Origin of the sequence: Shinella sp. CPCC 101442 (genome assembly GCF_024704725.1) — a bacterium.
GTDB lineage: Bacteria > Pseudomonadota > Alphaproteobacteria > Rhizobiales > Rhizobiaceae > Shinella.
On sequence record NZ_JALIQS010000003.1, the window covers coordinates 1 to 56,331 of the forward strand.

Annotated in this window: 54 protein-coding genes and 1 tRNA gene (1 of these 55 only partly in view); 29 read left to right on the forward strand and 26 right to left on the reverse strand. The window is 61.7% G+C overall.

What is annotated here, in order from left to right:
• Nucleotides 1-277: 277 nt before the first annotated feature.
• From MUO32_RS10640 to MUO32_RS10660, 5 genes are all read right to left on the reverse strand, one after another.
• Nucleotides 278-3,493 (reverse strand): hypothetical protein, encoded by a 3,216-nt coding sequence (locus tag MUO32_RS10640; protein ID WP_257948254.1) that lies wholly within the window; start codon nt 3,491-3,493, stop codon nt 278-280.
• 273 nt (nt 3,494-3,766) lie between these two features.
• Complete coding sequence (gene recJ, locus MUO32_RS10645; RefSeq protein ID WP_374708658.1) at nt 3,767-5,569, reverse strand: single-stranded-DNA-specific exonuclease RecJ; 1,803 nt, start codon at nt 5,567-5,569, stop codon at nt 3,767-3,769.
• Between the two features lie 97 nt (nt 5,570-5,666).
• Entirely contained in the window at nt 5,667-6,989 is a 1,323-nt protein-coding gene (locus tag MUO32_RS10650; protein WP_257948256.1) for a homoserine dehydrogenase, read from the reverse strand.
• A 58-nt stretch (nt 6,990-7,047) separates the two neighbouring features.
• Nucleotides 7,048-8,268 (reverse strand): LL-diaminopimelate aminotransferase, encoded by a 1,221-nt coding sequence (locus MUO32_RS10655; protein WP_257948257.1) that lies wholly within the window; start codon nt 8,266-8,268, stop codon nt 7,048-7,050.
• Between the two features lie 174 nt (nt 8,269-8,442).
• Complete coding sequence (locus tag MUO32_RS10660; protein ID WP_257948258.1) at nt 8,443-8,787, reverse strand: SHOCT domain-containing protein; 345 nt, start codon at nt 8,785-8,787, stop codon at nt 8,443-8,445.
• Between the two features lie 125 nt (nt 8,788-8,912).
• Between MUO32_RS10660 and MUO32_RS10665 the strand changes: the two genes are divergently transcribed.
• From MUO32_RS10665 to MUO32_RS10690, 6 genes are all read left to right on the forward strand, one after another.
• The gene (locus MUO32_RS10665) at nt 8,913-10,769 is read left to right on the forward strand and encodes an alpha/beta hydrolase (RefSeq protein ID WP_257948259.1); all 1,857 of its coding nucleotides are present in this window, start codon (nt 8,913-8,915) and stop codon (nt 10,767-10,769) included.
• Between the two features lie 6 nt (nt 10,770-10,775).
• Nucleotides 10,776-11,495: a DNA/RNA nuclease SfsA gene (gene sfsA, locus MUO32_RS10670; protein WP_257948260.1), complete on the forward strand. Its 720-nt coding sequence runs from the start codon at nt 10,776-10,778 to the stop codon at nt 11,493-11,495.
• Nucleotides 11,496-11,525: 30 nt separating this feature from the next.
• Complete coding sequence (gene map, locus MUO32_RS10675; RefSeq protein ID WP_257948261.1) at nt 11,526-12,353, forward strand: type I methionyl aminopeptidase; 828 nt, start codon at nt 11,526-11,528, stop codon at nt 12,351-12,353.
• Between the two features lie 52 nt (nt 12,354-12,405).
• Nucleotides 12,406-13,191, forward strand: coding sequence for a DNA repair protein RadC (gene radC / locus MUO32_RS10680; protein WP_257949198.1), 786 nt, complete (start codon nt 12,406-12,408; stop codon nt 13,189-13,191).
• Between the two features lie 137 nt (nt 13,192-13,328).
• Entirely contained in the window at nt 13,329-14,735 is a 1,407-nt protein-coding gene (gene sthA, locus MUO32_RS10685) for a Si-specific NAD(P)(+) transhydrogenase (RefSeq protein ID WP_257948262.1), read from the forward strand.
• 93 nt (nt 14,736-14,828) lie between these two features.
• Complete coding sequence (locus MUO32_RS10690; protein WP_257948263.1) at nt 14,829-15,632, forward strand: endonuclease/exonuclease/phosphatase family protein; 804 nt, start codon at nt 14,829-14,831, stop codon at nt 15,630-15,632.
• Nucleotides 15,633-15,646: 14 nt separating this feature from the next.
• Here the strand turns inward: MUO32_RS10690 and MUO32_RS10695 are convergent, their stop codons facing one another.
• Entirely contained in the window at nt 15,647-16,270 is a 624-nt protein-coding gene (locus MUO32_RS10695; protein ID WP_257948264.1) for a flavin reductase family protein, read from the reverse strand.
• A complete protein-coding gene (locus MUO32_RS10700; RefSeq protein WP_257948265.1) occupies nt 16,260-16,844 on the reverse strand; it encodes a nitroreductase in 585 nt (194 codons plus the stop codon). Before MUO32_RS10700 ends, MUO32_RS10695 begins: the two co-directional genes overlap by 11 nt.
• Before the next feature lie 105 nt (nt 16,845-16,949).
• Here MUO32_RS10700 and MUO32_RS10705 point away from each other — a divergent pair, with 105 nt between their 5' ends.
• Nucleotides 16,950-17,939, forward strand: a complete 990-nt coding sequence (locus tag MUO32_RS10705; protein ID WP_374708659.1) for a hypothetical protein — start codon at nt 16,950-16,952, stop codon at nt 17,937-17,939.
• Here the strand turns inward: MUO32_RS10705 and MUO32_RS10710 are convergent.
• The 3 genes from MUO32_RS10710 to MUO32_RS10720 form a co-directional block, all read right to left on the reverse strand.
• Nucleotides 17,936-18,772, reverse strand: coding sequence for a lysophospholipid acyltransferase family protein (locus MUO32_RS10710; protein WP_257948268.1), 837 nt, complete (start codon nt 18,770-18,772; stop codon nt 17,936-17,938). The two genes, MUO32_RS10705 and MUO32_RS10710, sit on opposite strands and share 4 nt — an antisense overlap.
• Before the next feature lie 74 nt (nt 18,773-18,846).
• A complete protein-coding gene (gene thrS / locus MUO32_RS10715; RefSeq protein ID WP_257948269.1) occupies nt 18,847-20,820 on the reverse strand; it encodes a threonine--tRNA ligase in 1,974 nt (657 codons plus the stop codon).
• A gap of 130 nt (nt 20,821-20,950) precedes the next feature.
• Nucleotides 20,951-21,478: a hypothetical protein gene (locus MUO32_RS10720; RefSeq protein WP_257948270.1), complete on the reverse strand. Its 528-nt coding sequence runs from the start codon at nt 21,476-21,478 to the stop codon at nt 20,951-20,953.
• A 1,025-nt stretch (nt 21,479-22,503) separates the two neighbouring features.
• Between MUO32_RS10720 and MUO32_RS10725 the strand changes: the two genes are divergently transcribed.
• On the forward strand, nt 22,504-23,550 hold the full coding sequence (locus MUO32_RS10725; protein ID WP_257948271.1) for a reverse transcriptase family protein: 1,047 nt from the start codon (nt 22,504-22,506) through the stop codon (nt 23,548-23,550).
• A 474-nt stretch (nt 23,551-24,024) separates the two neighbouring features.
• On the opposite strand, the gene MUO32_RS10730 is transcribed toward MUO32_RS10725, so the two are convergent.
• From MUO32_RS10730 to prmB, 3 genes are all read right to left on the reverse strand, one after another.
• Nucleotides 24,025-25,320: a M10 family metallopeptidase gene (locus MUO32_RS10730; RefSeq protein WP_257948272.1), complete on the reverse strand. Its 1,296-nt coding sequence runs from the start codon at nt 25,318-25,320 to the stop codon at nt 24,025-24,027.
• 133 nt (nt 25,321-25,453) lie between these two features.
• Nucleotides 25,454-25,696 (reverse strand): hypothetical protein, encoded by a 243-nt coding sequence (locus MUO32_RS10735; protein WP_257948273.1) that lies wholly within the window; start codon nt 25,694-25,696, stop codon nt 25,454-25,456.
• 66 nt (nt 25,697-25,762) lie between these two features.
• Nucleotides 25,763-26,680 carry a 50S ribosomal protein L3 N(5)-glutamine methyltransferase gene (gene prmB / locus MUO32_RS10740; protein ID WP_257948274.1) on the reverse strand — a complete coding sequence of 306 codons (918 nt, stop codon included), beginning with the start codon at nt 26,678-26,680 and terminating at the stop codon, nt 25,763-25,765.
• Nucleotides 26,681-26,779: 99 nt separating this feature from the next.
• Here prmB and MUO32_RS10745 point away from each other — a divergent pair, with 99 nt between their 5' ends.
• Nucleotides 26,780-27,628 carry a pseudouridine synthase gene (locus MUO32_RS10745; RefSeq protein WP_257948275.1) on the forward strand — a complete coding sequence of 283 codons (849 nt, stop codon included), beginning with the start codon at nt 26,780-26,782 and terminating at the stop codon, nt 27,626-27,628.
• Nucleotides 27,629-28,408: 780 nt separating this feature from the next.
• Nucleotides 28,409-28,981 carry an isoprenylcysteine carboxylmethyltransferase family protein gene (locus tag MUO32_RS10750; RefSeq protein WP_257948277.1) on the forward strand — a complete coding sequence of 191 codons (573 nt, stop codon included), beginning with the start codon at nt 28,409-28,411 and terminating at the stop codon, nt 28,979-28,981.
• Nucleotides 28,982-28,983: 2 nt separating this feature from the next.
• Here the strand turns inward: MUO32_RS10750 and MUO32_RS10755 are convergent, their stop codons facing one another.
• Genes MUO32_RS10755 through MUO32_RS10765 form a run of 3 tightly spaced genes read right to left on the reverse strand, consistent with a single transcriptional unit; the run spans nt 28,984 to nt 30,335 of the window.
• Nucleotides 28,984-29,511 (reverse strand): DUF1697 domain-containing protein, encoded by a 528-nt coding sequence (locus tag MUO32_RS10755; protein WP_257948278.1) that lies wholly within the window; start codon nt 29,509-29,511, stop codon nt 28,984-28,986.
• A gap of 3 nt (nt 29,512-29,514) precedes the next feature.
• Nucleotides 29,515-29,883, reverse strand: coding sequence for a membrane protein insertion efficiency factor YidD (gene yidD / locus MUO32_RS10760; protein WP_257948279.1), 369 nt, complete (start codon nt 29,881-29,883; stop codon nt 29,515-29,517).
• 5 nt (nt 29,884-29,888) lie between these two features.
• Nucleotides 29,889-30,335 (reverse strand): iron-sulfur cluster assembly scaffold protein, encoded by a 447-nt coding sequence (locus tag MUO32_RS10765; protein WP_257948280.1) that lies wholly within the window; start codon nt 30,333-30,335, stop codon nt 29,889-29,891.
• Between the two features lie 344 nt (nt 30,336-30,679).
• Between MUO32_RS10765 and folE the strand changes: the two genes are divergently transcribed.
• The 3 genes from folE (at nt 30,680) to MUO32_RS10780 (ending at nt 33,105) form a co-directional block, all read left to right on the forward strand.
• Nucleotides 30,680-31,291 (forward strand): GTP cyclohydrolase I FolE, encoded by a 612-nt coding sequence (gene folE / locus MUO32_RS10770; RefSeq protein ID WP_257948281.1) that lies wholly within the window; start codon nt 30,680-30,682, stop codon nt 31,289-31,291.
• A gap of 34 nt (nt 31,292-31,325) precedes the next feature.
• Nucleotides 31,326-31,778, forward strand: a complete 453-nt coding sequence (hisI, locus tag MUO32_RS10775) for a phosphoribosyl-AMP cyclohydrolase (protein WP_257948282.1) — start codon at nt 31,326-31,328, stop codon at nt 31,776-31,778.
• Nucleotides 31,779-32,142: 364 nt separating this feature from the next.
• Nucleotides 32,143-33,105 (forward strand): patatin-like phospholipase family protein, encoded by a 963-nt coding sequence (locus MUO32_RS10780; RefSeq protein WP_257948283.1) that lies wholly within the window; start codon nt 32,143-32,145, stop codon nt 33,103-33,105.
• 75 nt (nt 33,106-33,180) lie between these two features.
• Here MUO32_RS10780 and MUO32_RS10785 read toward each other — a convergent pair whose 3' ends face one another.
• Both MUO32_RS10785 and MUO32_RS10790 read right to left on the reverse strand, forming a co-directional pair.
• On the reverse strand, nt 33,181-33,609 hold the full coding sequence (locus tag MUO32_RS10785; protein ID WP_257948284.1) for a CBS domain-containing protein: 429 nt from the start codon (nt 33,607-33,609) through the stop codon (nt 33,181-33,183).
• 181 nt (nt 33,610-33,790) lie between these two features.
• Nucleotides 33,791-34,531, reverse strand: coding sequence for a rhomboid family intramembrane serine protease (locus MUO32_RS10790; protein ID WP_257948285.1), 741 nt, complete (start codon nt 34,529-34,531; stop codon nt 33,791-33,793).
• Nucleotides 34,532-34,825: 294 nt separating this feature from the next.
• On the opposite strand from MUO32_RS10790, the gene MUO32_RS10795 reads away from it, so the two are divergent.
• From MUO32_RS10795 to MUO32_RS10820, 6 genes are all read left to right on the forward strand, one after another.
• Nucleotides 34,826-35,470: a PAS domain-containing protein gene (locus MUO32_RS10795; RefSeq protein WP_257948286.1), complete on the forward strand. Its 645-nt coding sequence runs from the start codon at nt 34,826-34,828 to the stop codon at nt 35,468-35,470.
• A 137-nt stretch (nt 35,471-35,607) separates the two neighbouring features.
• The gene (locus MUO32_RS10800; RefSeq protein ID WP_257948287.1) at nt 35,608-36,219 is read left to right on the forward strand and encodes a PilZ domain-containing protein; all 612 of its coding nucleotides are present in this window, start codon (nt 35,608-35,610) and stop codon (nt 36,217-36,219) included.
• 471 nt (nt 36,220-36,690) lie between these two features.
• A complete protein-coding gene (locus tag MUO32_RS10805) occupies nt 36,691-37,290 on the forward strand; it encodes a transglutaminase-like cysteine peptidase (protein ID WP_257948288.1) in 600 nt (199 codons plus the stop codon).
• A 261-nt stretch (nt 37,291-37,551) separates the two neighbouring features.
• Nucleotides 37,552-38,316, forward strand: a complete 765-nt coding sequence (locus MUO32_RS10810) for a hypothetical protein (RefSeq protein WP_308311280.1) — start codon at nt 37,552-37,554, stop codon at nt 38,314-38,316.
• Between the two features lie 120 nt (nt 38,317-38,436).
• Nucleotides 38,437-39,915: a D-alanyl-D-alanine carboxypeptidase gene (locus MUO32_RS10815; RefSeq protein WP_257948289.1), complete on the forward strand. Its 1,479-nt coding sequence runs from the start codon at nt 38,437-38,439 to the stop codon at nt 39,913-39,915.
• A 163-nt stretch (nt 39,916-40,078) separates the two neighbouring features.
• The gene (locus MUO32_RS10820) at nt 40,079-40,351 is read left to right on the forward strand and encodes a hypothetical protein (protein ID WP_257948290.1); all 273 of its coding nucleotides are present in this window, start codon (nt 40,079-40,081) and stop codon (nt 40,349-40,351) included.
• A gap of 19 nt (nt 40,352-40,370) precedes the next feature.
• On the opposite strand, the gene MUO32_RS10825 is transcribed toward MUO32_RS10820, so the two are convergent.
• Both MUO32_RS10825 and MUO32_RS10830 read right to left on the reverse strand, forming a co-directional pair.
• A complete protein-coding gene (locus MUO32_RS10825; RefSeq protein WP_257948291.1) occupies nt 40,371-40,808 on the reverse strand; it encodes a DUF1489 family protein in 438 nt (145 codons plus the stop codon).
• 74 nt (nt 40,809-40,882) lie between these two features.
• Nucleotides 40,883-42,283: an L-serine ammonia-lyase gene (locus MUO32_RS10830; RefSeq protein ID WP_257948292.1), complete on the reverse strand. Its 1,401-nt coding sequence runs from the start codon at nt 42,281-42,283 to the stop codon at nt 40,883-40,885.
• 571 nt (nt 42,284-42,854) lie between these two features.
• Between MUO32_RS10830 and MUO32_RS10835 the strand changes: the two genes are divergently transcribed.
• The 3 genes from MUO32_RS10835 (at nt 42,855) to MUO32_RS10845 (ending at nt 45,136) form a co-directional block, all read left to right on the forward strand.
• A complete protein-coding gene (locus tag MUO32_RS10835; protein WP_257948293.1) occupies nt 42,855-43,544 on the forward strand; it encodes a DUF599 domain-containing protein in 690 nt (229 codons plus the stop codon).
• Between the two features lie 75 nt (nt 43,545-43,619).
• Nucleotides 43,620-44,657 carry a heparan-alpha-glucosaminide N-acetyltransferase gene (locus MUO32_RS10840; RefSeq protein ID WP_257948294.1) on the forward strand — a complete coding sequence of 346 codons (1,038 nt, stop codon included), beginning with the start codon at nt 43,620-43,622 and terminating at the stop codon, nt 44,655-44,657.
• 5 nt (nt 44,658-44,662) lie between these two features.
• A complete protein-coding gene (locus tag MUO32_RS10845) occupies nt 44,663-45,136 on the forward strand; it encodes an isoprenylcysteine carboxylmethyltransferase family protein (protein WP_257948295.1) in 474 nt (157 codons plus the stop codon).
• Nucleotides 45,137-45,202: 66 nt separating this feature from the next.
• Here MUO32_RS10845 and MUO32_RS10850 read toward each other — a convergent pair whose 3' ends face one another.
• Together MUO32_RS10850 and mgtE are read right to left on the reverse strand one after the other, a co-directional pair.
• Nucleotides 45,203-45,589, reverse strand: coding sequence for a MerR family DNA-binding transcriptional regulator (locus MUO32_RS10850; protein ID WP_257948297.1), 387 nt, complete (start codon nt 45,587-45,589; stop codon nt 45,203-45,205).
• A gap of 65 nt (nt 45,590-45,654) precedes the next feature.
• Nucleotides 45,655-47,091, reverse strand: a complete 1,437-nt coding sequence (mgtE, locus tag MUO32_RS10855; protein WP_257948298.1) for a magnesium transporter — start codon at nt 47,089-47,091, stop codon at nt 45,655-45,657.
• 304 nt (nt 47,092-47,395) lie between these two features.
• On the opposite strand from mgtE, the gene MUO32_RS10860 reads away from it, so the two are divergent.
• On the forward strand, nt 47,396-47,890 hold the full coding sequence (locus MUO32_RS10860) for a peptide deformylase (protein WP_257948299.1): 495 nt from the start codon (nt 47,396-47,398) through the stop codon (nt 47,888-47,890).
• Between the two features lie 106 nt (nt 47,891-47,996).
• Here the strand turns inward: MUO32_RS10860 and MUO32_RS10865 are convergent.
• A tRNA-Leu gene (locus tag MUO32_RS10865) sits at nt 47,997-48,081 on the reverse strand.
• A gap of 195 nt (nt 48,082-48,276) precedes the next feature.
• Between MUO32_RS10865 and lipB the strand changes: the two genes are divergently transcribed.
• On the forward strand, nt 48,277-49,023 hold the full coding sequence (gene lipB, locus MUO32_RS10870; protein WP_257948300.1) for a lipoyl(octanoyl) transferase LipB: 747 nt from the start codon (nt 48,277-48,279) through the stop codon (nt 49,021-49,023).
• Here lipB and MUO32_RS10875 read toward each other — a convergent pair.
• The 3 genes from MUO32_RS10875 to MUO32_RS10885 form a co-directional block, all read right to left on the reverse strand.
• A complete protein-coding gene (locus tag MUO32_RS10875) occupies nt 48,996-50,237 on the reverse strand; it encodes a hypothetical protein (RefSeq protein ID WP_257948301.1) in 1,242 nt (413 codons plus the stop codon). The genes lipB and MUO32_RS10875 overlap by 28 nt on opposite strands.
• Before the next feature lie 74 nt (nt 50,238-50,311).
• A complete protein-coding gene (locus MUO32_RS10880; RefSeq protein ID WP_257948302.1) occupies nt 50,312-52,264 on the reverse strand; it encodes an acetyl/propionyl/methylcrotonyl-CoA carboxylase subunit alpha in 1,953 nt (650 codons plus the stop codon).
• A 97-nt stretch (nt 52,265-52,361) separates the two neighbouring features.
• Complete coding sequence (locus MUO32_RS10885) at nt 52,362-53,312, reverse strand: DMT family transporter (RefSeq protein WP_257948303.1); 951 nt, start codon at nt 53,310-53,312, stop codon at nt 52,362-52,364.
• Between the two features lie 157 nt (nt 53,313-53,469).
• Here MUO32_RS10885 and MUO32_RS10890 point away from each other — a divergent pair, with 157 nt between their 5' ends.
• The 5 genes from MUO32_RS10890 to MUO32_RS10910 all read left to right on the forward strand — a co-directional run.
• Nucleotides 53,470-53,874: a helix-turn-helix domain-containing protein gene (locus MUO32_RS10890; RefSeq protein ID WP_257948305.1), complete on the forward strand. Its 405-nt coding sequence runs from the start codon at nt 53,470-53,472 to the stop codon at nt 53,872-53,874.
• A gap of 82 nt (nt 53,875-53,956) precedes the next feature.
• Complete coding sequence (locus MUO32_RS10895; RefSeq protein WP_257948306.1) at nt 53,957-55,084, forward strand: S-(hydroxymethyl)glutathione dehydrogenase/class III alcohol dehydrogenase; 1,128 nt, start codon at nt 53,957-53,959, stop codon at nt 55,082-55,084.
• Nucleotides 55,085-55,119: 35 nt separating this feature from the next.
• Nucleotides 55,120-55,557 (forward strand): GNAT family N-acetyltransferase, encoded by a 438-nt coding sequence (locus tag MUO32_RS10900; protein ID WP_257948307.1) that lies wholly within the window; start codon nt 55,120-55,122, stop codon nt 55,555-55,557.
• Nucleotides 55,558-55,650: 93 nt separating this feature from the next.
• Nucleotides 55,651-56,127 carry a YaiI/YqxD family protein gene (locus MUO32_RS10905; protein ID WP_257948309.1) on the forward strand — a complete coding sequence of 159 codons (477 nt, stop codon included), beginning with the start codon at nt 55,651-55,653 and terminating at the stop codon, nt 56,125-56,127.
• On the forward strand, nt 56,124-56,331 hold the 5' end (the start) of the coding sequence (locus MUO32_RS10910) for a DUF1345 domain-containing protein (RefSeq protein ID WP_257948310.1). Its footprint extends 449 nt past the window's final position; only the first 208 of its 657 coding nucleotides appear in the window; it begins with the start codon at nt 56,124-56,126; the stop codon falls past the right edge of the window. The genes MUO32_RS10905 and MUO32_RS10910 overlap by 4 nt, the downstream gene beginning before the upstream one ends.

Consider the following 56,331-nt stretch of genomic DNA (forward strand, 5'->3'; position numbering starts at 1 on the left):
TATCGGTTAGGACGCCAGGTTTTCATCCTGGAAAGAGGGGTTCGACTCCCCTAGGGCGTGCCAGCTTTCCCCTTGCTAAAAAAACAGCGTTCTCAAGTTCGGTAGATGCGCTCGTTCGGTACAGAGCTGTCGCTGGTCGATCGCTTTCGCGGCCTATCATGCTCCTGTTTCCAGCATTTCGCGGACTTAAAAAAACGGCCCCATCTTTCGATGGAGCCATTTGCTTTTTTATCAATTTGACCGTCGTAACGGACAATACGCTTCCGAGTGCGCTCGTTTACAGGATGAAGTCTCCCTTAACGAGGTTCACGCGGTCGTCGAGATGCAATACGAAGTCGGCTTTGCCGTCGCCGTTCCTGTCACCATAGATATACGTATCCGACGCGCCCTTGACGAAGCGAAGCTCGCCAGCCTTGTCGTGGAAGCCCTGCGTTCCGATGAAGGTGAAAGCCTGGTTATCGCCAGCCTTCGTGTTCGCGTCGATCGCCGACAGGTTGATCCGGTCTCCCTGGCCGTGCGAAAAGTCGAAGATCGTATCCGTCGCACTCTTCGACTTTGAGAGATCCCCGACCGACTTGAAGACGAAAATATCCTTTCCAGCGCCACCGTAGAGATCATCCTCTCCGACACCGCCGGTGAGCGTATCGTTGCCTTTACCGCCTGAAAGTTTGTTGTCACCGGTGTTGCCGATAAGCTTGTCTGCAAACCCGGAACCGGCCAGATTTTCGATCGAGCTATAGGTGTCGCCCTTCGCTTCGCCGGCATTGCTGGATGCCTTTGCAAGGCTCGCGGTGACACCCTTGGTGGCGCCGGTATAGGAGGCTGTATCCGTACCGCTCCCCCCGATCAGCTTGTCGGCCCCGCCGCCGCCGGTGAGCGTGTCGTTGCCCTTGCCGCCGTTCAGCGTGTTGGCGGAACTGTTGCCGGTAAGCTTGTCGGAGAAGTTGGAACCGGTCAGATTTTCGATCGAGCTGTAGGTGTCGCCGTCTGCATCCCGCGTGTTGCCGGAAGGTTTCGCAAGGCTTGCGGTGATTGCCTTCGTGGCATTCGAATAGGACGCGGTGTCCACACCGCTTCCACCGATAAGACTGTCGGCCCCGCCGCGACCGGTGAGCGTGTCGTTGCCCTTGCCGCCGTTCAGCGTGTTGGCGGAACTGTTGCCGATCAATTTGTCAGCGAATGCGGACCCGGTCAGGTTTTCGATCGACACATAGACGTCGCCTGCCGCGTCCCCGGTATTGGAAGAGGGATTGACAAGGCTGGCGATAACGCCGGCGGTCGCATTCGAATAGGACGCAGTATCCCTGCCTTCGCCGCCATTCAGACGGTCGGCTCCCTTGCCGCCGATTAGTTTATCATTGCCATCGAGACCCTTGATATGATCCGCACCGTCCGTCCCCAACAGCGTGTTGTTGCCGTCATCCCCCTGGATGATGTCGTCAAGCGTGGAATTGGTGATCTGCAAATCGAAGGAAACGGTCGTGGAACCGCCACGCCCGTCTGTTGCCGTCACCTCGAACGTTCTTGTGGGAGAGCCGCCCGAAAACGCATCGAAGTCGATGTTCGCACCGGACTTCAGCACCAGTTGGTTACCGACCCGCGTGAACAGTGCGTTGCCGGTGGCATCGAGCGTAAATGTGACGGGATCACCGTCCGCGTCCGTCGCGCTGAGGGTTCCCACAACCGTACCCGCGGTTGCATTCTCGGCCAGCGCCCCAGACTGGTCGAAATTCACGCTGGAAGGGTCAACGTTGACAAGCGTGCCGGCCGTACGCGTCTGATCGGAGAAGATGAAATTCTCCACCGAAACAACGGTGTCGGTTCCATCGAAGCTCGCGCCCCGCTCGTCCTCGATCGTGAAGCCGCCTGGTGTCGCTACGATCGTGTAGTCCGAACGCTTTCCGGAGAGGATGAGCGTATCGTCGTCATCGCCGCCGTTGAAGCTGTCGTCGTTGGCGCTTGCGATGAATGTATCGTTGCCGCCACGGCCTTGGACCGTATCCCGGCCAAGGCCGCCGTCGATCCGGTTGGCGGAGTTGTTGCCGAGCAGCGTATCGCCACGACGGCTGCCGACCACATTTTCGATGCTGATGTAGCTGTCACCTGCTGCGTCCCCGAGGTTGGTGACGGCATTGATGAGATCGACCTTCACGCGACCCACGGCACTTGCATAGGATGCCGTGTCCAGCCCGGCGCCGCCGTTCAGGGCATCGCCGCCACCACCGCCATCGAGCGTATCGTTGCCCGCATCACCCTTCAGGTTATCGTCTCCGGCGCGACCATAGAACGTATTGTCTTTGCCGTTACCGATGATGACGTTCACACCGGAGGAGCCGATGACATTCTCGAAATTATGAAGTGTGTCTCCCCCGGCCTGACCGGTGGCGAGGTTGACATCGGCATCGACCACGAACGGGCTCAATTCATAGGTATCGGAGCCATCCTTGCCATCGAACGTGTCGTTGCCGCCAATGCTCAGGAAACGATCGTCGAAGTTACCGTCAGCGGCCGAAATATCATCGTCCCCAAATGAATCGATAACCCAGACGGTCTCGACATTGCTGATCTGCGTATCGAGTTCGGGGAGGTTCTGAACCTCGCCGAGCCGGAGCTCGAAATTCACGCCGGACCCGTTGCCCTCGAAGTCGAGGACAACCGTATCAATACCGTCTCCGCCATCGATAATCGTGTCGTGCAGGGCGGAAACAATTGTCGAGGTTTTCTCGTAGATCGCCGCAAGACCGTTTACGTAATCGATGGGAGCCTGACCGCTACGCATGAATTCGGCGAAATAGTTGGTGGAGACGATAAAGTCGTTGCCCTTCCCGCCCTGCAAATTGTCGGCCCCGTCGCCGCCGAACACAAAGTCGTTACCCTCGCCGCCGTCGAGCACATCGTCGCCATCGCCGCCATAGAAACGATCGTCGTTGATACCACCGGTATAGTTGTCGTTCCCGGCGCCGCCCCGAACCCAGAAGGCCTCGATACCCGAGACGTTGGTGGTTCCGTTCGGCAGCTTGAATGTGCCGCCCGCAACAAACGAGGCGGTCAATGGCGACGCGCTAAAGGAAAGATCGATGACCGCCGTATCGAAGCCGTCTCCGCCGCTGATCGAAAGATCAATGCCGGCATCGGTCGTCTGGGTCACGTTGAAAACGTCGTACCATTCGTCTTGAAGAAACTGACGATCAAGCTCATCGCCGATAGCCGACCCAAACCCCGCGAAATTCCGCACATAGTTGGAATCGTAGTAGTTATTGTCTGCGTAGAACAGGAAATCGTCGCCCGCCTCCCCACTCAGGGTATCATTGCCGGACTCACCCGCAAGAAAATCGTCTCCAAGACCACCCTTGAGCTTATCATTTCCGTTGTAGCCGAAATAAATGTCTGTTCCGCTCGTGCCGAACAACTCTTCAGGCGAGTTCAGCCCGGAGGTGATGTCATTGTCCGGCGAGACGTTGGAATTCTTCAGGATCGTGTAAACTTTTGCCATTTTCTGTTCTCCCGTTGCGGGCGAAATCAGTTGGACAGAATATTTGGCATCCGTTCGCCCTTTCACACCAGTGCACAATATTAAGTGCGTCAGTGTGAAGGTCGCCTAGAAATAACCAAAAAAATCCAAAGTTTGCCCGTCTTCAATATAATATATCCCGGAGAATATTCTTATACAGCAGAACCTGAAAGTCCATAGGCCAGCGAGACCCCTGATTGTATTTTTTAAGCAAAGGTAAACGCAGTTGCCCGGTGACCATGGGAACGACGGCGGCTAAAACGCCTTTGCGGCATCCAGCATGCGGAATTGTATGCGCCGGCTGCCCTGCCAGCTGTCCGCCGAAAGCGTGCCGGCGATGTGTGCGGCCTGGCCGCGCTCCTTCATCAGGAAGGTACCGAGATCCGCATCCGCGGCGCGGAAGGCCATGGCATCGAGGCGACCACCATCGGGGCCTTCCAGGCTGACCCTCAGGTGATTGACGCCGACGGGGCGCACGTCGCGAATGCGGTGCGCCGGCAGCGCGAAGATCGGCTGCGGATGGCCGGAGCCGTAGGGGCCGGCATGTTCGAGCTGGTCGGCAAGCGCCAGCGTCGCCCCCGTGGCGCTGAGGGCCCCATCGATTTTCAGCGTCTCCACGGCCACGAGATCGCGCACCGTGCGCTCCGCCTTCTCCTCGAAGAAACCGCGCAGGCGGCCGAGTTTTTCCCGTTCCACCGTCAGACCGGCCGCCATGGCGTGGCCACCGCCCTTGACCAGAATGCCCTCGTCCACGGCGGCGCGCACCATTCTGCCCATGTCGAAACCGCTGATCGAGCGCCCGGAACCGGTGCCCTTGCCCGAGGGGTCGAAGGCGATGGCGAAGGCCGGGCGGCGAAAACGATCTTTCAGGCGGGAGGCGAGCAGGCCGACCACGCCGGGATGCCAGCCCTCGCGCGCCGTCAGAATGACGGAAGCACCCTCGCCCGTGCCGTATTCCGCCTGCGCCTCGGCCTCGGCTTCGGCCAGCATCGCGGCCTCCATGGCCTGGCGCTCCCGGTTGAGCTCATCAAGCTGTTTTGCAATGCGCTCCGCTTCGCCCGGCTCGTCGATGGTCAGGAGCCGGCTGCCGAGCGCCGCATCGCCGATGCGCCCACCGGCATTGATGCGCGGCCCGACGAGGAAGCCGAGATGGTAGGGTGTCACCGGTCCACCGATGCCCGCCTGCTTCAGCAGCGCCGTCAGCCCGGCATTGCCGAGATGGCGCGCGGCGACAAGGCCCTTCACCACATAGGCGCGGTTCAACCCCTTCAGCGGAACGACGTCACAGACCGTGGACAAGGCCACGAGGTCGAGCATGGAAAGCAGGTCGAGGGTTTTCGCCCGCGCATCGCCGCGCTCCCGCAGCAGCCGCTGCAGCGCCACCAGCACGAGGAAGACGACGCCGGCAGCCGAAAGATGCCCCTGCCCCGATAGATCGTCCTCGCGGTTGGGATTGACCAGCGCATGAGCCGGCGGCAGGTTCTCGCCGACCTGGTGATGATCGATGACGACGACATCGATGCCGCGTTCGCGGGCGACGGCGAGCGATTCATGGCTCGTCGAGCCGCAATCGACCGTGACGATCAGCTGCGCACCGCGATCGATGAGCTGGCCGATGGCATTCGGATTCGGCCCGTAGCCCTCGAAAATGCGGTCGGGAATGTAGATTTCCGCTTCGACGCCAAAATGCGCGAGGAAGCGGTAAAGCAGCGCCGAGGACGACGCACCGTCAACGTCATAGTCGCCGAAAATCGCCACGCGCTCGCGCCGCTCGACGGCACGCGCCAGCCGCTCCGTCGCGGCCTCGCAGTCCATCAGGCTGTAAGGCTCCGGCATCAGCCGGCGCAGCGTCGGGTCGAGGAATTCCAGCGCGGTGTCGAAGGGGACGCCGCGACCGGCCAACACGCGCGAAATCAGATCCGGCAGGCCATGGTTCTGGCTCATCGCCAGCGCCCGGTTCTCACCCGCCTGGTCGAGCCGCGCCACCCAGCGCTGCCCGGTGGCCGAACGCTCGACACCGAGAAAGGCGCGGCTGACGGGGTCTGCGTTTTCCAACATGCTCATGGCCGCTCCTGACGGGCCTTAAAAGACCAGTGCCCGCTCTCCAGCGCAAGACCGGAGGCGGGCACGGGATTTTTCGACAGGATGAGGCCGATCAAGCTGTCTTCGGACGCTCGATGCGGATCACCTGCGGTTCGCCGACCAGATAACCCTCGCCCTTCACGGAGGCGACGGCCTTGCGGACGGAATCCTCCATCGTCGCGTGCGTGACGAGGATGATGGTCTTCGGATCGGTCGATTCGGTGGTTGACTGCGCACGCTGCACGATCGATTCGAGCGAAATGCCATTTTCCGCCATATGCTTGGCGATGCTGGCGAAGACACCCGTGCGGTCTTCCACCGAGAGGCGGATGAAGTAGCCGCCGTGATGCTTGCGGATTTGCGCGCGCTTGTAGGGCTGCAACGCGGCCGCCGGGCGACCGAGCACCGGCACGGTCTGCGCGCCCGGACGGCTCTTCGCGATATCGGCGATATCGCCCAGCACGGCCGAAGCCGTCGCATTGCCGCCGGCTCCGGGGCCGACCATCAGCAGCTCGCCGAGAATGTCCGATTCGATCGCCACCGCATTCGTCACGCCATCGACCTGCGCGATCACGCTGTCGAGTGGCACCATGGTCGGGTGCACGCGCTGTTCGACGCCGGTATCGGTCTTCTGCGCCACGCCGAGCAGCTTGATGCGGTAGCCGAGATCGGCGGCGGCGCGGATATCGTCGATGGAAATGTTGGTGATCCCTTCGAGATAGATGTCATCGGCCGAAATCTTCGTGCCGAAGGCCAGCGTCGTCAGGATCGACAGTTTGTGTGCGGTATCGTTGCCCTCGATGTCGAAGGCCGGGTCGGCTTCGGCATAACCGAGGCGCTGGGCTTCCTTCAGGCAGGCCTCGAAGGACAGCCCCTCCTTCTCCATCTTGGTCAGGATGTAGTTGCAGGTCCCGTTCATGATGCCGTAGACGCGGGAAATCGTGTTGCCCGTCAGCGATTCACGCAGCGCCTTGATGACGGGAATGCCCCCGGCAACCGCCGCCTCATAATTGAGAATGCAGCCGTTCTTTTCCGCAATGACGGCAAGCTCGACGCCGTGGGCGGCAAGCAGCGCCTTGTTGGCGGTCACGACATGCACGCCGCGCGACAGCGCCGCCTTCACGGCGGAATAGGCCGGATCGCCGGCCCCGCCCATCAGTTCCACGAAAACGTCGATCTTCGCGTCACCCGCCAGCGCAACCGCGTCATCGAACCATTCGGCCGACGACAGATCGACGCCGCGATCACGGCCCTTCGTGCGGGCTGTAACCGCCACGATCTCGATTGGCCGTCCGCACGTCGTCGTGAGCATATCCCTGCGTTCGACGAGAATTTTCGCGAGCGAGGCACCAACGGTTCCCAAGCCCGCAATGCCGATCTTCAGGGCATCAGCCATGGTCATGTCCTATGTTTGGAAGAAGGCCCTCCGCTGGAAACGCGGAGGGCGGATGGTTTTAACGATGGGCGTTCAGCGAGATGACGTTGTGCATCGTCTCGTCGGCCGTGGAAAGGAACTTCTTGATATTGCGCGCCGCCTGGCGGATGCGGTGCTCGTTTTCAACGAGCGCGAGGCGGACGTAATCGTCGCCCATTTCGCCGAAGCCGATGCCGGGGGCGACCGCCACGTCTGCCTTCTCGACGAGCAGCTTGGAAAACTCCAGCGAGCCGAGGTGGCGGAACTTTTCCGGGATCTTTGCCCATGCGAACATGGTGGCCGCCGGCGGCGGAACCTCGAAACCGGCCTTGCCGAACGTGTCGACCATGACGTCGCGGCGGCGCTTGTAGACATTGCGCACTTCCGCGATGTCGGAGCCGTCGCCGTTCAGCGCATGGGTCGCCGCCACCTGGATCGGCGTGAAGGCGCCGTAGTCGAGATAGGATTTCACGCGCGTCAGCGCGGCGATCAGGCGCTCGTTGCCGACGGCAAAGCCCATGCGCCAGCCGGGCATGGAGAAGGTTTTGGACATGGAGGTGAATTCCACCGCCACGTCGATTGCGCCGGGCACTTCCAGAACGGACGGCGGCGGCGCGTTGTCGTCGAAGTAGATTTCAGAATAGGCAAGGTCGGACAGCACGATGATGTCGTGCTTCTTCGCGAATGCGATGACGTCCTTGTAGAAATCGAGCGTCGCGACATGCGCCGTCGGGTTCGACGGATAGTTGATGATCAGCGCGAGCGGCTTCGGGATCGAGTGGCGCACGGCGCGCTCGAGCGGCGGGAAGAAGCTCTCGTCCGGCTCGACCGACATGGAGCGGATCACGCCGCCCGCCATCAGGAAGCCGAAGGCGTGGATCGGATAGGTCGGGTTCGGGCACAGGATGACGTCGCCGGGCGCGGTGATCGCCTGCGCCATGTTGGCGAAGCCTTCCTTGGAGCCCAGTGTCGCGACGACCTGTGTCTCCGGGTTCAGCTTCACGCCGAAGCGGCGGGCATAATAGGCGGCCTGGGCGCGGCGCAGGCCCGGGATGCCCTTCGACGAGGAATAACGGTGCGTGCGCGGGTCCTGGACCACTTCGCAGAGCTTGTCGACGATCGCCTTGGGCGTCGGCAGATCGGGGTTGCCCATGCCAAGGTCGATGATATCGGCACCACCCGCTCGCGCGCTTGCTTTCAAACGGTTGACCTGTTCGAAAACATACGGCGGCAGACGCCGGACCTTGTGAAACTCTTCCATCTTTAACCCCGTTAGGCGCAGAGCCCCTTCGGCAGCTCTGCCGCAGGGCGCGAAACTCCACGCGAATCAAGTCCTCGATTAAGGGCGAAAGCGTTCAAAATGAAGGCGCTCCGCCCGTACCGGCGGCCATTGGCCGCCTTCCGCTTTGCTGCCAAACGGCAAGAAAGGCAAGCGCTAATTCGTCTTCTGGATTTGCGATAGCGTCTGCTGGCCGTGACCGTCGCGCAAGGCCTGCAATTCGGCAAGCTGACGGCGGTATTCGGCTTCCGAGATCGCGCCAGAGCTGCGGCGATTCGACAGCGATGTCAGACGGGCGCTGATGGCGGAGGCTTCCTCGTCACCCATCTGCTGCGTCTCGGCGCTCACGATGGCGGTGATGTCGGGATAGGCATCGGAGCGGTTCGCGCCGGCATTCACCGTGGATGCCGTCTGCGTCGACGTGGCGGCGCAGGATGCAAAAACCGCCGGCATGGCGGCCATGAGTAGGACGGCGCTCAAGCGCCTGATTTCGAACGCCATGTGGCTGTATGCTCCTGTCGAAACGACCGGTTCCGGATATTGCCGGGAAAGGCTGTCAGGCCCTTGTAATCTGTTTCGTAGAGAATGTAAAAATACAAAAGGGACAATAAAATCGGGAGGTAGAGATGGCCGAGGACAGCAAAGCGGGCGAACGCGATGCAACGGCGGACAAGCCCGGTTTTCAGGCTTTCGACCCTGCAGTTATCGAGCCCTACATCGTCAAGGACCCGGAAGCGCTGACGGTCAACATGGCGCGCACCGTCGAACAGCTCGGCAAGGCCGCCTCCGCCTGGCTGGCACCGCGCGAAAACGGCGAGAAGGTCGATACCGCCGCCGAGCCAATGATCGACATGGTCAAGACGCTTTCGAAAGTCTCCGAATACTGGCTGGCCGACCCGCGCCGCACGCTTGAAGCCCAGACCATGCTGCTCGGCAGCTATTTCAACATCTGGTCGCGCACGCTGAACAAGCTCGGCGGCCAGGAGGTCGAGGCCGCCCCCGATCCGCACGCCAAGGACAAGCGCTTTGCCGACGAGGACTGGGTGAAGAACCCGTTCTTCGATTTCCTGCGGCAGGCCTATTTCGTGACCTCCGACTGGGCCGAAAAGCTCGTGGCCGATGCCGACGGGCTCGACGAGCACACGCGCCACAAGGCCGGCTTCTATGTGAAGCAGATCGCCAGCGCGATCTCGCCGAGCAATTTCGTCACCACCAACCCGCAGCTCTACCGTGAGACCGTCGCCTCGAACGGCGCGAACCTCGTGCGCGGCATGAAGATGCTGGCGGAGGACATCGCCGCCGGCAAGGGCGACCTGAAGCTGCGCCAGACCGACACCAGCAAGTTCGCCATCGGCGAGAACATGGCGCTGACGCCGGGCAAGGTGCTTGCGCAGAGCGACGTCTGCCAGGTCCTCCAGTATGACGCGACAACGGACAAGGTGCTGAAACGCCCGCTCCTCATTTGCCCGCCCTGGATCAACAAATTCTACATTCTCGACCTCAACCCCGCGAAATCCTTCATCAAATGGGCGGTCGACCAGGGCCACACGGTCTTCGTCATCTCCTGGGTGAACCCGGACGAGCGCCATGCCGACAAGGACTGGGAGTCCTATGCCCGCGAAGGCATCGGCTTCGCGCTCGACACGATCAAGCAGGCGACGGGCGAAGAAGAGGTCAACGCCATCGGCTATTGCGTCGGCGGAACGCTGCTGGCCGCCACCCTCGCCCTGCACGGCCAGGAGGGCGATAAGCGCATCCGCACCGCGACGCTCTTCACCACGCAGGTCGATTTCACCTTTGCCGGTGACCTCAAGGTCTTTGCCGACGAGGACCAGATCGACGTCATCGAGCGCGGCATGAAGGCGACAGGCTATCTCGACGGTTCGAAGATGGCGACCGCCTTCAACATGTTGCGCGCCTCCGAACTGATCTGGCCCTATTTCGTCAACAACTACCTGAAGGGCCAGGATCCCATGCCCTTCGACCTGCTCTACTGGAATTCAGACTCCACACGAATGCCCGCCGCCAACCATTCGTTTTACCTGAGGAATTGTTATCTGAAAAACACTCTCACAAAGGGTGAGATGAAGCTTGCCGGCAAGACGCTGTCGCTGAAGGACGTGAAGATCCCGATCTACAATCTCGCTACCAAGGAAGACCATATCGCACCGGCGAAATCGGTCTTCGTCGGCAGCAAGTTCTTCGGTGGTAAGGTCACCTATGTCATGGCTGGCTCCGGCCATATTGCAGGCGTCGTCAACCCGCCGGACAAGAAGAAGTACCAGTACTGGACCGGCGGCCCGGTGAAGGGCGAGTTCGAGGACTGGGCGGCGAAGGCAACGGAAACCGCCGGCTCCTGGTGGCCGAACTGGCACGAGTGGATCAAGGCCGAGGACGACCGCATGGTGCCCGCCCGCAAGACCGGCGGCACGATGAACTCCATCGAGGAAGCCCCCGGCTCCTATGTGCGCGTGCGTGCCTGAGCGGACATGAAATTCGATCCGCCGCTCGTCTCCGGCACCCTCGTGCAGCGCTACAAGCGCTTCCTGTTCGACGCCATTCTCGACGATGGCTCGGCGATCACCGGCTCCTGCCCCAATACGGGCTCGATGCGCGGACTGACCACGCCGGGCTCGCGCATCTGGATGTCGACAAGCGACAGCCCGACACGCAAGCACCGCCACCGCCTCGAACTGGTCGAGGCCGACGACACGGTGGTCGGCATCAATACCGGCCTGCCGAACCGGCTGGCGGAAGAAGCCATCCTCGCCGGCCTCGTTGCCGACCTCGGCACCTATTCGGTGGTGGAACGGGAGAAGAAATACGGCCGCAATTCCCGCATCGACATTCTTCTGTCCGGCGACACCCGTCCGCCTGTCTATGTCGAGGTCAAGAACGTGCATTTTCGGCGCACGCCCGATCTCGCCGAGTTCCCTGATACGGTGACCGAGCGGGGCGCAAAACATCTGGAGGAACTCGGAGACATGGCGGAAGCCGGTTTTCGCGCCGTCATGCTCTATCTGATCCAGCGCGAGGATTGCGACCGATTCCGCATCTGCGCCGATCTCGACCCCGCCTATGCGCGGGGGTTCCAACGCGCGATGGACCGCGGCGTCGAGGCCTATGCGGTGAAATGCGCCGTTACTTCGAAGCAAATCCGGCCTGTGGCCTCGATCACCATGGACGAACCCGGTGCCGCTGATTTATGACGGTCAGGAAAGACTAGCGAAAGTTCGACCATGGTGACCTATATCGACGCGACCTCCGCGCCGCTGAAGAACACGGGCGTCATCCGCCTCTACGACGCAGACGCCTTCGACGGCATGCGCAAGGCCTGCCAGCTGACGGCGCGCTGCCTCGATGCGCTCTACCCGCTGGTGAAGCCGGGCGTCGCGACCGATGTCATAGACCGCTTCGTCTTCGAATTCGGCATGGATCACGGCGCCCTGCCCGCCACGCTGAACTATCGCGGCTACACGAAGTCGAGCTGCACCTCGATCAACCACGTCGTCTGTCACGGCATCCCCAATGACAAGCCGCTGCGCGACGGCGATGTCGTCAATATCGACGTCACATTCATCCTCGACGGCTGGCATGGCGATTCGAGCCGCATGTATCCCGTGGGCGAAGTGAAGCGCGCCGCCGAGCGCCTGCTCGAAGTCACCCATGAATGCCTGATGCGCGGCATCGCCGCGGTCAGGCCCGGTGCGCGCACCGGCGCCATCGGCGAAGCCATCCAGACCTACGCGGAAGCCGAACGCTGCTCGGTCGTGCGCGACTTCTGCGGCCACGGCGTCGGCCGGCTCTTCCACGACGCGCCGAACATCCTGCATTACGGCCGCGCCAATGAAGGGCCGGAAATGAAGGAAGGCATGATCTTCACCATCGAGCCGATGATCAATCTCGGCCGCCCGCATGTGAAGGTGCTCGCCGACGGCTGGACCGCCGTCACCCGCGACCGCTCGCTCTCCGCGCAGTATGAGCACACGGTCGGCGTCACCGCCGATGGCTGCGAGATTTTCACGCTATCGCCCGGCGGCCTCGACCGTCCCGGCCTTCCCGCATAGGCCGCCCATGACGGGATCGCGCGGACGGACGGACAAATCTTCCTCCTCCACGATGGAGGACGCCGCGCCGCCCGCCGACGATCTCTTCGACGAGGCCGACGAGCGCGGCCATTTCTTCGAGCGCCCGGCCCGCACGTCTTCCGCAAAAGCTGTTCCAGCTCCGGAAGACAAACACTATCACGGCCACCGCGACCGTCTGCGCACCCGATTCCGCGATGCCGGCGACACCGCCCTTGCCGACTACGAAATCCTCGAACTCCTGCTCTTTCGCCTCATTCCCCGCCGCGACACCAAGCCGGTGGCAAAGGCCCTGCTCGACCGCTTCGGCACGCTTTCCGGTGTCTTCGGCGCGACGCCCGCCCTCCTGCAGGAGGTGAAGGGTATCGGTGAAGCCGTCGCGCTGGATCTGAAACTCATCTCCGCCGTCGCGCAGCGCACGCTGAAAAGCGAGATCCGCAACAAGACGGTGCTCGCCTCCTGGTCTTCGGTCATTCAATATTGCCACGCGGTCATGGCGCATGAACCGCGCGAACAGTTCCGCATTCTCTTCCTCGACAAGCGCAACGCCCTGATCGCGGACGAGGTGCAGGGGCGCGGCACGGTGGACCATACGCCGGTCTACCCGCGCGAGGTGGTGCGCCGCGCGCTGGAGCTCTCCTCCACGGCGATCATCCTTGTCCACAATCATCCTTCCGGTGATCCTACCCCGTCGCGGGCGGATATCGACATGACGAAGACGATCGTGGAGACCGCCCGTCCACTTGGCATTACGGTGCATGACCACATCATCATCGGCAAGGATGGGCATGCCAGCCTCAAGGGACTGAGACTTATGTGAAATCCCGAAATCGGATGATCGAACCTTCATCCGATTGAAACGGTTTGCTGCCACATTCGGTTGACGAAATTTGCTCGGCGAAGACAATTGCTGCAACGCAATATGATTCTTTCCGCACAGGACTGGGGCCATCTCACATGCAGGAATACGATCTCGTTGTCGTGGGCAGCGGCCCCGCAGGCCGCCGCGGCGCTATCCAGGCCGCCAAGCTCGGACGCAAGGTTCTCGTGGTGGAACAGGGAAAACGTGTCGGCGGCGTCTCCGTCCACACCGGTACGATCCCGTCCAAGACGCTGCGCGAAACCGCGCTCAACCTTTCCGGCTGGCGCGAACGCGGCTTTTACGGCCGCGCCTACCGCGTGAAGCAGGAAATCAGCGCCGACGATCTGCGCCGCCGCCTGCTCATCACGCTCGACCATGAAGTGGAAGTGCTGGAACACCAGTTCGCCCGCAACCGCGTGCAACACATTCGCGGTAAGGCGAAGTTCGTGACGCCGGATACGATGGAGATCATGAAGGACGATGGCGAGGCTATCCATGTGCAGGCGAAAAGCATCATGCTCGCCGTCGGCACGAAGCCTTATCGCCCGGAAAACATCCCCTTCGATGGCATCAGCGTGCTCGATAGCGACGAACTGCTCGACATCAAGGAACTGCCGCGCTCCATGGCCGTCATCGGCGCCGGCGTCATCGGCATCGAATACGCCACGATCTTCTCCGCACTCGACACCCAGGTCACGGTCATCGATCCCAAGGCGACCATCCTCGATTTCATCGACAAAGAGATTATCGAGGAGTTCGTCCACGATCTGCGCGACCGCAACATGAAGCTGATCCTCGGCCAGAAGGCCGATAAGGTGGAAAAACTCGAAAACGGCAAATGCGAGATCACGCTGGACAACGGCCGCCACGTCACCTGCGACATGGTGCTCTACGCTGCCGGCCGCGTCGGCGCGACGGATAGCCTGAACCTTGCCGCCGCCGGCCTTACGGCCGATTCGCGCGGCCGCCTCAGCGTGAACCCGGAAACCTTCCAGACGGACGTGCCGCATATCTACGCCGCCGGCGATGTCGTCGGTTTCCCGGCGCTCGCCTCCACCTCGATGGAACAGGGCCGCATCGCCGCCCGCGTCGCCGTCGGCGCTATTGCCAAGGAGCCGCCCAAATATTTCCCCTACGGCATCTACGCCGTGCCGGAAATCTCCACCTGCGGCCTCACCGAGGAAGAGGTGAAGGAACGCGGCATTCCCTATGAATGCGGTATGGCGCGTTTTCGCGAAACCTCGCGCGGCCACATCATGGGCCTCAATTCCGGCCTGCTGAAGATGATCTTCTCGCTGAAGACCCGCCGCCTGCTCGGCGTGCACATCGTCGGCGAAGGTGCCACGGAACTGGTCCATATCGGCCAGGCCGTGCTGAACCTGAAGGGCACCGTCGAGTATTTCGTCGAAAACACCTTCAACTATCCCACACTCGCCGAAGCCTACAAGATCGCCGGCCTCGACGCGTGGAACCGCATGGGCGATCTGTCGCAGACGGGTTGACCGGCCTGCCGGTCTCGGCCCGTTCGCGTTAGCGCGCACACTTCCGCAACGGCTTCTGGCCGTTGCCGGACGTGCATGGAGGAAGCGGCACACATGAAAATCCTGTCGCTGAACGTCTGGGGCGGCATGCTGCACGCGCCGCTTCTCGACTATCTCGCCGAAGCCGACGCCGACATCTACTGCCTGCAGGAAGTCCCGCGCGCCGTCGCCGCCCGTTCGCAATGGCTGACCTATCGCGATGGCGCGGTCGAACTTCAGCAGCGCGCCAATCTCTATCGCGAAATCGCTGACGTCCTACCCGGTCACGATGGGTTCTTCGCCCCGACCGCGCGCGGCGAACTGGCGGATGGCGACGTCCCCTGCCACCAGGAATTCGGCCTCGCCACCTTCATCCGCCAGGATATTGCCGTCATCGGCCAGGCGCTCGACTTTGTACACGGCAGCTTCTCCCCGCACGGCTTCGGCACCCATCCCCGCGCCCGCAACGCGCATGCCTTTCGCCTCTACGACTATGAGGCTGACCGCGCCGTCTGCGTCGTGCAGTTCCATGGTCTGCGCGAACTCGACGGCAAGGGCGATACGCCCAACCGCACTGCGCAGGCCGAAGCCCTTATTGCGCTTATCGACCGATTGCATCGGGAAGACGAAGGCCTGATCGTCTGCGGAGACTTCAACGTGCTACCCGATAGCAGCACTTTCAAAGCTCTCGATCGCCTCGGCCTGACGGACCTCGTCACCGCGCGCGGCTTCAGCGACACGCGCACGTCGCTCTACACCAAGCCGGGCCGCTATGCGGACTACATGCTGGTAAACGATGCCGTGCGAATCGTGGATTTCACCGTCGTGGAAACGCCCGAAGTTTCCGACCACCGGCCGTTGCTGTTGACGATTGCCTGACCGGCATCGAATGCCTAGCCGGCCTTCGGCCGCGTCATCGCAAAGACATCCGCCCCGCCATCGGCGTAATCCATATAGCCCATGCGCCCCAGCGGCCGGGCGACGGCCATGTCGATCATGCCGCCACGAAGCACGTCCGGGCTGATGTGGATGCCGACCACCTGTCCGAACACGACCCAGTTGTCCGACTCGCGTCCGTCGATATCGACCGGCCGCAATATCTGCGTCATCCGGCATTCGAGCGCCGCGTAGGCTTCACCCACATAGGGCGCATCGACAAGCCGCCCGGTCACGGGCGTCAGCCCGGCGATTTCGAACTCGTCGACACCGCGCGGCACGACGATGGAGCTGGCATTCATCTGCTCCGCCAGATGCCGGCTCGCCAGGGAGCAGGTGAAGACGCCGGTCTCCTCGATATTCGTCACGCTGTCCTTGTGCCCGCTGGAGGAGAACATCACCAGCTTCGGCGTATCGCTCACCGCATTGAAGAACGAATAGGGCGAGAGATTGCGCCGCCCGTCCGCCGCCTTCGTGCCGATCCAGCCGATCGGGCGCGGGGCGACGATAGCCTTGAAGGGATCGTGCTTCAGGCCGTGGACATTTGTTTCCGTCTCATAGAACCGCGCGTCAGGCGTCATCGCCCACCCATGTGACGATTTCGGAAAGCTCTGGTCGCGGCCGTTCGGTCGGCGGCACGGTGGGTGTGCCGATATGGATGAAACCGGCGACCTTTTCTCCCTTGGCAACGCCGAGGATGGGATAGGCGCGCTGGTCGAAAGCATACCATTCCGTCAGCCAGTTCGAGGCAAAGCCGTGCGCATTCGCCGCCATGACGAGATTGAGGCAAACGGCGCCGGCTGACATGACCTGCTCCCATTCGGGAACTTTGAGATGCGGGGCGGCCCGGCTGACGACGGCGACGACGACGGGTGCGCGCGTCAGCCGCGTGTTCTCCACCTTCACCATCTCATCCGAAAGATCGGGCTTGTCGCCCATCGCGATGACCGCCAGTTCTTCGCTGATGCGGCGGCGCTCTTCGCCGCGATAGACGATGAAGCGCCAGGGGGCCAGCTTGCCGTGGTCGGGCACGCGCGAGGCGAGCGTCAGCATTTCCTCCACCTCGCCTTTCGAGGGGCCGGGCCCGCTCATCTGGAAGGCAGGGATCGACCGGCGGGTCGAAAGATAATCGATCAGCTTGATTTCGGTTTTCATCGGGAGGGAGTTCCAATATCGTGGCCGGCGGGCGGCCTTGAAAATGCCATTAGACGCGTCTTCAAGTGGCCCCACACAGTCAGGAAGTCAACCATATCCATGCGCATGCCCCTCCATCCCGTCGTCGTGGTGAGCCTCACCGTCGCGAGCCTTGCCGCGTCGTTCGTTCCGGTGCGCGCGCAGGATGCGGTCGAGAGCTTTTCGCAGATCACCACGCCGCCGCTGAAGGGCAGCAAGCTCAATTCGTTCAACCCCATCGTGACAGGCGAAGCGACGCCGAGCAATCTGCGCGACATTTCCTGCGAGGCGCTGCTCACCAAGGATGGCAGCCCCATGCAGCACGGCCTGACCTGGCGCGTCTTCTCGCCGATCCCGGGTGCCGACGGCAAGCTGCCGCTGCTGGCGACCTCCGAGGGCGGCACGGCCGCCTTCCAGCTCGTTCCCGGCGAATATTTCGTCAATGTCGCCTTCGGCCGCGCGGGCGCGACGAAGAAGCTCGTCGTTCCCGATAGCGGCGACGTCGACAAGCAGGTCATGGTGCTCGATGCCGGCGGCATCATGCTGAACGCCGTCTCCGGCTCGGACGTACGCATTCCGCCGAAGGAACTGAGCTTTGCCATCTACGCCGCCGAAGTGCGCGAGGATGGCGAGCGCAACATGGTCGTCGACGACGTGAAGCCGAACTCCGTCGTGCGCCTCAATGCCGGCACCTATCACGTCGTGTCCGACTACGGCACGGTCAATGCCGTCATCCGCGCCGATATCCAGGTCGAAGCCGGAAAACTGACGCGCGCCACCATCCAGCACCGCGCCGCCAAGCTCACCTTGAAGCTCGTCGCAGAAGCCGGTGGCGAGGCGATCGCCGATACGGCCTGGTCGATCCTGACCTCCTCGGGCGACACCGTCTCCGAAAGCGTCGGCGCCTTCCCGACGGTCGTGCTCGCCGAAGGCAGCTACATTGCCGTCGCCCGCAACAAGAACAAGATCTACCAGCGCGATTTCAACGTGCAGGCCGGCGCCAACACGGATGTCGAGGTGCTCCTGGACGAAAAGGCGAGCGAGCAGAAGGCCGCCGCCGAGGATGTCGTCGACTAACCGGCGCGCCGCAGAAACGGTTTCGGCCGCGGCGCCATCGCGAAGACGGCCTCATAGAGCCGCGCCGTCAGCGTCTTGCGATCGCCCGAATCGAGTTCCGCCCAGGACAGCACGCCGCCGATGCGCGCCGCGATCGTCGAGCCGGAGAGACGGCGGAATTCGCGGATGAGCAGCGACAGCCGCAGCGTCAGCGACACCTTGCTGGCGAGATGGAAAAGCCGCCCGTTCTGCCCCTCGAAATAGACCGGGATGACATTGGCCTGCGCCGCCTGGATGAGTTTTGCCGGAAACATCTTCCACGGCAGGTCTTCCGCGCGGCCGAATACCTTCTTCGCCGTCGCCACGCCGCCCGCCGGAAACACGATCACCGTCGTACCCTCTTTCAAAAGCCGCACGGCTTCCGCCCGGGTCTTCATGTTGAGCGCAAGCGCCTCCTTCGTCTCCTCGAAGGAGACCGGCAGCGCATAGGGCTGCATTTCCGGCACTTTCAGCAGATCGTTATGGATCATCACCTTGAACGGCCGCCCGAGCTGCTCGGCCAGCGCCAGCACCGCGATGCCGTCGCCGATTCCGAAAGGATGGTTCGCAACGATGACCACAGGCCCCTCCGGCAGGTCCGGCGGCGGCCAGGCGCCCTGCACGCTCAGGCGCACATTGATCAGCTCCAGCATGTCGCCGAAGACGCGCGCGCTGGTGCCGACGATGGAGTGGCGCCAGGTATCGTAAATCCGCGCATAGCGGTTACGCCCGGCCAGACCTTCCATGGAGCGGATGAACCATCGTTTGAGGCGCGGATCGTTCTCGTTGGCGTAGGACAGTTCCTTGAACCGCACGGTATTCCCCAAAAAAAATGATCCCGCACAGATAGCACGGGATCATGAAGGTTTTCAGACAGGTTTTGCGTCCATCACGCCTTACCGAGCTTGCGCTTGACATCCGGCGGCGTGGCTTCGAGCGACAGCGAGGCGATGGCTTCTTCCAGCGACATCGGCGTCTGGTTCTGCGAACCGAGGCGGCGGATGTTAACGGTGCGCTCCTCCGCCTCCCGCTTGCCGCAGACGACGATGACCGGAACCTTGGTCACCGAATGCTCGCGGACCTTGTAGTTGATCTTCTCGTTGCGGAAGTCGGTCTCGACGACCAGACCGGCATCGCGCAGCAGTTCCGCCACCTCGCGGCCATAGTCGTCCGCCTCAGAGGTGATGGTTGCCACCACCACCTGCATCGGCGCGATCCACAGCGGCATGTGCCCGGCAAAGTTCTCGATGAGAATGCCGAGGAACCGTTCCATCGAGCCGCAGATGGCGCGGTGGATCATCACCGGCTGCTTCTTGTCGGAGTTCTGGTCGATATAGAAGGCGCCGAAGCGTTCCGGCAGGTTGAAGTCGACCTGCGTGGTGCCGCACTGCCATTCGCGGCCGATGGCGTCCTTCAGCGTGTATTCGAATTTCGGCCCGTAGAACGCACCCTCGCCCGGCAGGATGCCGGTCTTGATGCGCCCACCGGACTGCGCCTCGATCTGCTTCAGCACATCCATCATGACGCTTTCCGCCCGGTCCCACAGCGCATCGGAACCGACGCGCTTTTCCGGACGGGTCGAAAGCTTCACGACGACCTCGTCGAACCCGAAGTCCTTGTAGACCGAGAGGATGAGGTCGTTGATGCGCAGGCATTCCGCCGCCATCTGCTCGTCGGTGCAGAAGACATGCGCATCGTCCTGCGTGAAACCGCGCACACGCATCAGCCCGTGCAGCGCGCCGGAAGGTTCATAGCGATGCACATTGCCAAATTCTGCAAGGCGAACAGGCAGTTCGCGATAGGACTTCAAGCCATGCTTGAAGATCTGCACATGGCCCGGGCAGTTCATCGGCTTCAGCGCGAAGACGCGCTCGTCGTCGGTCTCGTCACCGGCAACGGTCACCTTGAACATGTTGTCGCGGTACCAACCCCAGTGGCCAGACGTTTCCCACAGCGACTTGTCGAGCACCTGCGGCGCGTTCACCTCTTCATAGGTGCCGGAAAGACGACGGCGCATATAGGCGACGAGCGTCTGGAACATGCGCCAGCCCTTGCCGTGCCAGAACACGACGCCGGGACCCTCCTCCTGGAAATGGAACAGGTCCATTTCGCGGCCGAGGCGACGGTGGTCGCGCTTCTCGGCCTCCGCGAGGATGTGCAGGTAGCTGTCGAGCTCCTCCTGCGTGCGCCAGGCGGTGCCGTAGATGCGCGTCAGCATCGGATTGTTGCTGTCGCCACGCCAATAGGCGCCCGCCACCTTCATCAGCTTGAAGGCCGTGCCGATCTGGCCGGTCGCGGCCATGTGCGGACCACGACACAGGTCGAACCAGTCGCCCTGGTAATAGATTTTCAGGTCCTGCCCCGCCGGGATCGCATCGACCAGCTCGACCTTGTAGGCCTCGCCCTTGGCGGCAAAGACTTCCTTCGCCTTGTCGCGCGACCAGATTTCCCGGGTAAACGGCTTGTTGCGCTGAATGATCTCCTTCATGCGCTTTTCGATCTTCGGCAGATCGTCCGGCGTGAAGGGTTCGTTCTTGGCAAAGTCGTAATAGAAGCCGTTGTCGATGACCGGACCGATGGTCACCTGCGTGCCGGGCCAAAGCTCCTGCACGGCCTCGGCCATCACATGCGCGGCATCGTGCCGGATCAGCTCCAGCGCACGATCGTCCTCGCGCGTGACAATCTCGATCCGCCCGTTGGAAACGGTCTCGGAGAGATCGCGCAGCTCGCCATCGAGCGCAATCGCAATCGCCTTCTTGGCCAAGGACTTGGAAATCGCCTCGGCGACATCACGGCCCGTCGAGCCCGCGGGATATTCGCGGACGGAGCCATCGGGAAAAGTCAGGGAAACAGGTGCAGACATCAAAAATCTCCTATCCAGTCCCGCCAACGAATGCGGGTGGTATGCGAGGGTAATAGCCGGAGAGCCGGCGCGTGCGTCGCGCGGTATACGGGGATTTTTGGGGGATTGAAAGGGGTGGTCGGGCACGGGATCAATGTGTTCGTGTAATCCCGCATTCTTTAATCCAGGCATACGGAACAACATTCACCGCGGTGTTCGGCTCCACCTCAAACAAGATCATGTGACTATAACTCCAGATATAGGGCACGCAGTCTTTTAGAACGGCGGCATGAACCTCGAACTGAGGCTCGTCGAACACTCGCCGAAGAGACCAGAAGAATGATCGCTGCATTTGCCTGTCCGGGCTAAACCGGACGATCGTCTCGTTTCTTCGCCAATCAGCGTAAGTACCGATCGAAAACACGTTCAACAGCATGCAGAGCGCCACAAACACAGGCCAACGAAAGCTGCCGGCGCTGGGAGGAATGACGCGAAAAGCGATCAACACCGAAAGCGCAATCGAGAAAATTAGCGCGTAACCACCGCCTTCGGTACCGAGCGGGCTTCCGAATAAACCGAGAATACCAATCGGCGTCAGAAGACTTCCCGTCGTTGTCAGCGCGACGAGACAATAGACGACGATGCAAAGGAGAAACGATACAAACTGAGGAGCAGTCATATAGCCCTGATTGCCGACAGCTTCGAAAGCACTTCCGACACGTTACGGCCCATCAAGTGTGCGGGGTATTCGCGGACGGAGCCATCGGGGAAAGTCAGGGAAACAGGTGCAGACATTCAAAAATCTCCTATCCAGTCCCGCCAACGAATGCGGGTGGTGTGCGAGAGGAAGTGGCCGGATGCGCCGGCGCGTTGCGGTGGGAGGTATACGGGGATTTTGGGGGATTGGAAGAGTCATCTTCTTAGTGTCATCACCACTCGCCCGATAAAATATCACCCAAAGCGATATTCGATTTAACTCTCACCGCCACGCGAGTTATATCTGGCTCGTGATGATTACTCATATACTGAACCCGACAACATGTGGGACCTAGAGTCCTGTGGGGATCGTAGATCCCCGAATTAAATCCGTTGTCTGGCAGGGCCGGCAGCCACTCGCTGCACCCTCCGGGCTCGGGTGCAGCATGTTCAAGGTCAAACGTCGCTGAACAGAATCCTGTTTCTACGGGCACCAGTAATTCTGCTGGTGGAAACATGGAGAAATCGAATGAGTGATAAAGATCATCACCAGCGACGGCGTCGCGAATTGAGTATGGTATTGATCTTCAAGGTCATTACCGCATTGGGTCAGGCAGTTTTTTATCTTGCCCGCCTTTGGTTCTGGATGACAGACCGACAATAAGCGACGACCTTGAAATAGCTTCAGGAGAAAAACCATGAAGAACCGTCGCCCTATGATTAACGATGCACTTCGGTTGCTTCGCCTGTATCTCGGTCTTTCGCAAAAAGAACTATCAACTGCACTTAACGTCTCTCAATCAATGATCTAAGAGGTGGAAAGCGGCGCAAAATCTGTCTCCATGGAACTCTTGGAACGCTACAGTGAGAAATTCGACGTGCGAATGTCGCAGCTTTTGTTTTTTGCGGAAGAGCTAGATGGCCAGCCAATAAAGACCAGAGGGAAGCTCATTGTCGCTAGTCATGTTCTGTCGTTGCTAGAAAAATTATCACCAAAAAAAATAGTCAATGCTTCGTAGATTTAAACGAAACAATACTGAGCGATATGAGCTGGCGAGGTCCCCTCTTGGGCAGCACCCCACGCAACGCGACATTGGTGCGTTATTGGGTGAGACTAGGGACGATCTTCGCCGGCTCGTCGACTACAAAGAGCAGTTCGTTGTTCGACGCATTGTGAAAATTGGAAAAAAACAAAAAGTTCGCGATCTGCGCTATCCAGTCTCGAGACTCCGGCGTGTTCATGAACGGCTTAAATTTCATCTGAACAAAATTAAGCAACCCAGTTACCTCTTTAACCCGAGAAAGAAACGAGGGCAGCGCGACAATGCTGCTCATCACCTTGATCAAAAGCAATATTTAACCATTGACTTGAAACAATTCTATCCGTCAACGACGTCAGAAATGGTGAAGCATTGGTTCAGAAGCGAACTGGGGATGTACGAAGATGTAGCAGGTCTTCTTACTCACCTTTGTACAATTGATGGTCGCGTATCTCTCGGCTCCCCCGTCACGCCGGTTTTGTGCTCGCTTGTTCATCGCGCGATGTTCGATGAAATTGCAAACCTCTGTGATCAACACAATCTTCGCTATTCTGTCTGGGTTGACGATCTAACAATCTCTGGAGAGTTTGTGCCCGGTATAGTCGTTGCGGAGATTAGGGAAATCATCCGTCATGCCTGCTTGAAATCTCATAAAATCAGATACCGGACAGGTAACAGGCCAGTTTTTGTTACCGGGGTTGGCGTAGTTGGCGCAAAATTAGCTGCGCCAAACACGCTCAATCTAAAAATCAAAGAACTGTGGGAAAATCTCCATAGCGCTGAGACGCTTACCGAGAAAGATTCTTGCATTCAGGCTTTGCTAACCAACCTTGGAACCGTGCGATACATCGTAGGTTATGAATCCCTGATTGGTCAAAAGGCATCGAATCAAATGAACATGCTGCGTCAGAAGCGAGCAAAGCTTTACCGCCTTGACGCTCAAAAAACCAAACTGCGTCGGCACAATTTAGCTGAGGACGTTTCAACATCGTTGGATGCGCCTTTTGACTTGTAAGCCGGGCCTTCCTAATCTTGTTGCACGCCAATTTTCCCCACCCCCAAAACCTGCCATATCCTGATCATCCTTCCGCCGCCGGACGGATCCCGTAACGTGTCGATGCAGGCGGGAGGAGGCGCTTTCGTTTCCTGCCGAAACGTACGGCAGGGGCGAAAGAGGCGTGGAGCGCCGTGATGACCCAAGGCCTTTTCCCGTGTCTTACGAGATCGGGCCGGCGGGAGTTGCGGCGGGCGAGGCTTCCCCCCTCCCCGGGTCGCGGGGTCAGCTCGGGTCCGCCATGCAAGCATTGCCGCGCATGCCCCCGAAAAGTGCGTCAGCGGTTTTCGGACAAGGCGATGCGAAGACACTGCGCAGCGAAGCATCGCCACGCTGGAAGGAGGACAAAACCGCCTACGAAGAACGCCTGGGCCACATGAAAGCAGAGCCCTCTCGCAAAGAGGGCTCCGTCATAACAGGCTTGCAACGCCTCTTTCAGGCGAACAGGAAGTCGCCCTTGTTGAGGCTGCTTTCAGCCACGCCTTTGAGCAGCAGCGTGTCGGATCCAGCGGTCAGAAGCACGCCGTCATCCGTATCGACGGCATGGCTTTTGAAGGACGAGAACGATGTCACGCCGGCCAATTTGACGAGGCTGATGAAATCCTCCCCCTTGAAATCATCGATGACGTCATGCCCATCCCCCCGCGCGAAGACGAAGGTGTCGGCACCGGCGCCGCCCTTCATCCTGTCGTTTCCGGAAGATGAAATAATGGTGTCGTCGCCCGCGCCGCCCCAGAAACGGTTCTTCGCTTCATTGCCGATCAGCAGGTCATCGCCAGCACCACCCTTTGCGTTCTCGATCACGGCGCCATTGGCGATGGAGAAGCCGCCGCCGGTACCCTTGAGGCCGTTGGTTCCTTCGCGCAGGATCTCGCTGAACGAGCCACCGGCATTGTAGGCGGCGGAGGTGATCTGCTTGCGGATGACGCTGGAAAGATCGTCATAGAAATCGGTGGTCTTCAGCGCAGCCAGCGTTCTTGCCATGGCTCCGGTATTGCCCGACGTGTTCAGGGTCGCATCGAACAGGTTGATGATGCTGTAGGCACCACCCGAGACGCTGATCGTATCCGAGCCGCCGGTGTCCCATACGCATGCATAGGCGCGACCGATCGACATATCGCCTTCACCAAGGTCGAGCGACGCGCTTCGGACGGACGTCAAGCGATAGGTGGACGCGCCTTCGGCATAGTCGTCCTTGCCGTATAGTGCCTGCAAGGCGGCAATATCAAGCGCCATATAGGTAACGGCATGGCCGTATTTCACGCCCCCGCTCGCGGGATTGTACGACATGACCGAGTAGCGCTCATTGTCCAGCACACCGGTTACCGCGAGCGGTTCGCCCGTGTCCTCGTTATGCGTGTGCAACAGGCCCATCGAATGGCCGATCTCGTGCAGAACGGTCCAGCTCGCATACTGGCCACCACCCTTTTCAGCGGTCGCCATCAGCGCTTCGGCGCTCGAATTGAAAACCCCCATCTGCCAGCTGTCGCCGGCGGCGCGGTGTGATGTGCCGGGGAACGGGAAAAAGCCTTCCAGGTCCTCATCGATCGGCGCCGACGAGCTGACGAGGACAAGATCCGCCTTTGTCGTGTCCGTGGTTCGGGTCAGGTTGAGATCCGTTACTGCCGAAAGCGAATTGTAAGCCTTGAGAGCAACACTCTTGAAAGCAAAGACGGCATCCGGATTTCCTGTAAACTCCTCGCTGAAGGAGGACCTGAACTCGGAATCCAAGGATAGGCTATTCTGGTTTCCGAAATAATACTGTAGATTTACCTCTCCCCAGACCTTGCTTTCCGTTATCGCATCGAGAAGAGAATTGCTAATCTTTGGTGCCTTGACAATTTTCGCCATTAGATACCCCTATTCATCCCGCACAAGCATTACGAGCGAAAGCGCGAATCGTCCAGATGGAAAATACCGGCAGCAGATTTTCCATCTCCGACAACAAACCACGATCAGAAATGGAGGAAATGCTTCGCGAAAATCCCGATCTTGCCTGACGGAAAATCACCTTCTGTTTTAATCCCCAGGCATTGTCCGCAAACAATCCGCAAAATGCCGGTGAAGATGTAAATCTCTTGCGACAATGCACGATATCGACCGGCAACAAAGGCGGCTGCCGGCCACAACGCTTGGAGTGTCGCTTCGTTTTACAGCGAAAGCCGGAGAATGCTCAGGAAACGCCGAGCGATTCCGCCGAGATCCAGAACACCGCATCCTGCGATTCGGCTGTTTCCAGCCAGACGAAATCGAGATGCGGGAATTCCTCCTCTAGAATTTCCCGCCCCGAGCCGATCTCGCAGATCATGCCGCCTTCGGGATTGAGGTAGGCCGGGGCCTCCTGAAGGATGCGGCGCACGAGATCGAGCCCATCGACGCCGCCGTCATGGGCCATTTCCGGCTCCGCGCGGAATTCCGGCGGATAACCGTCCAGTGCCTCGTGGTCGACATAGGGCGGATTGGTGATGATGAGGTCGTAGGTGCGGCCTTCGAGCGGGGCGAAAAGATCGCCCTGATAAAGCGTCACCTGGTCCTCGACATCGTGTTCATCAAGATTGATTTTTGCCACTTCCAGCGCATCGGCCGAGAGGTCGACCGCATCCACCGTCGCCTGCGGGAAGAATTTTGCCGCGATGACGGCAAGGCAGCCGGAGCCCGTGCAGATATCGACGGCGCTTTCCACCGTCATTGGGTCGGGCAGGAAGGACGAGCCGTTTTCGCCGAGATATTCGGCAAACAGGATTTCGCCGATATGCGAGCGCGGCACGATCACCCGCTCGTCGACATGGAAGCGCACACCCTGGATATAGGCGCGGCCCGTGATGTAGGACGAAGGCTTGCGCGTGGTAACCCGCGTCTCGATACGCTCGGCGAGCATGCGCCGCTCCTCCGGCAGCAGGCGGGCATCAAGGAAGGGATCGAGCGCGTCGATCGGCAGCTCCAGCGAATCGAGCAGCAGATAGGCCGCGTCATCGCTCGCCGTCGTCGTGCCGTGGCCATAGCTGAGATCGGCCGCATTGAAGCGTGAGATCGCATAGCGCCAGTAGTCGCGCAGCGTCACGAGTTCGGTTGTGATGTCTTGCTGTGTCAACGGTGGCCTCGTGTGCGATATTATTGACTGGACTGACCCGGCTTTAGAATGGCAAGGGCGGGGCGGTCAATCGCGACGATAGAGGCTTTCCGCGACAGCATGGCGAAGGATACGCGCAACAGGCAGAAACCCTCCCTCGCCCGCAAGGCGGGCGGGGCGTCGCGTGGGCCTGCCGGCGTCAGGCCTCGCCCGGCCGCCAAACCGAAAACCGCGCCAGAGGGCAAGCGCGTCACCCTGTCGCGCGCACTCTCCAAACTGGGTTTCTGCTCGCGCACGCAAGCCGAGACGCTGATCGCAGAAGGTCGCGTCGCGCTTTCCGGCCGCACCGTCACCGATCCCGAAACCTGGATCGATCTCACCGAAGCCCTCATCACCGTCGACAGCAAACGCGTCGTCGCCGAAGCCCGCCTCTATCTGATGCTGAACAAGCCGCGCGGCCTCGTCACCACAAGGCACGACCCCGAGGGCCGGCCAACGGTGTTCGATTGCCTCGTGGATCATGCCGACGCCCATCTTTCCCCCGTCGGCCGTCTCGACAAGGCGAGCGAAGGCCTGCTGCTCTTCACCAACGACACGCAATTCGCCAACGCTCTGCTCGACCCCGCGACCCATGTCGCAAAAACCTACCACGTTCAGCTGGACCGCATCGCCGACGACGCCGTCCTCGCAGCACTCGAAGCCGGCGTGCATCACGACGGCGAATTTCTGCGGGCAAAGGCCGTGCGCAGGCTGCGCGAGGGCGAGAAAAACTCCTGGCTTGAAATCACCCTCGATGAGGGCCGCAACCGCCAGATCCGCCGCATGCTGGAAGCGCTCGGCATCGAATGCCTGCGTCTCCTGCGCATCTCCATTGGCAATTTGGAACTCGGCACGCTGGAAAAAGGCGCCATGCGCGCCCTCACCGAGGCAGAGATGAAGGATCTGCGCCGTCTCATCCGCCGCAGCTAGCGGAAGGTGACCTCGAGATTCTGCCGGTCGCGCTGTTGCTGACGATGATGCCAGCGCTGGCCACACCAAGGCTTTTCAAGGTACAATCGATCGTCTAGCGGTGATCTTGAAACCGATGTTGCCGGCCTTGAGGACACGGCGTCGTGCGCTTGTGCCATCGGCGGCCTGCATGGAGGCTATCGACAGACTCGGTCTGCATCGAAGCGGACATGATCAGGACCGGCGCTAGCCGGGTGCGCGACGAATCGCGAATCCTTCATTGCGCCCTGCACCATCATCGGCTGCTCTTCGGCGAGCACATATCGACAGAAGATATGCTCCCGACACTTCCTCGGCGGAAAGCCCCGAGCAGGCATGATGCCAGTGCCGATGGCCGTCGATCAGCGAAACGAGGTCGATTTCGACAGTGAAAACCCGCTGGATTGGCCGGACGGTGCGGTCAAACCCCTCATCGCGAGAACTCATAGAAGATTGAGATTGTCGAACGCGGCAAGGCGATCCCGCTCACGCTTGATGGCGTCTACCGACGGCTTGCCGAATGTTCCGGCGTTCATGCTCGAACTCCTCCCCACCGTGCCGAGCCTGCCGCTGGACAAAACCGGCATGTCTTTTTGAACATGATGCTGCCTTGCCGGCAGCGGCCACAAGCAGCAACAGCAGCCGGCGTGTTCTCCGCCGAAGAGAGCGGCGGCAGAATGCCGACAAAACCGTCGAGAGTTCGCTTGACCCTCAAGCCGCTAGAGGAAGTAGCGTCGGGCATGATCGATACGGAGACCGAACATGCCCCTCCTTTCCGCCGCCATCATGGGATTCTACCTTGCGGCCTTCCTTGTTCTCACTGCCCGGTCCGCCCGTGCCGCCGGACGCCCCGTCTGGCTGTCTGCGCTGGACCAGCGGCAAGGGCTGCCGGCTATTCTGTTTCGCGCCTCCTTTGCCGGCGGCTTGCTGTATCCGCTGATGCTGGCAGCCGGGATCGAACCCTTCCGGGAAGCGTTCCCCGTTGCAAGCGAGGTGCGGGTCGCCGGCCTTGCGATAGCGTTTTCCGGCGCGCTTTTCGCTATCCATGCCCAGCACTATATGGGCGCTTCCTGGCGGATCGGCTCGGTGGAAGGGCATTCCGGCGCCATTGTCGATACCGGACCGTTCGGACTTTCCCGCAATCCGGTCTTCGTCGGGCAGGTCGTCCTGTTTGTCGGCTTCATCCTCGCGCGGCCGGATGTGGTGCAGGTCGCTCTTGCAGCATCGGTCGTGCTGGCAGTCTGGCTTCAGGTCCGTACCGAGGAAAGGGTTTTGGTGCACGATCTCGGCGCGCCCTACGAAGATTATCGGAGGCGGGTGCGGCGATGGTTGTGAGGTCAACCCAGTATCTTCGCAAGGCCATTGACGGTGTTGGCGTTGCGCAGCGTGCCGATGCCGAGTTTTTTTGTCGTCAGATGCGATAGCAGCTTCGTCTCGCTCGGTTTACCGCTGAAATCGACCCAAAGGTCGCCATCGACGATATCGAGCTTGATATCAGGCGTGGTCAGCGCTTCCAGCTTTTGCAGGATCTCCCGGCCAAGCGGCTTTCGCATGACGCGGATGCCGACACTCTGCCCGTCACCCCGGGGAAACGGATTTCGCGCGGCGACGCGTTTCCACGCCTCCGCCGTGCGCAGGAGGATATCGACATGTTTGCCGAAGCGGTCACGAAACGCCGCCTCCAGCCGCCCTTCGATCTCGGAAAGCGGCGCCTCCCCGGCCTCGAAGATCAGGTTGCCGGTGGCGACAAGGGTGCGCGGTTCGCGAAAACCAAGCTCTTCGGCCATGGCGCGCAGGTCGGCCATGAGCAGACGTCTCCCAGGGCCAAGCACGATGGAATGCAGGAGCGCGACATAGGTCGTCACGGCTCAGCCTTTTTCAGCGCGCGAAACGCGCCACAGCCGCCACGGAGCCCATCGGGAAAACCGGCTCTCCAGCATCTCGGGTACGGGATCGAAACCATGGGTGCCGCCTGGCCCGCAGCGCACGACGCGAAACAGCGTCATGAAACCGCCTCGCCACAGCCCATGCCGGGCGACGGCCTCGTAGCCGTACTCCGAGCAGGTCGGCAGATGACGGCAGGAATTGCCGATGAAGCCGGACAGCGTCAGTTGGTAGAATCGGATGAAACCCATGCCAAGGAGCCGCCCCGGCGTCTTGCGGAACGGCCCGCGCCAATTGCGGCCCTTGTAGGCGAGGCGCGAAGCATCATGCCGGCATTCCGGGGCATTGCACATGCCCCTCACCCGGTCGTTTCAAGCCGCTTCGCCTCGATCTGGCCTATGGCATCCACCACGGCATCGAAGGTCAGCATGGTGGAGGCGTGGCGGGCCTTGTAGTCCTTGACGGGTTTGAGGAAGCGCATGTCCTCGAAACGGCCGCCCGGCCCCTCGCCGTCGGCCTTCAGCATGGCGAGCATATCTTCCCGCGCCTGGCGGATTTCCGAGACCGTAGCGCCAATCACATGGCGCGCCATGACCGAAGACGACGCCTGGCCAAGCGCGCAGGCCTTCACCTCATGGGCGAAGTCGCTGACCCTATCGCCATCGAGCTTCAGATACACCTTCACGCGCGAACCGCAGAGCTTGGAATGGGCGCCAGCCTCCGCATCCGCATCCGGCAGCGTGCCGATCCGGGGGATGTTGCCGGCGAATTCCAAAATGCGGCTGTTATAGATATCGTCCATCATGGCCCTGTTTTCCGCGCTTTTTGCGGAATCTTCAATGATCCGAGCAGATTATTCCGGTCACGTCGGGAAAAAAGCACGGCGTGTCGCCTCCCGCCTCTTTCGCACTTGGTGATCGATACTATATGATAACTCGTATTGGGGTGAGCGTTTTGCAAGAAGCGGACAAGCGGAAGGCAGACATCACCTGTTGTTTGGGAAACCGTGCCGGACGGTCAGCGCACTGTTAAGCGAAGACCAGAAAGCCCCGGAGCCCGCCGACGGAACCCAAGCCTGCAGGGTTAGGCGAATGGCCAGTGGCGAGTCCGATAAACACGTCAGGTAACCTGCAGAAAGGTCATGGGTCCATGGACGCCATAGTCACCAATTTTCCGCGTATCGACGACCAGTCGGACCGCCCTTCGCAGAAGGAAGCCGAGGACGCCGTTCGCGTGCTGCTGCGCTGGGCGGGCGATGACCCGCAGCGCGAAGGCCTGCTCGATACGCCGAAGCGCGTCGCAAAGGCCTATCGTGAACTGTTCTCCGGTTATGACCTCGCCGCGGAGGATGTGCTCGGCCGCACCTTCGAGGAAGTCGCCGGCTATGACGACATGGTGCTGGTAAAGGACATTCCGTTCTTCTCGCATTGCGAACACCATATGGTGCCGATCATCGGCAAGGCGCATGTCGCCTATCTGCCGAACGGCCGCGTTCTCGGCCTCTCCAAGATCGCCCGCGTTGTTGAAATCTTCGGCCGTCGCCTGCAGACGCAGGAAACCATGACGGCGCAGATCGCGAAATCGATCGACGAGACGCTGAACCCACGCGGCGTGGCCGTGATGATCGAGGCCGAGCATATGTGCATGGCGATGCGCGGCATCCAGAAACAGGGCTCGACAACGCTCACCACCACCTTTACCGGTGCCTTCAAGACCGAACCGACCGAGCAGGTCCGGTTCATGACAATGATCCGGAGCTAGGCGAAAACGGCTCCGCAGGACGGAGCCGACCGCCATGACGATCACCTTCGACGCCCCTTCCAAGGACAAGGCCGAACTCGAAACGGGTCCGGCCTTCACACCGCGTTTCGACGAGCACGGTCTCGTCACGGCCGTGGTGACGGATGCGAAGGATGGCGAGTTGCTGATGGTCGCGCACATGAATGCCGAATCGCTGGCGCTGACCATAGAGACCGGCATCGCTCACTATTGGAGCCGTTCGCGCAAAGCGCTCTGGAAGAAGGGCGAAACCTCCGGCAACCTTCAGACCGTCGTGGAACTCCGAACCGACTGCGACCAGGATGCGGTCTGGCTGAAGGTTTCCGTCGCCGGCCATGATGCGACCTGCCACACGGGTCGTCGCTCCTGCTTCTACCGCACGGTTTCAAACGGATCGGACGGTGCGGTGCTGACAATGGCGGGGGGTGAACCGCAGTTCGATCCTTCAGCCGTCTACAGCAAAAATTAAGCATCTGCATAGTTTCTGGCCCGTTCCGGGACGGATTCACCCTTTGGCAACCGGTTCGGACGCCTAATCCATCCCATGGCGGCTGCTATCCCCGCCATGCGGATCAGGACATGGAACACCATCGCTCGTATGCGTCACGACCGGTTTCCAGGACCACCTCGAAAGGGGTGACGATCCCGCGGGCAAGCGCCCTCCTCCAGCCTCGACCGGACGCACTCGGCGGAGCTTTCAGGCTCTCTTCGCGCCTCCAAGTTCCCCACGTCACAGACTGCATATACCCTGTCACTTATTGTGTTCCCGAGGACGCCGAGGCACTGGAACCGATTGCCTCGCCGCGAATTCCTTTTGGGTACGGAGGTCCGGCATGTTGAACTGGAGTTTTAATCGTAGTCTCGTAACGGCGGATGCTTCAGATCCGGGCGGCCCTTCAATGAACGATATGTCCCACATCCCTGTGCCGGCCCCGCCGCGCAAATCCAAGATCGCGCTTGCCCTCGGCGGCGGCGCTGCCCGTGGCTGGGCCCATATCGGGGTGCTGCGGGCGCTGGAAGAGGAAGGCATCGAGATCGGCATGATCGCGGGCACCTCGATCGGCGCCCTCGTCGGCGGCTGTTATCTCGCCGGTAAGCTGGATGAGCTGGAGGCGTTTGCCCGCTCGCTCACCATGCGGCGCATCGCGAGCCTGCTCGATTTCACCATTCGTGGCTCCGGTCTTTTCGGCGGCATGCGGTTGACGCGGCGCATGCAGGAACATCTGGAGCACCTCTCGATCGAGGATCTCGACCGCCCGTTCGTCGCCGTCGCGACGGAAGTCAACAGCGGTCACGAGGTCTGGATCAACAGCGGTTCGCTGATCACGGCGCTGCGCGCCTCCTATGCCCTGCCGGGCATTTTCGAGCCGATCAAGTGCAACAACCGCACGCTGGTCGATGGCGCCTTGGTCAACCCCGTGCCCGTCTCGGTCTGCCGGGCCCATGAAGAGCCGCTGGTCGTCGCCGTCAACCTCAACTATGATCTCTACGGCCGCTCCGCCGTCATCAAGCACAGCGCGAGCCCCCAGAAAATCGACGAGAACAGGCAGGAAGACAGCGCCGCGCGCCTGGGCCTCACCGGCGTCATGGTGCAGTCCTTCAACATCATTCAGGATCGTATTTCCCGCGCCCGCCTTGCCGGCGATCCGCCGGATCTCGCGCTGCACCCGAAGTTGTCGGATATCGGCCTGTCGGAGTTCCACCGCGCAGGCGAATCCATCGATCGCGGCTATCTCGAGGCGAAGGCTCGGATTTTCGAGATCAAGCGCATGCAGGAAGTGGTGATGGCGCGCTGAGATCAACGCGCATCTGGAAACTCGGCGGGCGGGACGATGGAGATCGTTCCGCCCGAAACCGTTCCAGTGGCAGCACTAGCTGGCAATATAGGCCTTGATGGCTTCAGCTTCGTGCTTGATCGCGCGAATGTGGGATTTCACCACGTCGCCGATCGAGATAATGCCGACAAGCCGCCCGTCCTTTTCCACCGGGATGTGACGAGCACGAAGCGTACTCATCATTTCCATGAGCTGTTCAACGGTTTCCGTCTCGCTGCAGCGATGGACATTGCCCCACATGATGGAGGAAATGGGTTTGTCCAGGCATTCTGCCCCGTTACGGGCAATGGCCGCCACGATATCGCGCTCGGTCAAAATGCCGGCAATACGGTCATTTCGATCGACGATGACAATCGCGCCGATGTGGTTTTCATGGAGATAGACGGCAGCCTGTCTTACCGTGAGCTGCGGGCCGCCGGTTACGACGTTGCGGCCTTTTTCGTCCAGTATCGTCTTTACATACATGCGTACCTCCCGTGTGCATCATGACGCAGAGAGGCGGGACACCCGCGCAGGGATGCCCTGCCTGTACCAGAAACATCCTTTCCTCCTTGGATGTTCCTTGTCCCGGTGTGCATGTGCGAACCGGAACAAGGACATGGTGCGCTACGACAGAGGCGATTGCAAGACCGCTAATGGACTATCGTTAATCCCGGCGGGCCTCGGTCGTTGCAACGTCGAACAGCGGGAAAAAAAGGAAACCGAACAGGAAGCCGCCGATATGCGCCTCCCAGGCCACCGCCCCACCGGCCACGGAGCCGAAAATCTGGCCGAAGCCGATCAGGAAGTTGGTGAGAAACCAGATGCCGGAGAAGACGAGCACCGACCGGTTCGACAGCGCCTCGGAGATCGTCAGTCGCCGGTTGAGATGCGCGAACTGGCGGCTGATGCGGCCGCTCGGCGAGAAGACGAAACGCGCGGCCGCGCCCATCAGGCCGGAAACGACGCCGGAAGCGCCGACGACGAGAATCATCGCCCCCCAATGCAGCGCAGTGTGAAACGCCACGGCCGCGATGGCGCAAAGGCCCCAGAAGATGAAGAAGCGCGTGAGCCCGATACGCCGCACGACAGGCGCACCGAAGGCGACCATCCAGAAGGCGTTGAAGATCAGGTGCTCCCAGCTGCCATGCAGCAGCGAATAGGTAACGGGGCTCCACAGCCAGCCCAGATCCTGCTCCGAAAAGGGGATCGTGTAACGCCCGGGAATGAAGGCGAACGTCAGGAGAACCGATTCGTCCGTGACCGAGGACAGCAGATAGGTGCGCACGACATGGATGAGCGTCAGCACCACCAGCACGAAGACAAGGCCGCCAGGCAGGTTGAAAGCAGGCTCCCGCTTGTGGACATCCACGCCATCACCCCGCATTTCAACGCCGTCACTGCTCATGGTCGATCCACCAAATTCATAAAATACGAATCGCGCTTATACAGACAAAAGAAAGGCCGTGCAGCTTTCGCTGACGGCCGGTGCCCCCAATCCCCGGGGCTGAAATCGATGTGCAGTAAACCATTCCCTCGTGGAGGGATGGCGAAATGTTTGGCCAAAATCGCCCGGCCGCGCAATCGAAACCAATTGTTAACCTTAATATCGAGGTGGCACGAAACTCGCACCGCTCTCCATAGATGCCCGTTTAGCCCGCTTTCGCGTGCCGGAACGGTACAGAACCGAATGGATATGAGCATGCAGACGAAAGCCGTGACGGCTCTTTACGATTATTGGACGCGTCAGCGTGGCGATCGCCTTGTTCCGCCGCGCAGCGCAATCGAGCCCGCCGATATCGCCGCCATCCTTCCCGATGTCTTCATCCTGGAGCACAGCGGACTGCACGATCCACGCTTTCGGCTCGCCGGCACCCGCTTCTGCGCCCAGTTCGGTCGCGAGCTGAAGAACACTGCCTTCGATGCGCTTTTTGCACCGGACCAGCGCAACCGGATCGCCCGCATCACCGAAAACGTCATGGCGCACGGTGCGCCCGCCACCATGCAGGTGCAACTCGTCGACGGTACGCTCGAAACGACCGAGGCGGAAATCGTGCTCCTGCCGCTCACCTCGAAGGGGCGTGCGGCCGATCGCATCATCGGCGCCTTTGCGCCCCTGCCCGGCCAGCGCCAGCCGCTTGCCGCCTTCCGCTACGCCACGCTCGGCTCTCTCTCGGTGATCGACCCGAGCCGCACGCATGCTGCCGCCGGCAACCGCCCGGCAATCCCCATGCCGGCCTCGATCATGACCATGCGGCCGCCCGCTTTCGGCCAGACGGTCAGCCGCGTTCTGCACTTGAGAATATTCGAAGGCGGGCGACAGGCGGAGGATTTGCGCGAGCGCTAGGCGCCATCACAACTCAAGACACCTAAAAATTGCCGTAGCGTGAGGAGCCCATCACTTTTCAAAGCCGCGGCAAACCTTCTGTTAACCGCGAAAGCTTAAGACTTGGAAAGACATAAGATCATCAGGCCCGCGCGCACATGTATTCCTTCCAGCAAGCATCGCCCGCCGCCCGCAAACCGCAGCCCGACCAGCGGAGCTTTCAGCGTGTTTCGGTGAACCTGCCCGGCCGGCTGATGCTGCCCAATCACGATGAATACGACTGCTCCGTCATCGACATGTCGCCGGGCGACGCCAGCTTCATCTGCGCCGCCCGCCCCCGCGTCGGCGAACGTATCATCGCCTATGTCGATCATCTCGGTCGCATCGAAGGCAACGTCGCAAACCTCAACGACGAAGGCTTTGCGATCACCCTCACCGCCACGGACCGCAAGCGCGAGAAGCTCGCGGCACAGCTGACCTGGATCGCCAACAAACACGAACTGGGCCTTCCCGAGGACCGTCGCCACAACCGCCTGACACCGCGCAACACGCGCACCGAAATCACGCTCGATGACGGCCGGCGCTACCCTTGCCGCATCATCGACCTTTCGATGTCCGGCGCGGCCGTCGATATCGACGTGCGCCCGGCACTCGGCACGCCCGTGCAGCTCGGCAACATGAAGGGCCGCGTCGTGCGCCATTTCCAGGAAGGCGTGGCGATCGAGTTCTCGTCGGTCCAGCCAAAGGAAGCGCTCACCTCCTTCCTGTAGCATTTCGATACGAGACAATGGTGGAACTGTTTCACAAGGGCCCTGCGGGGCCCTTTGCTGTTTCAATACGGCGCATCGCAAATTCCCCGAATTATTTTTGAACTTTTTTTGCCCCCCGGAATCGCTCCAAAGCGAAGAAAACGCTCGGCGCAAGATCTTTCTGATCCAAAAAGACAGCCATCTGACCATGATCGGCCGCACGCGACGCCGGAGCGTCCGCATGCGCAGCGACTGCCGCAGTGAAAATAAAGCCACAAAATCAATTTCTTAGGCGCTTGTCGTTTGATCGCCGACACACAAATTCCGTTCAAATTTTAATCAAAACCGCATCAAATACAGATAAAAATCAATTCAAGTTTTGTTTTCATTTTATACTTATGCAATGTTGATTTGAACTAAGTTATACTTCCGACTTTCGCGTAAGATCAAAAAGTCCGTGTCATTGTCCCATCATCAAACGGGGACAGAACAATGACAAAAACACTTAAGACAGGGGCATTCGCGTTTCTCTTCTCTCTGGCCGCCGCGCAGGCCGCCATGGCCTTGCCGGCCAATATTCCGCTTGCCGGTGCGACCAACCAGCCGATCGGCCACTACGAATTCTGCAAGCGGTACGCCGACGAATGCGGCTCGAACGGCAAGGATGCCGGCCCGCTCGCTCTGACGCAGGAAAACTGGAAGACGATCCTCAACGTCAACTACTCGGCCAACACGGACGTGCAGCCGATGACCGACATGGATATCTACGGCGTCGAGGAAGAATGGGCCTATCCGGATGCGGTGGGCGACTGCGAAGACTACGTGCTTCTCAAGCGCAAGCGCCTGATCGAAGCCGGCATTTCGCCCTCCAACCTTCTGATCACGGTCGTGCTTCAGCCGAACGGCGAAGGCCATGCCGTGCTGACCGTGCGCACCGATCGCGGCGACTTCGTGCTCGACAACATGCGCAACAAGGTCCTGCTCTGGTCCGAAACCGAATATCGCTACCTGAAGCGCCAGTCCTCGGCCAATGCCGGCAAGTGGGTCAAGCTTCAGGACGGTCGTGCCGACGCCGTCGGTAGCGTCAAGTAACACTGCCGGCGCTGATCCCAGCGCCGCATGAGGAGATTGCCCGGCGACCCGCCGGGCACGCAAAAGGGCCCGGTCAGTCCCCCAATCCCCGTCCCGACCTCGGCCCTGCGGCCGGTTCCGCTGTCCCCGGAACCGGCCGCCCCCTTTTTCGGGCATGCCAGCCCACACCGCAATTCATCGAAAATTAACCATGCTCGCAGAACCTGTCCGCAAGAGATTCAGGCATATCTGGGTCCCGATTTTCTCAGGGATATGCGAGAAATGATGGCCTTTGCGACGACAGGCGACGACGAGCACGCACCGCTCCTCTCCAACCGTCTGCTGGCGCGACTGACCATCGGCGTCGCGGTTCTCGCCAGCCTCACAATCGGCATCAGCCTAGTCGGCCGCATGCTCGGAGAACGCATCGCCCTGGCAGGCCACACGGAAAATGCCGAGCCGGTCGATGTCATCATCGGCCAGGACCAGATCCGCCTCCCTGCCAATGTCATCCGCTTCGAAGACCAGCGCCAGACCGGCCGTGCCGAGCGCGTCGATCTCTACCTCACCTGGCCGGAGATGCAGGGTTATACCAATGTCCAACGCAGCCGCTTCAATGACGGCAACCGCCCGGAAAGCTTGATTTTCCTCAACCTTTCGCAGAGCACCATGTCGAAGGATATGTCCGGCCGGCTGGAGCCGATCTACAGCCACCTCTTCGACGGTCACACGGAACTCGGGCCCGCCGCGCTGACGCTGCGCCACCTCAAGGAAAACACCGGCTACGGCGGCGAGGTGTTCTTCACCGGCACACTGCCGGACGGCTCCCCTTATGCCGTACGCTGCATGATGCCGACGGACGAAGCGCAATCCACCAGTGCGGATTGCCAGCGCGATATCCACATCGGTCGCGATCTTTCCGTGCTTTACCGCTTTTCGAGCAGACTTTTGCCGCAGTGGCAGGCCATGGAGGCGCGCGTTCGCGACTATCTCGGCCAGTCTTTCGTGCAGAACGGCCGTCTCGTCGCCACCGCCCGTGGCCGATAAAAAAGCGTCAATCTCAGAAACCAATGATTCATCATAAACCGATTGGTAACGCTGTCCCCGCTACTGTGCTGCCAACGGTCGTTCAGGGACCTCCGCCTGAACGCCATCTGCAATCCGAGAATGAAGAGTAACGTAGTGTCCCGTTCCGTATTCCTCGATTTCCTCCCCCGCTCCTGTCAGGCAGTTGCCACTGTGGCGAAAGGTCTGGTGATGGTCGGGATGGTCGCCACCGTCGCAGTTGCGACGCCCGCGCAAGCCGCCCCGAAATATGCCGGCATCGTGATCGACGTCAAAACCGGCAAGGTGCTCTACAGCGAGGATGCCGACGAGCTGCGTTACCCGGCGTCTCTCACCAAGATGATGACGCTGTACCTGACATTCGAAGCGCTCGAAGCCGGGAAAATCCGTCTCAACACCCGCGTTCCCTTCTCGAAGAATGCCGCAAGCGAACCGCCGACCAAGCTCGGTGTCGGCGTCGGCAACGCGATCACGGTCGAACAGGCCATGCTCGGCCTCATCACGCGCTCGGCGAACGACGCCTCGACGGCGCTTGCCGAAATGCTGGGCGGCTCGGAAGAGCGTTTTGCCCGCATCATGACGCAGAAAGCCCGGGCGCTCGGCATGACGCGCACCACCTACCGCAACGCCAACGGGCTGCCCAACACGGCGCAGGTCACGACCGCCCGTGACCAGGCTCGCCTCGGCATCGCGCTTCGCCAGCATTTCCCGCAATATTACGACTACTTCTCGGTTCGCAGCTTCCGCTTCGGCAAGCAGACCATCAACGGCCACAACCGCCTGCTCGGCAGCGTGCGCGGCGTCGATGGCATCAAGACCGGCTATACCCGCGCCTCCGGCTACAACCTGGTGACCTCGGCGGTTGCCGATGGCCGCAGCGTCGTCGGCGTCGTGCTCGGCGGCCGTTCGGGTGGCGCCCGCGACCAGCAGATGCGCAAGCTGATCGCCGCCTACATGCCGAAGGCCTCGCGCCGCGGCGGTGGCGACCTGATCGCCGAAACCAAGGATGCGCCGACGCTGACCGCCGAAGTCGCAAGCGAAGCGGTGACCGCCTCGGCAAGCGGTACGCTCAGCAACCGCGCGATGGAACTGCCGGAAAACGGCCCGATCCCGACCTATCGCTACAACGAAGCCCGCATCGAGACGGCCTATGCCGCGACATCGGGTGCAAACGAGATCATCGGCAAGCGTGCGCTTGCCGCGACGCTCAAGCTGCAGCGTGAAAGCGTCGTTCCGGCGGAAGACCTGACGGAACAGGGCGATACGGGCGACGCGCTCGACAAGCTGACGACTTCCTCGACCACCACGGCGGCCATAGCGTCTGAATCCACGCCCTCCGGCTGGGTCATTCAGATCGGTGCCACGCCGGACAAGGGCCAGGCGCAGGAGCTGCTCTCCAAGGCAAAGAACTCCGGCGGCAAGGCGCTTTCGAGCGCGATGCCCTTCACGGTCGCCGTCAACAGCGGCAGCGGCGAACTCTATCGTGCCCGCTTTGGCGGTTTCGACAACCAGAACGGCGCAGCCGCTGCCTGCAAGGTGCTGAAGCGCAAGGGTTTTGCCTGCTGGGCCAGCCAGCAGTAACGAGATTGGACTGCGCTCAGCGGCGCAGTCTCCGAACTACCGTCTTGCGCCCGCAACAGCATCGGTCAGGTATTGCGTACCGATGGCTGCGGGGGGAAGACAGGCGGGTGTCGCATGTAGCGGCTCTGCCATCCTCGGTTGGGTAATGCGTACGAGGCAGATCATGGCGATGAACGAAAACCTTTTCGATGTTCCCACCGCAGCGCGCGACGAAAAGCGCCGGCCGCTGAAGGGCACGCTCCACCCGCTGCACGAAGCAGCGATGCGGATCGCGGATATCGGGCTGGGCCGTTCGCGCAACAAGACGAAGGATCTCGTCGGCATGCTGCTGGCACACGGCGCACGCGCCTGGCGTTCCGGCCAGCCGTCCGCCGGGATCCACCTCCATGTCGGCGTCAGTGAACGCCGCTACCCGGTGCGCATGCGCCTGCGCTGACAGTCAGCGTTCTGGGAGTTCAGAGAAGGCCGAGTTCGGCGAGTTCGCGCCGCAGCTCCAGCGGCAGGTCGGCCGTTCCCTCGCCCATATCCTTGAGATCGCGCGGGGCATCCTCTTCAGTCAGGTAGCGCCATCCCTGGAAAGCGCGGCGCGGCTGGAATTCGGTCTCGATCACTTCCGGTCCCAGCACCAGTTCGCAGCGCGAAATACCGTCGACATCCGTAAAGCTCTTCAGGCCAAGCAGACGCTGGCGGGCCTGTACCTGGCCCTTGATGACCCAATAGAGTGAGCCGCCGTCCAGCAGCTCCTGATCCCGCTTCGGGATCATGCGGGTGACATGGCTCGAATGCGGCTCCATGCCCGCCGCGATCGCGATCAGCGACCGTTCGGATACCCATTCGCGCAGATCGTCGATCGTATCAGCGCCGACGCAGAGTTTGATGAGATGTAGGGCCATGGTTCTTTGAACGCCCTTGCGGCGGCCGGGTCAAGGGGCCGCCGCGTCGCATTCCACAGGGAACGAAGAGACGATCAACACTCCACCACGTTGACGGCGAGGCCGCCGGTGGAGGTTTCCTTGTATTTCTCGTTCATATCGACGCCGGTCTGGCGCATCGTCTCGATACAGGCGTCGAGCGGCACGAAATGCTGGCCGTCGCCCTTGAGGGACAACGATGCGGCCGTGACCGCCTTGACGGCGCCCAGCGCATTGCGCTCGATGCACGGCACCTGCACGAGGCCGGCGATGGGGTCGCAGGTCATGCCGAGATGGTGCTCCAGTGCGATTTCCGCAGCGTTCTCCACCTGCTCGGGCGAACCGCCCATGACGGCGGCAAGGCCGGCGGCGGCCATGGCGGAGGCGGAGCCCACCTCGCCCTGACAGCCGACTTCGGCGCCCGATATCGAGGCATTGTGCTTGATGATGCCGCCGACGGCGGCGGCCGTCAGCAGGTAATCGCGAATGCCGTCCTGGTCGGCATCCTCGTGGAAATGCAGGTAGTAGCGGATCGTCGCGGGCACGACGCCGGCCGCGCCATTGGTCGGCGAGGTCACGACGCGGCCGCCGGCGGCGTTCTCCTCGTTGACGGCCATGGCATAGACGGAGAGCCAGTCATTGGCGAGCAGCGGATTGGCCTTGTTGGAACGCCACTCCTCCTGCAGCTTGTCGTGGATCGAGCGGGCGCGACGGCGGACCTTCAGGCCGCCAGGCATGATGCCCTCGTTCTTGAGGCCGCGGTCGATGCAGCTCTTCATGGCGCCCCAGATCCGGTCGAGGCCGGCGTCCAGCTCCTCGCGCGACATCGTCGCTTCCTCGTTGGCGCGCTTCATCTGGGCAATCGTCATGCCCGAGCGTGCGGCCATTTCGAGCATCTGCTTGGCGGAGGCGAAGGGGAACGGCACCTTTTTGTCGCCGGCCTTCGCCTTGCTGGCACGCATCTGCTCCAGTTCCGTATCCGTGACGACGAAGCCGCCGCCGACCGAGTAGTAGATACGTTTCAACAGAAGACGGTCGTCGCGGTCATAGGCGGAGAAGGTCATGCCATTGGCGTGGCCGGGCAGCGGGTTCTTCTTGTCGAAGATCAGGTCGGTCTTCGGCTGGAAGGCATAACCGGGATGGCCCGGCGGCGTGACGCGGCCAGTACGCTCGACGTCACCGACGATCGCATCCATCCGGTCGGGATCGACGGTGTCCGGCCGCTCGCCCATCAGGCCGAGAATAACCGCACGGTCGGAGCCGTGGCCGACGCCGGTATAGGCGAGCGAGCCATGCAGGCTCATGCGAATCGTCGCGACATGGGCGTTCGACGGGCGCGGCCAGTCATCGGAGAGGATCAGGTCGAGAAAGCGGTTCGCCGCAGACATCGGCCCCATCGTGTGGGAGCTCGACGGACCGATACCGATCTTGAAGACATCAAAAACCGAAAGGAACATTCCCAGACTTCTCCTCGCCGCAGCAGGCTACGCATTGACCGTTGAAGCTACGTTATCACGCGGCGCACGCTTGGTGATCTCCCGACATCGGGTTTTACCAGTGCGACATGCGAAAACAAAAACAGCGCGTCTCGGCTAAGAGCGCGCTGTTTATGTAGGGATTGGGCCTGATGTTGTCAGATGCCGCCGAAGAGATAGGCGATGACCAGAACGGCGCCAAAACCGATGACTGCACGGGCAGTAACGCCCCAGCAGGATTTCTGAACGGTGCTTTCCATGATTTCCCCGAATGGAAGATGTCGCGCAGCAGCCGATATCAGCGCCGCATGAGCCCCTGTTTAATGAAGAATTCATGAAACCGCAATCGCGAAAAATGGCGAAACCAAGGCGGCCATGGCATAGGAGCCCCGCGTTCCACGCATGACCTGTCGCAAAATCAGACAGTTGCGCGTCCCTGACGCCCTCTTGTTTCCACACTCCTCCGCCTCCGTTTCGCCCAAGGTCTGAACGCCCTGCAAACGAGCTTGCTCCGATGCTTGCAAAATGCCGAATCCGTGGCACAAGACGTTTCATGAACACCCCGGATCTCATCGCCCTCGCCCTCTTCCTCGTCCTGTGGATGGGGTATTCCTGGATAACGGACCGGGCGAAGCTATTCGACCGAGTGAGCCTCACGCGCGCCATGAGTTCGCAGCGCGCGATGTGGATCCGCAACGCCATGCACCGCGATCTGCGCATGATCGATACGCAGATCATGGCCGGCCTGCAGAACGGCACGGCTTTCTTCGCTTCCACCTCGTTGCTTGCGCTCGGTAGCTGCTTCGCATTGCTTGGCGCAACGGAACAGGTTTTTGCGATCTTCAACGACCTGCCCTATTTCTTCCACGGCAGCCGCGCCGGCTTCGAAACGAAGGTCGGCGGCCTCGCCATCATCTTCGGCTACGCCTTCTTCAAGTTCGGCTGGTCCTATCGCCTCTTCAACTATTGCACGATCCTGCTCGGCGCCATGCCGATGAGCGGCGACATCCACAAGGATCCGGCGGGCGCCGACCTTGCCGCCGACAAGGTGATCCGCATGAACATTCTCGCGGCAAAGCACTTCAACAAGGGGCTGCGCGCCATCTTCCTGTCGATCGGCTATCTCGGCTGGTTCGTCAGCCCGTTCCTCTTCATCGCCACGACCATCGGCATCATCATCGTGCTCGTGCGCCGTCAGTTCTATTCGGAAGCGCGCCTCGCCGTGCTCGAAACCGTCGACTGACTTCTCCCGACCGGCCTCCTTTCGGCCATCCGCCCGGCGCAAGCTTGGCGTGACACTTTCCTATGGACCAAAGCAATGCGGCGACCCCGAACCATGACGACGACGGTGATTGACGGCAATGGGGCAGTGAGCGGCGCTGAAACGCGCCGGCTTCCACGCATCCCCCTGATCGACCAGTTGCGCGGCGTGGCCCTGATCGCCATGGCGATCTACCATTTCACCTGGGATCTTGGCTTCTTCGGCTATATCGAACCGGAAACGGCAACGACCGGCGGCTGGCGCATCTTCGCCCGTATCATTGCCGGCAGCTTCCTCTTCCTCGTCGGCGTCAGCCTGGCGCTTGGCCACCAGAAGGGTTTTCGGGCAAGGCCGTTCTTCATCCGCCTCGCCAAGGTCGGCGGCGCGGCCCTTGTGATTACCATCGCCACCTGGTTCGCCTTCCCGGACACGTTCATCTTCTTCGGCATCCTGCATGCCATTGCGGCGACAAGCGTCGTCGGGCTCCTCTTCCTGCGCCTGCCCGTCGCCGTCACGCTGCTTGCCGCGGTAGCCGCCGTCGCCGCGCCGCTTTATCTCCGCGCGCCGCTCTTCGACCATCCCGCGCTCTGGTGGGTCGGCCTGTCGGTCAATATTCCGCGCTCGAACGACTATGTGCCGCTGCTGCCATGGCTCGCACCGGCGCTGCTCGGCATCGTGCTTGGCAAGCTTTTCGTGGCAAGCGCGCTTTCCGAACAGTGGGCCGGCCTCGGCGGGCGCACGAAAGTCTGGTGGAAAACCCTGCTGGAGACCGCCGGGCGCCACAGTCTCGCCATCTATCTTATCCACCAGCCGTTGCTGATCGCGCTGGTCTACAGTTTCTCGCTGGTGGTGCCCGCGCCTGCGCCCGATCCAGCCGTCGGCTACACCAAGAGCTGCATGCGCGCCTGCGAGCCCGAACGCGGCGCGGGCTTCTGCCAAAGCTTCTGCGGCTGCACGCTGACCGGACTGCAGGATCAGAAGCTTTTCGCCGACCTCAACCGCGGCGCGATCGATGTGACGACGGACGAGCGGATCACCGCGATCTCCTCGCAATGCACGGCAAAGGCCGAAACGGAAACCGACCTCAAGGAGTAGGGATCATGAATGCCTATCGCATGAAGCCACTCGCTTTTCCCTGGCCCCCGCTGATCTACGGCGCGGCGCTCGCGGCGGCCTTCCTGCTCCAGGCGTATTTTCCCCTCGCCGTATCCGAAACCGAGAGTTGGATCGCCACGGCTGCCGGCAGCGTGCTGATCCTCGTTGCCATCGTGCTCGATGTCTGGGCGATGCGCACGCTGCTCGATTGCCACACGACCATCATGCCGAACCGCTGCTCCACCCATCTGGCAACGTCCGGCCCCTACCGCTTCACCCGCAACCCGATCTATCTCGGCTATACGCTGGCGACGGCGGGCATCGGCCTCGTCATGCTCAATCCCTGGTGTCTCGTGACGGCGACGGTCGCCGCCGGCGTCACCAGCGTCATCGCCATCAAGCGCGAGGAGCTTCACCTGCTCTCCCGCTTCGGCATCGATTTCGAACGCTACTGCAACGGCACCGCGCGCTGGATCTGAAACGGACATGGCGCCGGATGAAGTTCATCCAGCGCCATGCAAAACGTGTAGAAAATTCCGTGCGTCTCAGGTGCCGACGCCGATTTCGGCGAGACGGGTGAGACAGGCCTCCTCGACATTGTCGAGCTCGGCCAGCGTCTCCTCGATGTCGCGCCGCTTCTGGCGCAACTCCTCGCGTTTTTCGATCACCTTCGTCATGAGCATTTCCAATTGCCCCACCTCGCCCGGCGGGTCCTTGTAGACGCGGATGATGTCGCGAATCTCGGCGATCGTGAAGCCGATGCGCCGTCCGCGCAGGATTTCCAGGATCAGGCGGCGGTCTGCCGGGCGGAAAAGCCGCGTGCGGCCGCGGCGCTCGGGATGGATGAGCCCCTCGTCCTCGTAGAAGCGCAAAGTGCGGGTGGAAACCCCGAATTCGCGCGTCAGCTCGGTTATGGTATAAAACTTGTCCACGCCTGCTCCGATCATCTCTGAGCGGGCATTTTATTGACTTTTACGTATAAGTCAATTTTTTCGCATCAGCGGATGGCGAACCACCACGTCGCCAGGCCGAGGAAGGCGAAGAATCCGACGATATCCGTCACCGCCGTCACAAAAACGCTAGAGGAGACGGCGGGATCCGCACCCGCCTTGTCGAGCAGGATGGGAATGGTGATGCCGGCAAGGGCTGCCGCGCACATATTGATCAGCATGGCCGTCGCGATGACGCCGCCGATATTGATGTCCTGAAACCAGAATCCCGCGACGGCGCCGATCATCAGGCCGAATGCCACCCCGTGCAGAAGCCCGACGCCGGCCTCGCGGCGCACGACGCGCCAGGCGTTGTGAATGTCGAGGTCGCGCGTCGCGAGCGCACGCACCGTTACGGTCATGGTCTGCGAACCGGCATTGCCCCCCATGCCCGCCACCGTCGGCATGAGGATGGCGAGCGCCACGATCTCCTCGATCGTGGCCTCGAACAGCGAAATGACCGAAGCCGATATGAAGGCGGTCAACAGGTTGACGAGCAGCCACGGCGCACGGGAACGGGAGGTCGCGATGACAGAGTCCGACAACTCTTCGTCACCGACGCCGCCAAGGCGCATCAGATCCTCCTCGGCCTCTTCCTGGATGACATCGACCACGTCGTCGATGGTCAGCACGCCGACAAGGCGGCCGTTCTCGTCGACGACGGCAGCGGAGAGAAGGTCATACTGCTCGAAGAGCTGGGCGGCCTCCTCCTGGTCCATGTCGGCCGGGATCGGGTGGTTCGTCTCGCGCATGACCGTTTCGATCTTCATGCCGCGCGGCGTGCGCAGGATGCGGTCGAGATCGATGGCGCCAAGCAGGCGGAAGGTCGGGTCGATGACGAAAATCTGTGAAAAACTATCCGGCAGGTCCGCGTCTTCGCGCAGGTAGTCGATCGTCTGGCCGATGGTCCAGAAGGGCGGCACGGCGACGAATTCCGTCTGCATGCGGCGGCCGGCCGTGCTTTCGGGATAATCCAGCGAACGGCGCAGACGGATCCGTTCGGTGAACGGCAGCTTGGAGAGGATTTCCTCCTGATCTTCCTGATCGAGATCCTCGAGGATGTAGACGGCGTCGTCCGAATCCATCTCGCCGAGAGCGGCGGCGATCTGCTCGTTGGGCATATGCTCGACGATATCGAGGCGGATCGCCTCGTCGACCTCGGTCAGAGCAGCAAGGTCGAAGTCGGCGCCGAGCAGCGTGACGAGCTGGCGACGCTGCTCGGGCTGGATCGCCTCGAGAAGGTCACCCATTTCCGATTCGTGCAGGCGCGCCACATGGCGGCGCAGGAACAGAAGGTCGCGGTCGGCGATCGCCGCACCGACATGCATGAGGAAATCCGAGCGGATCGAGCCATCCTCGGCATAGATGTCCTCGCCGTCGAAAGTACTGTGCTCGATGGTCTTGCCCTGCTGCTCGATGCGGTCGTCGTCGCCGGTGTTGTCCATCGGGCCGCTCCTTGCGTCGGGATCGTCCCACCAGGCCATATCGACGGCGCGGAGACGACAGGTTTTTACATGCAGGGTTCCTCGCGATCGCCCGCATCCGGGCGTCTCGCACCTCATCGTGCTAACCCAAAGCGCCCGTCCGGTCCATCGCCGAAAGCGGCAAAAACGGACGCGGCGGATTTTTTTCGCAAGCTGTTGCAATCCCATGCAAATCGAAGGATTTGCCGCCGCCCGCACGAAGGCCGGCATTTTCCCTCTACCGCAAACAGGCTAGGAAGGGAAAAACTCGACGACCGGAGAAACCATGGCCCTCCTGCCCATCCTGCGTTACCCCGATCCCCGCCTGCGCCAGGCCTGTCACCCGGTAGAAGTTTTCGACGCCCGGCTGGCGACCCTTGCCGACGATCTTGCCGCCACGATGCGGGCGGCACCCGGTATCGGCATCACGGCGGCGCATGTCGGCATCCTCGAACGCCTGACGGTGATCGAACTCGACGGTCCCGGCTCGCTGAAGGTCTATGTGAACCCCGAGATCGACTGGTTTTCGCCGGAAGTGCAGCGCCACACCGAGGGCAGCGTTTCCATGCCGGGCGTCACCGACGAGATAGAGCGCCCTGCCCGCATCCGCCTCACCTATCAGGATCTCTCCGGTACGACGCGGACGGAGGAAGCGGACGGCCTGCTTTCCATTTGTCTGCAGCACGAGATCGACCAGCTCGACGGCATCTTCTGGATCGACCGGCTGTCGCGGCTCAAACGCGAGCGCATCGTCAAGAAATACGACAAGGCCAGAGGCTGATTGTCCAAGCCGACCGGAACGAAGCGGAATCGGCGCCCGCGCAAGCCGTCCCCAGACGGAAGCGGCCGGCTGAAACAAAAAGACCCGCCTTTCGGCGGGTCTTTTTTGGTGCGGTCGAGAAGACTCGAACTTCCACGGGTTGCCCCACAGCGACCTCAACGCTGCGCGTCTACCAATTCCGCCACGACCGCATCGTGGTAGGCGTCACCTTGCGGCGACGGAGGTGCATGTAGCAAAAGCATTTGGGGGGTGCAAGGCCGATACGAAAGAAAAATGACGGAAAGCGAAACAATTTCAACAAGGCTTTCGCGAACACCCTGAAACCCCTGAAATCCTTGCATGATCGCGCCTATATCTGGCACAAGAAATCCGAAAGGACGGCCATCATGCAGCGTCAGGACATCTCTACATCCCTTCTCGCCATTCCCGGCTCGCCGCCGGTGCGCTGGCGCATCGCGAGAGACCTGGTTTCCTATGAAAAGGCCGTGGAAACCATGGAAAACGAGGCGGCGGCGATCGCGCATGGCGAGGCCGACGAGCTGGTCTGGCTGGTGGAACATCCCCCGCTTTACACCGCCGGAACGAGTTCCGATTCCGCCGACCTCGTGGCGCCGGATCGTTTCCCGGTGTTTTCCACAGGCCGCGGCGGCGAATATACCTATCATGGGCCCGGCCAGCGGGTCGTTTATGTCATGCTGGACCTGAAGCGCCGCCGTCAGGATGTGCGCGCCTTCGTGGCAGCGCTCGAAGCGGTGGTGATCGATGCGCTCGATTCCATGAATGTGCGCGGCGAACGCCGCGAGGACCGCGTCGGCGTCTGGGTGCGCCGCCCGGAGCGGCCGGCGCTGCCGGATGGTTCTCCGGCCGAAGACAAGATCGCGGCGATCGGCATTCGCCTGCGCCGCTGGGTGAGCTTTCACGGCTTCTCGCTCAATGTCGATCCGGATCTCGAACATTTCTCCGGCATCGTACCCTGCGGCATCCGCGGCTACGGGGTCACGAGCCTCGTGGATCTCGGCTTGCCCGTCATGATGAGCGATGTCGATATCCGCATCCGTGCGTCCTTCGAGCGGGTGTTCGGCGACACCGTATCGGAGGCGGACTGTCAGCCCAGGAGCCTGCCGCAGGCATAGACGATCGCGTAACCGTGCAGCACGAGCGCGGCATAGAGGCCGAAGCCGGCAAGCAGACGCTGCGGCGCGGTCATCGGATCGAGTGCCTTGCGCGGCTTGACGCCACCGGCGCCGAGAAGGCTGAGCACCGTGAAGACCGCAAGGCCGGCAATCAGCATGCGCGCCGGCAGGCCGATGCGCCAGCCAACCCAGAGGATCGCCAGCGTCACCAGAAAGCTCGCAACGAGCAGGCTCGTTCGTGTTGAAAAGACCTGCCGCAGGACCTGCCCACCGTCGAAGCGATGCATGGGCAGAAGGTTCAGAAGGTTGAACGCACCGAGAATCAGCATGAAGACGAGCAGGCCCGGCCCCGTCACGCTGCCGCTGTCATGCAGGGCGATCAGCGGCGGAACGAGGAAGGCCGACATGCCGGCGCCCATCAGTGCGCAAACCGCCACCTCGAAATGGGAATTATACGGCCGGCCACCGACAGCGATACCGCCGAGCAGGGGCACGAAGATCATGCGCACCGTCCGGTGGCCGAAAGCGCGATAGGCGGCCATGTGGCCGAGTTCGTGCAGCACGATGACGACCGTCAGCAGCGATGAAAGTTGCAGGCCCTGCGTCGTCAAGCCGAAGAACGGCCAGAGCAGCAGCGTGGAGAGCACGGCGAGGCCTGCCTGCGTCCACGGGCTTTCAAGGGCACCGCCCATGTCGCCCCTGCCCGTCTCCAGCCATTGATCGAGCGCCTTCATTTCACGGCGCAGCTGTATGTAGCGGAAGAGCATGAAGGCGATGCCGCGATAGCGATCGGTCTGCTCCACGGTGAGCGCCGTGCCGCCCGGCACGGGACGCAGGAAACGCCGCTCGACATAGTTCCCCCAGAAGGAGACATCGAGCGCACTGTCATCGACCACCCGTGTCTCGCAGGCAAGGCCCTCGGTGTCCGCCGCCTCGCTCACCTCCAGCGTCCGCATGATGGGATCGCCGTGACGATCGGGATGAGACAGGGTCTGTCTGACTCGGCCAAGGGAAAGCCGCTCGCTGGCGACGATGGAGGGATGCCAGTCGGCCTCCGCGCCGAGCGGGCTGACAAGCGCCGCGATGCGGCTCGGGGGCGCCTTGAACACGCGGGTGAGCTGGAGCGTGCGGCGCCCGACAGGTGCCGCGATCAAGAGCCAGATCAGGCCGAGATTGATCGCCAGCAGCAGCAGCACCGAAAGGGTTGTCGACATGCCGTCCTCCCCGACCTTCATGGCAGGTCGCTCAAGGCTAACGGCAATGTCCTAACAAATGTTAAGAAGCGGGCTTACGCGAATTCCATGATCACGGCGTCCACCGCCAGGCTCTCGCCGGGTTTCGCCCGGATGGAGCCGATCGTCAGGTCGCGCTCGGCGCGCAGCACGTTTTCCATCTTCATCGCCTCGACCACCGCCAGCGTCTCGCCCGCCTTCACCTCCTGCCCCTCGCTGACCGAAATGGACACGACAAGGCCCGGCATCGGGCAAAGCAGCATCTTCGACGTGTCCGGCGGCAATTTCACGGGCATCAGCGCGTCGAGTTCCGCATGACGCGGCGTGAAGACGCGCGTGCGTACGGAAAGACCCTGCCAATCGATGCGCAGACCGTTCAGGAAGGGCCGAACCTGTGCCGTCACACGCCGCCCGCCAATCGTGCCGCGCCAGACCGCCTCGCCCGGCCGCCAGTCGGTCTCGACGGCATCGCCGGAGGCGAGCGCATGATAGTCGTCGCCGATCTTCACCACCCAATCGTTGCGCAAGCCCTGGCTTGGCCGCAGGCGGTCGACATGGCTGGCGCGACGGGTAGCCTCGACGACGTGGGCGGACAGCGCGACGCGGGCCAGGACGCCAGCCTCCTCAACCGTCGGCATCGCTGGTGTGAAACCATCCGGATATTCTTCGGCGATAAACCCGGTGGAAAGGCGCCCTTCCCGCCAGCGCGGGTGGCGCATCAGGGATGCGAGGAACGGTACGTTGTGCTCGATGCCATCGACGGTAAACCCATCCAGCGCGTCGCTCATGGCATCGATCGCCTCCAGACGGGTCGGTGCCCAGGTGCAGAGCTTTGCGAGCATGGGGTCATAGTACATGGAGATTTCAGCGCCTTCGTAGACACCGGTATCGTTGCGCAACACGGCGGCGCCGTTGCGTTCCTCGGCCGGCGGACGGTAGCGGGTGAGGCGGCCAATGGACGGCAGGAAGCTGCGGTAGGGATCCTCGGCATAGAGCCGGCTTTCGATCGCCCAGCCGTTCAGCCTGATATCGGCCTGCACAAGCGCCAGCTTTTCGCCGGCCGCGACGCGGATCATCTGCTCGACGAGGTCGATGCCGGTGACCAGTTCCGTGACCGGGTGCTCCACTTGGAGGCGCGTGTTCATTTCGAGGAAGTAGAAATTGCGGTCGCGGTCGACGATGAACTCCACCGTGCCGGCGCTCTGGTAATCGACGGCCTTGGCCAGCGCCACCGACTGCTCGCCCATGGCGCGGCGCGTCGCCTCGTCGAGGAACGGCGACGGCGCCTCCTCCACCACCTTCTGGTTTCGTCGCTGGATGGAGCATTCACGTTCGCCGAGATAGAGCGCGGTGCCATGCGCGTCGGCGAGCACCTGGATCTCGATATGGCGGGGATCGACGATGTACTTTTCGATGAAGACGCGGTCGTCGCCAAACGAGCTTTTCGCCTCGGAACGAGCGCGCTCGAAGCCGTCGCGCACCTCGCCCTGGTTCCAGGCTATCCGCATGCCCTTGCCGCCGCCGCCGGCCGACGCCTTGATCATGACGGGATAACCGATCTCGCCGGCAATACGCTCGGCGTGGCCGGCATCCTCGATGACGCCGAGATATCCCGGCACCGTCGAAACATGTGCGGCATTGGCGAATTTCTTCGATTCGATCTTGTCGCCCATGGCGCGGATCGCCTTCGGCTTGGGACCGATGAAGACGATACCTTCCGCCTCCAGGGCCTCGCAGAAACTCGCACGCTCGGAAAGAAAGCCGTAGCCGGGATGCACGGCCTCCGCGCCGGTCTCCTTGCAGGCGGCGATGATCTTTTCCGCGACGAGATAACTTTCGGCGGCGGCGGGCGGGCCGATATGCACGGCCTCATCGGCCATCTCGACATGCAGCGCGTCGCGGTCGGCGTCGGAATAGACTGCCACGGTGGCGATGCCCATCCTGCGCGCCGTCTTGATCACGCGGCAGGCGATCTCGCCGCGATTGGCGATCAGGATTTTCTTGAACATGCTTTCCTCCCGGCAGTCTTGTCCGGAAGTTGTAGCCACAAACGCCCCCGCCGTTCAACGGCAGCAGGGCTGCAATTCGCCAATCGCGTCAGGCACTTTAGTCGAAGGCGGCGTTTGCCGTCAGCTTGCGGCTCTTGTGCTCGCGCCAGATGATGAAGAGGCCGGAGGCGACGATAACGGCAATACCGAGCCATTTCGACGGCGTGGGGAAATCGCCGAAGATCGCATAGCCGAGAACCGTCGCCGAGATGATCTCGAAATACTGGAACGGCGCGAGCAGCGACAGCGGCGCCATGCGGAAGGCGCGCACCACGAGCATATGCGCATAACCCGAGAGCGCGCCGAGGATGACAAGCAGAGCGAGATGGAAGGTGGTGTCAGGCAGAGACGGTGCAAAATCGGCAAGGCCGGCGGAATCGCCGATCAGCAGCGCCGCGCCCATCAGGACCGTGCCGCCGAAGCCGGCGATGGTCTGCATGGTCAGCGGCGAGTCGGCATCGCCGAGCGCCCGGTTCATGAAGAGATAGATCGAATAGAGGAAGGCACAGCCCACGGGCAGCAGCGCCGTCCAGCCGAAGAGAATGAAGCTTGGCTGGATGACGATGAGCGCACCGCCGAAACCGACCATGATGGCAAGCCAGCGACGCCAGCCGACGCGCTCGCCGAGGAAGACGGCGGACATCGCCGTGAGAATGAAGGGCTCCACGAAATAGATCGCGAAGACGTCGGCCAGCGGCATGTATTTGACCGCCGCGAAGAAGAGCAGGCTCGCCGCGCCGTGGATCGCGCCGCGCAGGAGGTTCATCCATGGCCGCTTCGGCCGCAGCATTTCGCTGCCGCCAGCCGTGAAGATCAAGGGCACGGTGCAGAGGATCTGGAAGAAGAAGCGGTAGAACGTCACCTGCCCCGGCGACATCCCGGCGAAATTCGCCATGTATTTGGCAATCGCATCCATGCAGGGCAGAAGCAGCATGGCGACCGCCATCAGCGCAACGCCCTGCATGGTGCTCCCGCCGGAACTGTCGGTCGCGTTGGCTGTGGCATTCATGCAGGCGTCTCCTTCTTTCGCCCCTCATAGTCCTTTTGCGCGGGCTGGCAATGCCGGAAATCCTGTCATACGCAGGCGTCGCGGCACGACGCATTTGAGGTAGCCCGCGACGGCGCCTTGCCTGTAGACTTGCCATCAAGAAGAAATGGAGGCCGCGATGACCTTTCCCGGCGAGAGCAACACCATCCCCTTCCCCTCCGGCCGCGCCGACGGCGACACGCTCGGCGGACGCATCTGGCGCGCCCGCGACGCGCTTGGTCTCGAGCTTGCCGATCTCGCCTCCCGGCTCGGGCTTCCCGAGGAGACGGTGAGCGGCTGGGAGCGCGACCACGCCGAACCGGACACCAAGGCTATGTTCATGCTGGCGGGCGTGCTTTCCGTATCGCCCTCGTGGCTGATCGCCGGCATCGGCGAGGCGCCGGCCGACCCCTCGGGTGACGAATATCTCCACCCGCTGCTCCGGCAACTGCGGGAGATACACCAGTTGCACGATCAGACGGGCAAGGCGATCGCCGCCCTCGAAGCCGAAGTCGCCAAATTGATCAAAACAGATCAGGGTTGATTTTTTCCGTTTCACGCACTTGAGGCGCCGGACGGGCTCTGCAATGGTCCGGCCAACACAGAATCCGCATAGGGAGACAAAAATGGACGTACGCGCCGCCGTTGCCGTTCAGGCTGGAAAGCCGCTTGAGATCATGACCGTACAGCTCGAAGGCCCGCGTGCCGGCGAAGTGCTGGTGGAGGTGAAGGCGACGGGCATCTGCCACACCGACGACTTCACGCTGTCGGGCGCCGACCCGGAAGGCCTGTTCCCGGCGATCCTCGGCCATGAGGGCGCGGGCATCGTCGTCGATGTCGGCCCCGGCGTCACTTCGCTCAAGAAGGGCGACCACGTCATTCCGCTCTACACGCCGGAATGCCGCGAATGTTACTCCTGCACGAGCCGCAAGACCAATCTCTGCACGTCGATCCGCGCCACCCAGGGCCAGGGCCTGATGCCCGACGGCACCTCGCGCTTCTCGATCGGCAAGGACAAGATCCACCACTATATGGGCTGCTCGACCTTCTCGAACTTCACGGTCCTGCCGGAGATCGCACTCGCCAAGATCAATCCGGCCGCACCCTTCGACAAGGTCTGCTACATCGGCTGTGGCGTCACGACCGGCATCGGCGCCGTCATCAACACGGCGAAGGTCGAGATCGGCTCGACGGCCATCGTCTTCGGTCTCGGCGGCATCGGCCTCAACGTGCTGCAGGGCCTGCGCCTTGCCGGCGCGGACATGATCATCGGCGTCGATATCAATCCTGACCGCAAGGCATGGGGCGAAAAGTTCGGCATGACGCATTTCGTCAACCCGAAGGAGGTCGGCGACGATATCGTGCCCTATCTCGTCAACATGACGAAGCGCAACGGCGACCTGATCGGCGGTGCCGACTATACGTTCGACTGCACGGGCAACACCAAGGTGATGCGCCAGGCGCTCGAGAGCTCGCATCGCGGCTGGGGCAAGTCGGTCATCATCGGCGTTGCCGGTGCCGGCCAGGAAATCTCCACCCGTCCGTTCCAGCTCGTCACCGGCCGCAACTGGATGGGCACGGCCTTCGGCGGCGCGCGCGGCCGCACGGACGTGCCGAAGATCGTCGAGTGGTACATGGAGGGCAAGATCCAGATCGACCCGATGATCACCCATACGATGCCGCTCGAAGACATCAACAAGGGCTTCGAACTCATGCATTCCGGCGAATCCATCCGCGGCGTGGTCGTCTATTGACGGCGCAAGCGCCCTACAGCATCGACGTGCGGAGAATGGAAGCGTTCTCCGCCGTCGAGCTTTATGCGCTCCTGAAGCTGCGCGTTGCAGTTTTCGTCGTCGAGCAGGCCTGTGCCTATCCGGAGCTGGACGGAAAGGACGGCGATGCGCTGCATCTGCGGCTGCTGATCGACGGCGACACGGCCGCCTATGCGCGGTTGATGCCGCCCAGCGATGGCCCTCCGCGCATCGGCCGCGTGCTCGTGGCACCAGGGCACCGCGGCAAGGGGCTTGGAGAAACGATCATGCAGGAAGCAATCCGCGCCTGCGACGTGCATTTTCCAGGCGCAGCAATCGAGCTTTCCGCCCAAAGCTACCTGGAACGCTTCTACAAGGCGCTGGGCTTTACGCCGACCTCGGAGGAATATGTCGAGGACGGTATTCCGCATATCGACATGGTTCGGCCGGCGGCAAGCCACCAGCAGCCACTTTGACCGCAACCGGCGACATGCGGGTACCGAGTTCTCGCTTGCGGGGATTGCAACACTTCCACCGGAACACAGCCAGGGACACGCGCCGTTACTGTGATGACTGACACGACGATACCAACCATCTATGTCGATGCCGACGCCTGTCCGGTGAAGCCGGAAATCCTGAAGGTCGGTGAGCGCCATGGCCTGCCGGTGACCTTCGTCGCCAATTCGGGCCTGCGTCCCTCGCGCGATCCGATGGTGAAGAACGTCATCGTGTCCGGTGCCTTCGATGCGGCCGACAACTGGATCGCCGACAATGTCACCGAAGGTGATATCGTCATCACCGCCGATGTGCCGTTGGCCGTGCGTTGCGTGGCCAAGGGCGCCCATGTGACCGGGCCGACCGGACGGCTGTTCGACCAGGCGAATATCGGCATGGCGAGCGCCATGCGCGACCTCGGCGCGCACCTGCGCGAGACCGGCGAGAGTAAGGGGTACAATGCCGCCTTCTCGCCGCGCGACCGCTCCGCCTTCCTCGAAACGCTCGACCGCCTCTGCCGCCGGGCGAAGAGTGCGCGGGCGGGCATATGACGAAGGTGCCGGGGCGCAAGATCTATGGCCGGCACGTGCCTTTCTATGCGGGCATCGGCGCGGCTGTCCTGCTCGGTCTTCCGGCATTCTGGTTTAAACCGGATTTCGCAATCGACATCGCGGCCATCGCTTTCTTCCTCAGCTATCTCGTGCTGACGGCGATGCGCCTGCCGCACCTGACGGCATCCTATCTCGAGCATTACG

What these genes read in the sequence shown, in the direction of transcription:
- sfsA (WP_257948260.1), top strand. Translation starts at nt 10,776, where the DNA reads ATGAAATTCGATCCGCCGCTCGTCTCCGGCACCCTCGTGCAGCGCTAC.
- MUO32_RS10900 (WP_257948307.1), top strand. Translation starts at nt 55,120, where the DNA reads ATGGAAGCGTTCTCCGCCGTCGAGCTTTATGCGCTCCTGAAGCTGCGC.
- lipB (WP_257948300.1), top strand. Translation starts at nt 48,277, where the DNA reads ATGCAGCGTCAGGACATCTCTACATCCCTTCTCGCCATTCCCGGCTCG.
- MUO32_RS10895 (WP_257948306.1), top strand. Translation starts at nt 53,957, where the DNA reads ATGGACGTACGCGCCGCCGTTGCCGTTCAGGCTGGAAAGCCGCTTGAG.
- MUO32_RS10705 (WP_374708659.1), top strand. Translation starts at nt 16,950, where the DNA reads ATGCCCCTCCATCCCGTCGTCGTGGTGAGCCTCACCGTCGCGAGCCTT.
- MUO32_RS10690 (WP_257948263.1), top strand. Translation starts at nt 14,829, where the DNA reads ATGAAAATCCTGTCGCTGAACGTCTGGGGCGGCATGCTGCACGCGCCG.
- MUO32_RS10880 (WP_257948302.1), bottom strand. Translation starts at nt 52,264, where the DNA reads ATGTTCAAGAAAATCCTGATCGCCAATCGCGGCGAGATCGCCTGCCGC.
- folE (WP_257948281.1), top strand. Translation starts at nt 30,680, where the DNA reads ATGGACGCCATAGTCACCAATTTTCCGCGTATCGACGACCAGTCGGAC.
- MUO32_RS10885 (WP_257948303.1), bottom strand. Translation starts at nt 53,312, where the DNA reads ATGAATGCCACAGCCAACGCGACCGACAGTTCCGGCGGGAGCACCATG.
- MUO32_RS10750 (WP_257948277.1), top strand. Translation starts at nt 28,409, where the DNA reads ATGCCCCTCCTTTCCGCCGCCATCATGGGATTCTACCTTGCGGCCTTC.
- yidD (WP_257948279.1), bottom strand. Translation starts at nt 29,883, where the DNA reads ATGTGCAATGCCCCGGAATGCCGGCATGATGCTTCGCGCCTCGCCTAC.
- MUO32_RS10905 (WP_257948309.1), top strand. Translation starts at nt 55,651, where the DNA reads ATGACTGACACGACGATACCAACCATCTATGTCGATGCCGACGCCTGT.
- MUO32_RS10810 (WP_308311280.1), top strand. Translation starts at nt 37,552, where the DNA reads ATGATGGCCTTTGCGACGACAGGCGACGACGAGCACGCACCGCTCCTC.
- radC (WP_257949198.1), top strand. Translation starts at nt 12,406, where the DNA reads ATGGAGGACGCCGCGCCGCCCGCCGACGATCTCTTCGACGAGGCCGAC.
- MUO32_RS10875 (WP_257948301.1), bottom strand. Translation starts at nt 50,237, where the DNA reads ATGTCGACAACCCTTTCGGTGCTGCTGCTGCTGGCGATCAATCTCGGC.
- thrS (WP_257948269.1), bottom strand. Translation starts at nt 20,820, where the DNA reads ATGTCTGCACCTGTTTCCCTGACTTTTCCCGATGGCTCCGTCCGCGAA.
- MUO32_RS10780 (WP_257948283.1), top strand. Translation starts at nt 32,143, where the DNA reads ATGTTGAACTGGAGTTTTAATCGTAGTCTCGTAACGGCGGATGCTTCA.
- recJ (WP_374708658.1), bottom strand. Translation starts at nt 5,569, where the DNA reads ATGTTGGAAAACGCAGACCCCGTCAGCCGCGCCTTTCTCGGTGTCGAG.
- MUO32_RS10835 (WP_257948293.1), top strand. Translation starts at nt 42,855, where the DNA reads ATGAACACCCCGGATCTCATCGCCCTCGCCCTCTTCCTCGTCCTGTGG.
- MUO32_RS10745 (WP_257948275.1), top strand. Translation starts at nt 26,780, where the DNA reads ATGGCGAAGGATACGCGCAACAGGCAGAAACCCTCCCTCGCCCGCAAG.
- MUO32_RS10815 (WP_257948289.1), top strand. Translation starts at nt 38,437, where the DNA reads ATGAAGAGTAACGTAGTGTCCCGTTCCGTATTCCTCGATTTCCTCCCC.
- MUO32_RS10720 (WP_257948270.1), bottom strand. Translation starts at nt 21,478, where the DNA reads ATGACTGCTCCTCAGTTTGTATCGTTTCTCCTTTGCATCGTCGTCTAT.
- MUO32_RS10825 (WP_257948291.1), bottom strand. Translation starts at nt 40,808, where the DNA reads ATGGCCCTACATCTCATCAAACTCTGCGTCGGCGCTGATACGATCGAC.
- MUO32_RS10700 (WP_257948265.1), bottom strand. Translation starts at nt 16,844, where the DNA reads ATGAAAACCGAAATCAAGCTGATCGATTATCTTTCGACCCGCCGGTCG.
- MUO32_RS10640 (WP_257948254.1), bottom strand. Translation starts at nt 3,493, where the DNA reads ATGGCAAAAGTTTACACGATCCTGAAGAATTCCAACGTCTCGCCGGAC.
- MUO32_RS10785 (WP_257948284.1), bottom strand. Translation starts at nt 33,609, where the DNA reads ATGTATGTAAAGACGATACTGGACGAAAAAGGCCGCAACGTCGTAACC.
- MUO32_RS10845 (WP_257948295.1), top strand. Translation starts at nt 44,663, where the DNA reads ATGAATGCCTATCGCATGAAGCCACTCGCTTTTCCCTGGCCCCCGCTG.
- MUO32_RS10820 (WP_257948290.1), top strand. Translation starts at nt 40,079, where the DNA reads ATGGCGATGAACGAAAACCTTTTCGATGTTCCCACCGCAGCGCGCGAC.
- MUO32_RS10830 (WP_257948292.1), bottom strand. Translation starts at nt 42,283, where the DNA reads ATGTTCCTTTCGGTTTTTGATGTCTTCAAGATCGGTATCGGTCCGTCG.
- MUO32_RS10890 (WP_257948305.1), top strand. Translation starts at nt 53,470, where the DNA reads ATGACCTTTCCCGGCGAGAGCAACACCATCCCCTTCCCCTCCGGCCGC.
- MUO32_RS10805 (WP_257948288.1), top strand. Translation starts at nt 36,691, where the DNA reads ATGACAAAAACACTTAAGACAGGGGCATTCGCGTTTCTCTTCTCTCTG.
- MUO32_RS10665 (WP_257948259.1), top strand. Translation starts at nt 8,913, where the DNA reads ATGGCCGAGGACAGCAAAGCGGGCGAACGCGATGCAACGGCGGACAAG.
- MUO32_RS10650 (WP_257948256.1), bottom strand. Translation starts at nt 6,989, where the DNA reads ATGGCTGATGCCCTGAAGATCGGCATTGCGGGCTTGGGAACCGTTGGT.
- MUO32_RS10695 (WP_257948264.1), bottom strand. Translation starts at nt 16,270, where the DNA reads ATGACGCCTGACGCGCGGTTCTATGAGACGGAAACAAATGTCCACGGC.
- MUO32_RS10795 (WP_257948286.1), top strand. Translation starts at nt 34,826, where the DNA reads ATGCAGACGAAAGCCGTGACGGCTCTTTACGATTATTGGACGCGTCAG.
- MUO32_RS10860 (WP_257948299.1), top strand. Translation starts at nt 47,396, where the DNA reads ATGGCCCTCCTGCCCATCCTGCGTTACCCCGATCCCCGCCTGCGCCAG.
- MUO32_RS10765 (WP_257948280.1), bottom strand. Translation starts at nt 30,335, where the DNA reads ATGATGGACGATATCTATAACAGCCGCATTTTGGAATTCGCCGGCAAC.
- sthA (WP_257948262.1), top strand. Translation starts at nt 13,329, where the DNA reads ATGCAGGAATACGATCTCGTTGTCGTGGGCAGCGGCCCCGCAGGCCGC.
- MUO32_RS10725 (WP_257948271.1), top strand. Translation starts at nt 22,504, where the DNA reads ATGCTTCGTAGATTTAAACGAAACAATACTGAGCGATATGAGCTGGCG.
- MUO32_RS10840 (WP_257948294.1), top strand. Translation starts at nt 43,620, where the DNA reads ATGCGGCGACCCCGAACCATGACGACGACGGTGATTGACGGCAATGGG.
- MUO32_RS10790 (WP_257948285.1), bottom strand. Translation starts at nt 34,531, where the DNA reads ATGAGCAGTGACGGCGTTGAAATGCGGGGTGATGGCGTGGATGTCCAC.
- hisI (WP_257948282.1), top strand. Translation starts at nt 31,326, where the DNA reads ATGACGATCACCTTCGACGCCCCTTCCAAGGACAAGGCCGAACTCGAA.
- mgtE (WP_257948298.1), bottom strand. Translation starts at nt 47,091, where the DNA reads ATGGACAACACCGGCGACGACGACCGCATCGAGCAGCAGGGCAAGACC.
- MUO32_RS10660 (WP_257948258.1), bottom strand. Translation starts at nt 8,787, where the DNA reads ATGGCGTTCGAAATCAGGCGCTTGAGCGCCGTCCTACTCATGGCCGCC.
- map (WP_257948261.1), top strand. Translation starts at nt 11,526, where the DNA reads ATGGTGACCTATATCGACGCGACCTCCGCGCCGCTGAAGAACACGGGC.
- MUO32_RS10800 (WP_257948287.1), top strand. Translation starts at nt 35,608, where the DNA reads ATGTATTCCTTCCAGCAAGCATCGCCCGCCGCCCGCAAACCGCAGCCC.
- MUO32_RS10655 (WP_257948257.1), bottom strand. Translation starts at nt 8,268, where the DNA reads ATGGAAGAGTTTCACAAGGTCCGGCGTCTGCCGCCGTATGTTTTCGAA.